Below are 57,580 nucleotides of genomic sequence, written 5' to 3'. Positions count from 1 at the left end.
TTACGGTGACAGGCGTGGATGTAACCGATAATACCGATCCTTGTAATGTGGTGATCACACGTACCTGGACCTTTACCGATAGCTGTGACAACAGCTCGTCTGTATCGCAAACAATCACGGTGACCGATACCACGGCTCCGGTGGCAACAAATGATCTATCAGACATAACGGTAAACTGTAATGTTATTCCAGATGTACCTACATTAGTTTTTGACGATTGTTCAGATGATATAATGATTACAGATTTTAATGAAGACAACTCATTTGATGGAACAAATAACGATTATGAGATAATTTGGACTTGGGAGTTTACAGACTCTTGTGGCAATATTGGAACTGCTTCTCAAATTGTATATGTAAATATGGTAGATACGATTGTTTATGAAAGTGACAGTAGATGTTCTGATGATGGTATAATTGATTTATTTGACTACTATTTTGGAAATGACATGTCTGGCACTTGGGAAGTTATTTCTGGTGATACAACCTTAAACGGTAGTGATTTTGACCCCTCAATTGTAGAGTTAGGAGATTATGTGTTTAACTATACTGTTGCAGATAACGGTTGTTTAAGCACGACTGAAGTAACATTAAATATCAATGATGACTGTATTGTATTGCCTTGTGGTAGTGAGAATGTAAAAATCTCTAAAGCAGTGACACCTAATGGCGACCAATGGAATGAATATTTTGAAGTTACTGGAATAGAAGACTGTGGATTTGTAATAGAAGTGAAGATATTTAACCGTTGGGGAGCAATGATTTATGAGTCCAATAATTATCAAAATAACTGGAATGGTACAACTTCTAAAGCTTCTGTTGGAAATGCAGATAAAGTACCTAATGGAACATATTATTATATTCTAACGTTAAAAAATAGTGGATTGAAACCTATTACTGGATATGTCTACTTAGGAACCAAATAAAAAACTATAACCTATGAAACTTATTAAACATTACATAGTTGCGTTGGCATTATTGAGTTGTACGGTTGGAATTGCTCAACAATTACCTCAATTCACTCAATATATGTACAATACTATCTCAATAAATCCTGCATACGCAGGTAGTCGAGAAACTTTAAGTGTCGTTGGTCTGCACAGAAGTCAGTGGGTTGGCTTTGATGGTGGACCAATTACCCAAACACTTTCAGTCAATTCGCCTTTACGAAATGAGAAAATTGGTGTGGGATTGTCCTTCATCAATGACAAATTAGGTGATGAACGTTTTTCATATCTATATGGAGATTTCTCTTACACCATTCAAACTGGTGAAAAAACCAAGCTGGCTTTTGGTATAAAAGGTGGATTTACAAGTTATAGTTTAGATAGAAATGCCGTTGATCCCAACGGACAAGATCCAAACATTTATGGTATTGAAGATAGATGGAGTCCAAATATTGGAGCTGGTGTATACTGGCACTCACAAATGTGGTATTTAGGACTTTCTGCACCTAGAATATTGAATACGGATTACACAAAAGGCAATAACAACCAAGATATTGCCGCTTTGGAACGTGTAAGCTACTATTTTACTGGTGGTTATGTTTTTACACTTAGTGAGAACACAAAATTAAAACCAGCTTTTTTAGTTAAAGCGACCAATGGTGCCCCTTTATCATTTGATATTACAGCAAACTTTTTGTTCTATGAAAAATTTTGGCTGGGAGCTGGGTATCGAATTAACGAAAACACTTCAGCTTTAGGTGGAATTGCAGATTTTCAAGTTTCCAAACAATTTAGAATTGGTTATGCGTATGAATATCCACTTTCTGAGCTAAATGATTACACTGGTGGAACCCATGAAATTTTAGTCATGTTCGAGTTGTTTAAGCCAAAACGAATCAAATCACCTAGATACTTCTAAAATATAACAGCATGAAAACAAAAATCTTATTCTCAATTATAATTGCATTAAGTAGTACGTTTCTTTTTTCCCAAGAAAAGGTTGCTGACAAATTTTTTGACAACTATGCTTATTTAAAAGCTGCTGAATTATACGAAGAAGCAGTGAAAAATGGTGAAGATAGCGAACATGTACTAACCAGGTTAGGAGATTGTTACTACAACAATTCCGACTCTAAACAAGCAGCTGTTTGGTATGGCAAAGCTCTCGAAAAATATTCAAATAAAATTAGCCCTGAATATATTTACAAATACATCCAAACGCAACGTAGTTTAAAAAACTATGAAGAAGCAGATAAATGGTTTGAAAAATTTAAAGAAAGGCAGGATAACGATAGTCGTGCCAGAAAAGGAAAAGACAACAACCTACATTTATACGAAAAATTAGCTTCAACAGCTGGTAGTTATGTAAAGGTAGATAACCTTCCTATAAATTCAAATTATTCAGATTTTGGAGCTTTTGTAAATGAGAACACCATTTACTTCGCTTCTGCCAGAGATACTGAAAATGATATTTACAAATGGAATAACGAGCCCTTTCTAGACCTTTATCAAGGAACCATTTCAACAACAGATGGTAAAAAAGAAGTTTCAGATGTTAAAAAACTATCTTTTGAAGGTGTAAGAAGAGACAATTTACATTCTGCAGATGCTGTATTAACCAACGATGGTAAAACCATGTATTTTTCCAGAATGAATGTTGGCAAAAGAAATAGAGCTCGTGCAGATAAAGAAGGAACTGTTCAATTAAAAATATACAAGGCTACACTTGTAGACAGCACTTGGTCTGATATTGTTGAACTTCCTATTAACAGTGATGATTTTTCAACCTACCACCCAGCTTTGAGTCCAGACAATAAAACCTTGTACTTTACTTCAGATCGTGATGGTGGTTTAGGACAAACAGATTTGTACAAAGTAGAAATTAAAGGAAACAATAGTTATGGAGAAGTTTATAACCTTGGGCCAAAAATAAATACCGAAGGTCGTGAGGGCTTCCCTTTTGTTGCCAAAGACAGTACTTTATACTTTTCTTCTGATGGATTCCTGAATCTTGGTCTTTTAGATATTTATAAATCTGATTACATAAAAGATGAAAATGCAGAAGTTATAAACCTTGGTGCACCTTACAACAGTGGTTACGACGATTTTGCTTTCTTTATAGACTCTGAAACCAATGAAGGTTATTTTTCATCCAATAGACTAGATGGTAAAGGTAGCGACGATATTTACGAGTTCACTATCTATGAATGTAAACAAAAGGTAAAAGGTGTAGCTAGAAACAGTAAAACATTGGAACCATTGGCCATGACTACTGTTCAACTTATTGATGAATCTGGTAAAATTGTTGGGGAAATCACAACCAATGAACTAGGTGAGTATGCTTATGATGTAGATTGCAACAAACAATACAAAATACTAGGAAGCAAACCAGATTATAAAGATGCTTTATTAGCTTTAGAAACTACTGATGAGCATGAAAAAGTTCATGAGGCCGATTTATTGCTTATCCCTCTTATTAACGATAACGAAATTGTAATTAACCCAATATTCTTCAACTTTGATAAGTGGGATATTAGACCAGATGCAGCTTACGAGTTGGAAAACATTGTATCTGTTATGAGAGAACACCCTAATATGATCATTAAAATTGAATCCCATACAGACAGTCGTGGATCTGATAGTTATAACATGAAACTCTCAGACAGAAGAGCTAAATCCACCAGAGACTACCTATACTCTAGAAACATTGCTCAAGAACGTATAGAAAGTGCTATTGGTTATGGAGAATCTCAGTTGGTAAACGAATGTTCCAATGGCGTACCATGTACGGAAGCTCAACATCAAGAAAATAGACGTTCAAAGTTTATTATTATTAATGACGAAGAAAATTAGCAAATAAACATAGAAAACAAGTGTAATAAGATTTAGTTTTTTTAATATCTATAGCTTACATATTAAACCTTCCTAACAATAATCTTATCACCTAAAAGCCACTCAATAAGAGTGGCTTTTGAATTTTATAACAGTCCCCCTTAAGAAATTTCCATTAATTACCACTATTGACTCAAAAAAATGTCACACAAACTCCATATTAATTTAATTACAATGGTTTCAAAGCTTAAGAAAGAGTTTATATGCAAGTATGGAGAATGAGTATTCAATACAGTATATTTAGATGAAATTAAGCGCATGATGTTGTCTGGAAAGATAAGATTAAACAGAACATAAACTTCCTTAAAAGAATAAGAGCATCATGTAAAAAAAACCACTCTACATTGATTTGTAGAGTGGTTTTCAATTTGCTATTAATTAAAACTTAGGTTTATTAATATAAAATAAATATAGCTTACATATTGATTTTTTAGTTGTTCCTAACTTATTATTTTTTTACAAAAATATTTGTGTAATACCATTTTCCTTGGCTGTTCTGTTCTGCAGAAATATCAAAATCGGTAAAATCCCCTTCTATATTTTCCCTGTGTCCAGGGCTGTTTAACCATGCATTCACAACAGATTCAGCTGTAGTGAAACCGTAGGCCACATTTTCAGACACCTTATTGGCTCCTGCATTGTTAATTAAATATGTTTTACGCTGATAAAAATTATCATGTGATACGTTATCATGCTCTATCATATAATCTGTATGACTGTAAGCTTGGGATTTAATTAATTTCATGTTGTTAAGTGGATTCAATCCTATGCTTAACCTGTAATCGTTAATTAATTCCACAATTTCAATTTCAATAACTTTGGTTTCAGGAACCACAATGTTTGTAGTGGTATTTTCTGCAGTTTCATCAAGGCTATCAGTTGAGCACGAAAATGATAGCATCGCAATTAATACCATGATTGGTAGTAAAGTAGGCTTTTTCATTGTTAGGTAATTTAGATTTGGTACTGCTAATTTAAATTCCTAATTAGAAAAAACTGTTAAATAAATGTTAAAATCGATAAACTACGTGTATTTTGTCGATTTTTTAAACATTTAATCGATGAAGTGCATGTTTAAAACAAAGAATTGAGTATTTCAACGGATAAATTATGGAGATAATCGATTTTTTGTCCAATCGTATTCAGGAGTTAGTGTGTATCTTATTCTGTCGTGCAATCTATTGGGTCTTCCTTGCCAAAACTCCATTTCTACAGGTTCTACCATAAATCCTCCCCAATAAGGTGGTCTTGGTATCTCTTTGCCTTCATATTCCTTTTCCAGTTCAGCTAGTTTTAGTTCTAGCGCTTCCCTACTCTCTATAACCTCACTTTGGTGGGAAACTATTGCTCCCAACTGACTTCCCCTTGGTCTAGATTCAAAATACCCATCGCTTAAATTGTCAGGAATCTTTTTGGCTTTGCCTTTAATAATTATCTGTCTTTCTGCTCCATGCCAAAAAAAGGACAAGCACACATGTGGATTGTTTGAGATGGCTTTGCCTTTTTCGCTATGGTAATTGGTATAGAAAATAAAGCCTTCATATGTGAACTTTTTAAGAAGAACAATTCTACTTTTAGGATAACCGTCCAGACCAATGGTAGAAATGGTCATGGCATTGGTTTCTATTTCAGGAAAGAATTTATCAACTTCAAAAAACCATTTTTGAAATAATTCCAATGGGTTTTCGGGTGTGTCTTCCAGCAAAAGTTCATGTTTTTCGTACGATTTTCTGTAACTGCCTAAGTCTGCATCCATTATATTAAAAATATGTTTTTTTACTATATTTTAGTTTTATTGCTTAACTATTTCTTATAAATTTATGGAATAATTTTCCCAAAATGACATTTGAAAATAGCAAACATTTTAACCTACTTCCCAGTTCAAAAATAGAGTTTTCTTTTGGTACCTTCTTCTTTTTAGAGAAAATAATTATCTCTGAGTTAAATGAAGGCATCCATTTTGACTGGGGAAAAATTGAACAAGTTATCTCTGCAATTGGAGAGCATTATGGAGACCAATTTGAGGTAGGATTTATATCCAATAGAATTAACTCCTATTCCATAGAGCCCCAATTATGGATTGATTTTTACAAAGAATATAATTTTATTGTAGCTAGTGCAGTAGTGGCATATAATAAATTTAATTATAAAAATGCAACCCTTGAAAAACACTTTTCCAAAACCAGCATCAAGAGGTGTCAGACTTTAAATGAAGCCATAGAATGGATTTTAAGCCTAAAGGAGTTTAATTAAAAACTAAAAACCTTACCATCTTTGGCCAATTCTACATGTTTAAATACAGTTTGGGCTTCTTCCTTAAATAGGTCCAAATTATCGTACCTGGTCGAAAAATGCCCAAGAATTAAAGTACCTACATTTGCCTGTTTGGCAATACTGGCAGCTTGTTTGGCTGTGCTGTGTTTTGTTGGAATGGTCAATTTTTCGTGTTTCTCTAAAAATGTGGATTCATGATACAAAGCTGTAACTCCCAGTATATTGTTTACCAACTTTTCGTTATATGCAGTGTCACTACAAAAGGCATAACTTCTGGGCTCAGGAGGATCTTTGGTAACTGTCTCATTTTTTACTAGCTTCCCTTTATTGTTTTCAACATCAAACCCTTGTTTTAACTTATTAAAATAAGCCATATCTATATCTGCTTCTATTGCTGCATTCATATCCAGTTTTCTAAGTCCAGGTTTCTCCTTAAAAAGAAATCCGTTGGTATAGATCCTGTGGTCCAATGGTATGGTGTAAACAGCTACTTTCTCGTCTTCAAAAATCAATTCTGGTTCTTGGGAAGTCAATTCGTGAAATATAAGTTGATAGTTTGTCCATGAATTGGCCAGTTTCATTTGAAGCGTCACCAATTCTTTCAAGCCTTTAGGTGCGTAAATATGGAGTTCTGTTTCTCTAGTCAATAACCTAAATGTAGAAATAAGCCCAATTAATCCAAAATAATGGTCACCATGAAGATGCGAAATAAAAATATGTTTAATCCGGTTAAACTTCACTTTGTTCCTACGCAATTCTACCTGTGTTCCTTCACCACAATCTATTAAGAATATATGATTGTTAATTTCCAAAACCTGAGACGTAGGATTGGTATTGATACGTGGTGTGGCACTATGACAACCTAAAATGGTGAGTTTCATTATCTTGTTTGGCGTTTAGTTGTTTGTTGTTTAGTGGTAGACAACTTAACAACAAACAACTTTACAATTCAACATTTTTTCAGAATCCGAGATCACGCTCCATTTCTTCCATTTCAATAATGTCGTATGCTTCTTGAAGGGTTGGCACAACCAATATCTCGTCTGGCATCTCGTCCAGGTTTACTTTATCTGAAACTATTACAAACGAATGTTTGGATTTTCTGTGTGTGTTTGAAATTTGCAAAAACTCGATAACATCCTGAAGGGTTATAGACTGAAGACTTGTTAAGGATACAATAATATTATCGTTTTTATAACGATTGTAAACCACATCCAGTTTTTTTACCAACTCTGTTACAGATGCTTTTTCTTGGGTGATTATGGTAATATTACCATCTTTGTCTATAATCATAATCTTATTGTTTTATTTTTGAAGCTAATAAATATATTACAGCCATCCTAACTGCAACACCATTTTGCACTTGATCCAAAATGATAGCTTGTTTGGAATCTGCCACATCGCTTGTAATTTCCACACCACGATTTATAGGTCCTGGATGCATGATTGTGATTTCTTTATCCAAAGAGTCCAATAGTGCTTTATTCACACCAAATTGTTGGGTATATTCTCTGGTAGAAGGAAAATAGCTAATGTCCATTCGTTCGTTTTGTACACGAAGCATGTTTGCAACATCGCACCAATTAAGGGCCTTTTGTAAGTTGGTTTCAACCTTTACGCCTAATTTATCTATGTGTTTGGGCAGTAATGTTTTTGGTCCACAAACCATAACATTGGCTCCTTGCAATTTAAGGGCATAGATGTTTGACAAAGCTACCCGACTATGTAGAATATCTCCAACAATAACAACATTTTTCCCTTTCACTTCCCCTAAACGTTCCCTTATTGAATAAGAATCCAGCAATGCTTGTGTAGGATGCTCATGAGCGCCATCTCCAGCATTAATGATACTTGCATCTACATGTTGCGACAAAAACACGCTGGCTCCTGGGTTTGGATGGCGCATCACAACCATATCCACTTTCATGGAAAGGATGTTGTTAACTGTATCTATCAAGGTTTCTCCTTTTTTTACTGAAGATTGTGATGCTGAAAAATTAATGACATCGGCCGACAGCCTTTTCTCAGCCAATTCAAAAGAGAGTTTGGTCCTAGTGGAATTTTCAAAAAATAAATTGGCAATGGTGATATCTCTAAGTGAAGGCACTTTTTTTATGGGTCTGTTAATCACTTCCTTAAAATGATCGGCAGTTTCAAAAATAAGTTCAATATCTTTTTTGTTAAGATATTTTATTCCCAATAAGTGGTTGACACTTAATTCACTCATTTTTATTCTAAGTTTATAGTTTAAAGTTTAAAGTTTAAAGTTGATTTAATCAATCTCATATAAAACATTAAACCGTTTTAAATTATCATTTTCAACTTTTAATTGCTAATTAAGTATACGGCATCTTCTCCTTCGTTTTCCAACCAGTTCACCTTGACTTTCTCGTTGTTAATGGCATCTACCTGTCTGCCTCTGTAATCTGGCTGAATGGGCAAATGTCTGCTAAAACGTCTATCTATTAAGGTTAGGAGTTCTATTTCTTTAGGTCTACCAAACGACTGGATGGCTGTTAATGCTGAACGGATGCTTCGGCCTGTATACAAGACATCGTCTATAAAAACAATGTTTTTATCTTCTACCAAAAAATTTATTTCAGTGGTGTTCGCTTCAAGAGGTTTTTCGCCTCTTCTAAAGTCGTCCCTAAAAAATGTAATGTCCAAAAGCCCCAACTTTACATGTTTTATTTTGTAATCTTCTTTAAGGATTTTTGTCAGTCTTTCTGCCAAAAATTTACCTCTTGGCTGAATACCTATTAACACTGTGTTTGCGAAGTCTGTATGTTTTTCAATTAATTGACAAGCCAATCTGTGAAGAATGATGTTTATTTCGGTTGCATTAAGTAGCACTCTTTGACTCATAGTGTTTTCCAAACGTGTTTGGTTAACAAAGGTAAATAAATTATGCTTTATTTCTTATTATTCTTTTAAATAAGTATTCCTAATATATTTATTATAATTAGAATCAAATTCTCTAAACTCTTCAGTATCTAATTCTATTGGAATTAAGTAAGGATTTAATTTCAAAGCATTACATATTTTTAAAAAATTTGAAATAGTAATATCTGTTTCTTGACTGAAATATCTACTAATAGTACTTTCAGAAACACCAGAAATTAGAGAAAGCTTATATTTACTCATTCCATATTTTTCATCTTTTAATCTATTGTTGATCATTGACATAAATTGACGAGTATTATCAAATGAAATTTCTTCTATTACTTTCTTTTTAAGATTCAATTCTTCTTTTTTAGCTTTTTTATTCATGATAAAACTATAATTTTAAACGTTTTTTTTACCTCCATATATGCAAATATAAAACAAAAAATAACATAATACCCTATAATATATAGATATTAAAGATGTTGATAATATTGTTAATAACATATATTAAAAATACCAAATAGCTTTATGCTTTATAAGTAATTTTAAGATAAATTGAAAGGAGGTGTAAAATGAAATGAATAAACAAAAAAAAGAGCCAAAGCCCTGCAACAAGTTCTGGCTCAAATTTGGAAGATTAAAAATTGTAATAGAGGTAATTACCTCTGCTATAAATTTAATCAAAGTTATTATGTAAATTTATTATAAAATTACATAAAAAAAGAATTTAATTTAAAATTTATTCTAAAAAGCCTCTCAAAAATAATTTGAGAGGCTTTTAAATTATATAAAATTAAGTAAGATTATTTCTTTCCGTCCATTTTATCTTTAAGAGCTTGTAAAGCGTCGTTAGCATCACCTAAGGTTGGTTTTGCTTCTGCAGCTTGAGCTTCTGCTTTTTTGGCAGCAGCTTTTACGTTTGCAGCTTCTTCTTCTCTAAAAATAGCAGTATGGGAAGCAACCACACGTTTAAACTCTTTGTTAAATTCAATAATTTTGAATTCGGCAGTATCTCCTTTTTTAAGTTTCTTTCCATCTTCTTTTTCAAGGTGACGGGAAGGAACAAAAGCAACGATGTCTTCGTTAAATTCAATAGTTGCACCTTTATCAACAACATCAGCGATTTCTGCTGTATGAACTGTATCTAAAGCGAATTCAGTTTCGTATTTATCCCAAGGGTTTTCAGTAGTTTGTTTGTGACCTAAACTTAATTTACGTCCTTCTACATCCAATTCCAGAACAACAACATCTAAAGTATCACCTACGTTGCAGAATTCACTTGGGTGTTTTATTTTCTTGGTCCAAGATAAATCAGAGATGTAAATCAATCCATCAATACCTTCTTCCAATTCCACAAACACACCAAAATTGGTAAAGTTACGTACAATACCTTTGTGCTTGGATCCTACAGGGTATTTAGACGTAATATCTGTCCATGGATCTGGAGTTAATTGCTTAATACCAAGAGACATCTTACGGTCTTCTCTATCCAATGTTAAGATTTGTGCTTCAACCTCGTCTCCTACAGAAACGAAATCTTGAGCCGAACGTAAATGTGTAGACCAAGACATTTCAGACACGTGGATCAATCCTTCAACACCATCAGCCACTTCAATAAAAGCGCCATAATCTGCAATAACCACTACTTTTCCTTTTACTTTGTCTCCAACTTTAACGTCTTCTCCAAGAGCGTCCCAAGGATGTTTGCTTAATTGTTTTAAACCTAATTGGATTCTTGATTTATCTTCATCAAAATCAAGGATAACCACGTTTAATTTTTGATCCAACTCAACAATTTCGTTTGGATGGTTGATTCTAGACCAAGAAAGGTCTGTAATATGGATTAAACCATCTACACCACCAAGATCGATAAAGACTCCATAAGAAGTTATGTTTTTAACAACACCTTCCAATACTTGTCCTTTTTCCAGTTGACCAATAATTTCTTTCTTTTGTTCTTCAATATCAGCTTCGATAAGTGCTTTATGAGAAACCACAACGTTTTTAAATTCGTGGTTAATTTTAACCACTTTAAATTCCATTGTTTTGTTTACATATTGATCGTAATCCCTAATTGGTTTTACATCAATTTGAGAACCTGGCAAGAAGGCTTCGATACCGAAAACATCTACAATCATACCACCTTTGGTTCTACATTTAACAAAACCATTAACGATTTCGCCATTATCATGCGCAGCGTTAACACGATCCCAAGCTTTAATTACACGAGCTTTTCTGTGAGATAATATCAATTGTCCTGTTGCGTCTTCACGCACATCAATTAACACTTCAACTTTATCTCCTACTTTTAAGTTTGGATTGTAACGGAATTCGTTTAAAGAAATTACACCTTCAGATTTTGCATTGATGTCAATAATAGCATCGCGATCTGTAATGTGAATAACTTCCCCTTCAACAACTTCATCATTTAAAGTGTCAACGAAATTTTCAGCTACTAATTTTTCAAATTCCTGTAATTGAGAATCTTCAACCTCATCAATACCTTCCTGGTAATTGTGCCAGTTAAAATCTTTTAAGAATTTTTCAGGGTTTGCTTGAGCTTCAGATACTACTGGAGCTTCTACAGTTTTTGCTTCAGTTGCTTCAACTTCAGCTTGTTTTGCTTTTTCAGCCATTTAAAATTAATTATGTAATGGTTACGGTTTTCACTTTTAGGATATACGGTAACATTACGTTTGTATTCTGTGTTGTCTCAGAAAAATTAAGCGATTAACACACAGAAGTGTTATTAAATATTTGTTTTCAACTCCTTCTAATTTCTGACTCTTCGCTAAAAGGAGTGCAAAATTAATGATTTTTGATAAAATATCCTAATGTATTTTTCTTAAAATTAAGAGCTTACTGTTTGCTTTATAACTTGGTCTCAACAAGTTGAAGGATTTTGTTGAATTGCTCTTCTAAACTTAGGTTGGAATTGTCTATTTCTATGGCATCTTTTGCCTTTACTAGTGGGGAATCCTTTCTGTTGGAGTCTATGTAATCGCGTTCCTGAACATTGTGGAGCACCTCGTTATAAGATACCTGCTCCCCTTTTGAAAGCAACTCTTGATATCGTCTGTTTGCTCTGGTTTCAGGTGAGGCTGTCATAAATATCTTAAGTTCGGCATTAGGGAACACAACGGTTCCTATATCACGACCATCCATTACAATACCTTTGCTTTCGCCCATTTTTTGTTGCTGCTTAACCAATAATTCCCTGACTTCTGATATTTCGGCTACCTGACTAACAAAACCTGAAACTTCCAAGGTCCTAATTTGTTTTTCAACATTCTTGCCGTTTAAGTACACTTCGGCATAGCCCAAATTCGGGTTAAATGTAAAAGTGATGTCTATTTGATCTAAATGTGCTATTAAATCCTGAACGTGAAAATAGGTGTTGCTTATAAAATGATGTTGCATGGCATACCAAGTGACTGCACGATACATGGCTCCAGAATCCACATAAATATATCCCAAATGATTGGCTAATTGTTTGGCAACAGTACTTTTACCTGTTGATGAAAATCCGTCTATGGCAATGGTAATTTTATTCATGTATGTGTTTTACGTGAAAAATGGGTATCCAATAAATTGCTTAATTAAGGCAATAAAAATATCATTTTATTATCGTAAATCCAGTTGTAAGCCAAAAAAGTTGGCGTTGGCCGCACTGGTATATCTGGCATGGGTAAAACTAAAACGCATTCTGTTGAGTTTTAATCCAAAACCTGCCGAAATTCCAGAAAAATTTCGTTGATCTACGATTTTAAGCTCACTACCTCTTCTAAAATTATAACCCAACCTGATGTTAAAGATCCCTTCGGGAAAAATTTCAGCTCCAATAATGGTATGATTCAATACGTTTTTAAAAAAACCCGACTTCTCTTGGGTTTGATTCCCTTCTAAATCGGTTTCTGCCCTAGCTGGATTTGAAACAGTAATAGGCCATTTCTGTAAGTTTTCAAACGTTAAATGCCAACGTAGAGGCACATGTTCCAAGGTTTGAGACATTCCAAAAGCAATTTCCAATGGCAAAGGCTCGTTTAGACCAGCATAAGTTGTAATTTGCATTCCAGCATTTCTAACCACTAAGGTTGCCTGAAACTCAATATCTTCGTTTATGTAAATAAGTCCAGCATCTATAGCTGCACCAAAAGAAGAGTATTGTTCCAATTTGGATGTGATTAATTTAAGGTTACCTCCTAAATAAAAATTTGAATATCCCAATTGAGCTGCGTAGCCAAAAGAAAGAGCTGCTTCGTTTCCTGTAAAGGAACCTGTAGCGTTACCAACTTCGTCATATCCATCAAAACTTCCATAGTTAATATAATTTACACCTACATGTAAAGTTTGTGTACGTCTGTCCCAAGTATAGGCATAAGCTGCAGTGCCATAATTTATGCCTCCCAAGTAACTGGTGTAATTTAAAGCCAATTGGTTATCCATTTCCGGATTAATGGTTGCTGGATTGGTAAGGGCTTGGGTAACATCGTAATCCACATTGGTAAAGACCTTTCCCCCTAGGGCAGCTTGTCTTGGCGAAGAGACCAAATTAAGAAATTGATACGTAGTTTCACCACCAACCTGAGCCGAAACCAAAGTGCTGAGAAGCATTATAAAAACTACCGTAAATCTCTTAATCATACAGGTGCAAAGTAACTAAATCTATCTTAAAACGGCTGCAAGTATAAATTATTTTTAAATGATAAAAAAAACCTCGAATATAATTTCGAGGTTTTGTTTCTTTTTTAAGTTAACTCGCTTAGAGTTTCTTGGCATTTGCAACTTTTTGATTAGTTATCGCGATTTTAATAACATCGCTCATGTCTGTTACATAATGGAAGGTCAAGCCTTTTAAATATTCTGGTTTAATTTCTTCAATATCCCTTCTATTGTCTTCGCATAGCAATATCTCTTTAATTCTAGCACGTTTGGCAGCCAAGATTTTTTCTTTAATGCCACCTACCGGAAGCACTTTGCCCCTTAATGTAATTTCGCCAGTCATAGCAAGACTTTTCTTTACTTTCCTTTGGGTAAATAGAGACACCAGTGAAGTTAACATGGTTACACCTGCACTTGGACCATCTTTAGGTGTGGCACCTTCTGGCACGTGGATGTGTACGTTGTATTTTTCAAAAATATCTGGATCTAAATCCAGTTCCTTGGCATTGGATTTTATAAACTCCATGGCAATGGTTGCAGACTCTTTCATAACGGTTCCTAAGTTACCTGTTATGGTTAAATTGCCTTTACCTTTAGAGAGAATCGATTCAATAAATAAAATATCTCCTCCTACCCTTGTCCAAGCCAAGCCGGTAACCACTCCTGCCACATTGTTGTTTTCATATTTATCACGCTCAAGTTTTGGGCCTCCAAGAATGTCTAAAATATCCTGATTTGAGATTTTTATATTATAGGCTTCTTCCATGGCTATATTTTTAGCAGCATACCGAACCATTTTTGCCAATTGTTTTTCCAAACCACGAACCCCGGACTCCCTAGTATAACCTTCTACAATTTTTTCCAACTGAGGTTTTCCTATTTTCAAATCCTTATCGGTTAATCCATGTTCTTTTAATTGTTTTGGCAATAAATGACGTTTGGCTATTTCCACTTTCTCTTCAATGGTATAACCTGTTACGTTTATAATCTCCATTCTATCCAACAAAGCAGGTTGAATGGTTGACAAACTGTTAGATGTGGCAATAAACATGACTTTAGACAGATCGTAGCCCATTTCCAGGAAGTTATCGTAAAATTCATTATTTTGTTCTGGGTCTAAAACCTCCAACATAGCAGAAGATGGATCTCCTTGATGCGAGCTGGACAGCTTGTCTATTTCGTCTAACACAAAAACGGGATTGGAAGTGCCAGCTTTTTTAAGGCTTTGAATGATGCGACCAGGCATGGCTCCTATATAGGTTTTTCTATGACCTCTTATTTCAGCTTCATCACGCAATCCACCCAATGAAATTCGTACATATTCCCTTCCTAAAGCTTCGGCAATGGATTTCCCCAAAGAGGTTTTACCAACTCCTGGAGGTCCATAAAGACATAGAATTGGCGATTTCATGTCGTTTCTCAATTTAATGACAGCCAGATATTCCAAAATACGTTTTTTAACGTCGTCCAGTCCATAATGGTCGCGATCCAATATGCGTTTGGCACGCTTTAAATCGAATTTATCTTTACTAAACTCGTTCCAAGGCAAATCCAAAAACAAGTCCAAATAATTTCGTTGAATGGAATATTCAGCAACCTGAGGGTTCATACGTTGAAGCTTCGCTATTTCCTTATTGAAATGTTCTTCAACCTTTTCGTCCCATTTTTTGGATTTTGCTCGCGTTTTCATTTCTTCAAGCTCTTCATCATAACTCACGCCACCCAATTCTTCTTGAATGGTTTTCATTTGTTGATGAAGAAAATACTCACGCTGTTGTTGGCTCATATCACTTTGAACCTTTAACTGGATATCGTTTTTTAGTTCCAATTTTTGAAACTCGACATTCATGAATTTTAACGTTGCCAAAGCTCTTTCCTTAAGATCGTTGATCTCTAATAAGGACTGCTTTTCGTTTACTGTTAAATTCATGTTGGAAGACACAAAGTTTATTAAAAACGAATTGCTTTCTATGTTTTTAATGGCAAAGGACGCTTCACTAGGAATGTTTGGACTGTCTTTGATAATTTGTAGGGCCAAATCCTTTATGGACTCTATAATGGCATCAAATTCCTTGTTGTTTTTACTTGGTCTGGCCTCTGGAACTTCGCGAATGGTAGCATTTATATAAGGTTTTTCGGTAATAACCTCTGCTACTTGAAACCTTTTCTTTCCTTGAATAATTACGGTTGTATTGCCATCTGGCATTTTTAAAACACGTAATATTCTTGCAACAGTACCTGTTTCGTGAATATCTGCTGCAGTAGGATCTTCAACGGCTTCGTCTTTTTGAGCCACCACACCTATCACCTTACTGCCTTTATTGGCATCGTCAATCAACTTAATGGATTTATCCCTTCCAGCAGTAATAGGAATCACCACTCCAGGAAATAAAACTGTATTCCTTAACGATAAAATAGGTAAGGTTTCCGGTAATTTTTCGTTTGATATTTCTTCTTCATCTTCAGGTGTCATTAAAGGTATTAATTCTGAATTTTCATCAAAATCCTGAAATGACAAACTGTCAAGGCTAAATAAATCTCTTTTCTTCATATATGTTATTAAGTCATTCTGTCATTAATTATATTAATTTCAAAATGATTATCATTTTAATGGGTTAAGCATCACATTCTAAAACCTTGATTATTCATAGCTTAACAAATAACAAGGAATTAATCGCCAATAAAAGTTCAATTAATATGCCATACTTTATAAAGCATCAAAAAACTTAGGATGGTGTTTGAAAATAATATACAAACTTATAGGTTTTAAAAAAATTAAAATATTTTTTAAGCAAACTGTAACAAACTATCTTTAACATCATCTTTAAAGTAACAAACCGTTTTAATTGAGTCTAACCCATCAACATATAGAAGAGCTTATATCGCTTTGCAAGTCTGGAAACCAATTGGCGCAATTGGAAATTAACAACAGATATCACAAAGCCATGTTTAATGTAGCATACAGAATTGCAAAAGATCGTTTTGAAGCTGAAGACATTATGCAAGAGGCTTTTTTACTGGCTTTTACAAAACTTGAAAGCTTAAAGGACACTGCTACGTTTGGAGCCTGGTTAAAACGCATTGTTATTAATAACAGCATGCACCATTTAAAAAAGAACAGCAAATTTGAAAGCACTTCTTTTGATGATGTGAAATATAAAATTGAAAGTGAGGATCCAGAGATTTCCATCGATTATGAGTTTACAAATTTAAGGGCAAAACAAGTTCTGGACACCTTGAACACTTTAAAGGAAAGCTACAGGATTACACTCACATTGCATTTAATTGAAGGTTACGACTATGAGGAGATTGGGACCATTTTAAATATTAGCTATGCTAATTGTAGAACCACCATATCTAGAGCTAAAGAAAGTTTAAGACAAAAATTACAACCTCTAGCAACGCCATAAAAAAAAAGCTATGAATACAGATAATTTAAACAAACTGTTTGATGATTTAAAAGATGAATTTGACATTGAAGAACCAAATTCTGGACATACCAAACGGTTTTTAACCAAGCTAAACAACCAAGCAGATACTATGTCAAGTGTTACAGCCACAAAAAAATCATGGTTTTGGAAGCCATTGGCGGGAATTGCTGCCACTCTGGTTTTAATTATGACTTTGGTAATAGCAAATGGTTCGCAAAACAAGGTAAGAGATTTGGCCAATGTTTCTCCAGAAATGAAAGAAACCCAACGTTTTTTTGCAAGTACCATTTCTGAAGAGTTAAAAAAACTGGAAAACCAATCGAATCCAGAAACCAAAATGATTATTAACGATGCGTTAATTCAAATTAAAAAACTGGAAATGGATTATGAAAACCTAAAAATAGACCTGACCAAAAGTGGCGATGACAATCGTGTAATTTTTGCCATGATAAAAAACTTTCAAAACCGAATAGATATTTTACAAAACACCTTAAAACACATAGAAAACATAAAACAACTAAATAACTTTAACAATGAAAGCAATTCAAACATATAGCATCATCCTGCTTCTTTTAACTATGTCTTTCTGTGGTTATGCAGCTACAGAAACAAACGGGATTTCAAAGGAAAAACACACCAAGGAAAAAATCATTAAAAAATCTTTTAACGTGTCGGCAAACGCCACTTTAAAAATCGATAATAGCTATGGAAACCTAGATATAGTAACCTGGAACGAAAACAGAATTGAAATTGTGGTAACCATAACCACCAAAGGAAACGACGAAGAAAAAGTACAGCGTAAACTGGACGACATTACAGTAGAATTTAATGCCACAAACAGTTTGGTTTCTGCAAAAACCATATTCAATAAAACCAGGTCCAATTCCTGGTGGAACTGGAACAGTAACAATAATGTAAACATGAGCATTAATTATGTGGTTAAAATGCCTATTACAAATGCTGTGGATTTAAGCAATGATTATGGAAACATTAACTTGGGAAAACTTGAAGGACGAGCCATTATTAATTGCGATTATGGCAAAATAACCACCAAAGAGCTTATGGCATCCAATAACAAAATTAATTTTGATTACACCTCTAACTGTTATTTTGAATACATAAACAGTGCTGAAATAAATGCCGATTACAGTGGTTTTACCATTGCAAAAGCAAAAAACATACTTTTAAATGCCGATTACACCTCCTCCATTTTAGAAACTGTTGAAAATATAAATTATGAATGCGATTACGGTTCCATTAAAATAAATAGAGCCAATAATATTGTGGGAAATGGCGATTATTTAACCGTTGTTATTGGGGATGTTTATAAAAACGTAAATCTTGAAGCCGATTATGGCTCCATTAAAATTGATAACATGACAGAACAAGCAGGAAATGTGAACATAGAATCTGATTATACTGGCATTAAAATTGGACATGCAGCCAATTATCATTTTAATTTCGATATTGATTTGGAATATGCCTCCTTAAATGACAGTGGGTTTGAGTTCAATAAAAAACATGAAGAATCTGGAGGAAATTATTATACTGGATATTATGGTTCGCCAAACTCCGGAAACATGGTAAAAATAGAATCAGACTACGGAAGCGTGTCTTTTTACAAAAACTAACCGATAAATCATCAAAAAACATTATGAAAAAAATCATTCTTATAATAACAGTACTTATTTCCTCTTTTAGTTTCGCACAAAAAGTGAAAGGCAACGGAAACGTGACAAGCATAACAAGAACCACAGCAGATTATAACGCTATCTCCTGTTCTGGGTTTATGGATTTTGAATTGATAAAAGGTACGGAAGGTGCCATTAAAATTGAAGGAGAAGCCAATCTTTTGGATTATATTATAACCGAAGTAAAAGACAACAAGCTCATTGTAAAAACCAAAGATCGTGTTAATTTAAAACCGTCGCCCAATAAAAGCATAAAAATTACCATTCCTTTTCAAGATATTGATGAAGTGTCTTTGTCTGGATCCGGAGATTTATGGTGTAAAGACATTATAATTACAACGGATTTAAAAGTATCCTTAGCTGGTTCTGGTGATGTTACTTTAATTTTAAAAACCGACACCTTAAAATGCGATTTAACAGGATCTGGCGATATAAAATTAAAAGGGAGCACAAATAACCTGGAAGCCACGTTAACAGGATCTGGAGACTTAAACGCATCGAGTGTGACTTCAGACTATACAGAGGTTTCCGTTACAGGTTCAGGAAATGCCAATGTAATTAGCAATAAATATCTAAAGGCACGAGTTACAGGTTCTGGCGATATTGAATACACTGGAAACCCTGAAAAAGAGGATACCAAAGTGGCTGGCTCTGGGAGTATAAGTAAAGATTAAGGTTTCAACCACAATAATAAAGGCCACTCTATCTGAGTGGCTTTTTTTTATATAAATGAAAACTATTCTGTATCCAAATACAGTCTTGGTACGGAATAACTAGTGCCATTTTGAGATTGTTCTATGTTAAAGGACGATTCTTGAACATCACTAAATCTGAACCAGATATCAGTAGCTACTTGTCCTGAACCTCCTAAATCTTCGATTTTCATTACACGTTCACTTTCGTTAACCCAAATCCAATCACCAGTTGATATAACTTCGTTTCCTAGAAGCATAACTTTTTGCTCATACATGCCATTAGAGTGAAAATAAATATCAGCAGTAAAATCTTCAGAATCATACCACCATTTGTCAAATAAAGAAGATAGTTCTATGTTAGTACCATTTCCATTATTTGTGGTATTATTAAAATCACCTTCCAAAGGCTCATTATCACATGAAGAAACAGTAAACATTAATAAAGCAAGAAGCAAATAAGGGGCTAATTTTAAATTTTTCATAATAGGTTTTAATATAATTTTTGTAAACATAAGCTTTTTTTATAAAAATTAGTTTGGGTTTGTTTTAGGTACGCGAAATAGCAAAATAATCCCAATTAGAAAGAACACAAACAAAAACACGATGGCATTTCGCATGCTTCCAGTAATTTGATCGATGCTGGCAAAAATAACCATTCCAATAACGATACCTATTTTTTCAGCAACATCATAAAAACTAAAGAAGGAAGTTGAATCGTCTGTTTCCGGTAAAAATTTAGAATAAGTGGATCTGGCCAAAGCTTGAATGCCTCCCATAACCAAGCCAACCACACCAGCCGTAATATAAAACTGTATTGGAGTAACTACAAAATAAGCTGCAAAACACATCGTCATCCAGATAACATTTACGCTTATCAATGTTTTGATATTACCAAATTTTTCTGATGCCCTAGAGGTTAAAACAGCTCCCAAAATAGCTACTATTTGAATCACCAAAATACTCACAATCAAACCCATGGTTTTCTCGCTGTTATCTGCCCAAGAAATTTCTTCTTCCCCAAAATAAACAGCCACCAACATAATGGTTTGAACTGCCATGCTAAATACAAAAAATGCAGCTAGATAGCGCTTTAACCTCAAGTTTTGCTTTAATTGATGCCAAACCTGACGTAATTCCCTAAATCCGTTAAGAACCACATTTCTAGTTACTTTTTCGCCATTTAAAACGCCTTTAGGCAAAATGTAAAACGTATATTGACTGAATAAAATCCACCAAACACCAACCATCACAAAGGACCAGCGCATCATTTCCATTTTAGCCTCTCCAGTTTCTTGGCTCATAACCATGGCTAAATTTATAATAAGTAAAATAACGCTACCTACATATCCTAAAGAAAAACCTCTGGCACTGATCCTGTCTTGTTGCTCTGGAAAAGCAATATCTGGCAAATATGAATTATAAAACACCAAACTTCCCCAATAGCCAATCAATCCCATAAAATAAAACAACAAACTTATGTAAATATGGTCCAAGCTAAACCAATACAATCCAATACAGCCCAATCCACCAACATAACAGAAAAATTTCATGAAACTCTTTTTATTCCCAACATAATCTGCTATTCCAGACAATAAAGGCGACATCACCGAAACTATCAAAAAGGTAAAAGCGGTTACAAAGGTTATTAAAGCTGTACTTTTAAATTCAAAACCAAAAGCGTTAACATGTTTAATGTTGCTTGCAAATAAAGCAGAATAAAATATGGGGAAAATTGAAGAAGCAATGGTTAAAGTATACACAGAATTTGCCCAATCGTAAAATGCCCAAGCATTTAGCAATTTTTTACTTCCTTTTTCTAGTTTTGCCATACATGTTTTTTAATAAAAAAAGCTGTTCAAATTTAGAACAGCTTCGAAAATAAGTAAATATTTTAAAACATCACTTTTAAAATTTAGTTATTGGTTTAAATGAGGTGACACCAAACTTTTTTGCTTCAGATTCAGCCATTGGAACCAAAGACTGGATGTTTTGTATTCTTGAAGCATTGGATGGATGCGTGCTGAGTATTTCAGGTGGCGCATTGCCCCCATTATTGGCTTCCATGCGCTTCCATAATTCGGCAGCCTCACTAGGATTATAACCAGCCAAGGCCATTAAAATCAATCCTATTTTATCGGCTTCAGCTTCATGACTTCTACTAAAAGGAAGCATCACGCCAACTTGAGAACCAATACCATAATACTGATTAAAAGCAGCTCTATCGTTATCATTTTGAATAGCGATATTACCAGCCAATGCCACGCCTTGTTGAATATAATCTGCGCTCATACGCTGTTGTCCATGATTGGCAAGCGCGTGAGCAACTTCGTGTCCCATTATGGCTGCCACACCTGTTTCACTTTGTGCTATGGGAAGGATTCCTGTGTAAAATACAATCTTACCTCCTGGCATACACCAAGCATTAACTGTTTTATCGTCAATTAAATTGTATTCCCATTTGTAGTCTTTTAAATACCCTTGATAGCCATTGGCGTTTAACCAACGTTCAGCAGCTACAGATATACGCTGTCCTACCCTTTTTATCATTTCAGATTGTGCTGTTCCCGTAACAACTTTGCTTTCGCTAAGCACTTGGTTGTATTGCTGGAATGCTGTTGGGAATAATTGGGAATTCGGCACTAAGGCCATGGTTTGTTTTCCGGTAAAGGGATTGGTGGAACAAGCCATTACTACCAAAAGTAAAACAAACACACTTATTATTTTTTTAAACTTCATTTTAAAATATTTTTTCAGGAGTTAAAATTACAAAAATCATTCCTTATTTTTTTAGAGGAACACATTTTGTTTTTTAACCATAATTTATGCTTCTGTATGTAAAGTTAAATAAGTTTTGTCGACAAAAGGTGTTACAAACACTAATAAATTTAACCCATATGAAAATTTTATTAAGCTGCTTGCTGGTCTTGACCTTGCAAAGCTGTATGAGTCAAGAAAACAAAAAAAACTCAAATAAGGATACATTTAAAATCTCAAAAACCAATACCCAATGGAAACAGGAACTAAGTGCTAAGGCATATTATGTGTTAAGGGAAGGTGGTACAGAACGCGCTTTTTCCAGTCCGTTAAACTATACGAAAGATGCTGGAACCTATGTTTGCGCTGCCTGCAAAACTCCTTTGTTTAAAAGTGAACATAAATTCGACTCCGGAACTGGATGGCCAAGTTTTGACAGGGAAATCCCTGGAAATGTTGCTTTCTCCAAGGAAGGGAATGGTTTTACCGGAATTGAAGAGCATTGTGCCACTTGTGGAGGGCATTTGGGACATGTATTTAACGATGGTCCTAAAAAGACCACTGGAAAAAGACACTGTATAAATGGTGTGGCATTGAATTTTATTCCCAACCCATAATTTTAAACCTTAAACTTTAAATCTCGAATCTTAAACCAAAAACTTGGAATCCAGAATTTAGAACTTGTAATTTGTTAGATACTTTTTGTACCTTCGTAGCTTCAAAAAACGACTAAAAATTATACAATGAGTAAATACGATATTATTGTTCTTGGAAGTGGTCCTGGTGGCTACGTAACTGCTATTAGAGCGTCCCAGCTAGGTTTTAAAACTGCTGTTGTTGAAAAAGAAAGCCTTGGTGGTGTATGTTTAAATTGGGGTTGTATCCCTACCAAAGCGCTCTTAAAATCTGCCCAAGTGTTTGAATATTTAAAGCATGCCAGCGACTATGGGCTTTCTGTAAAAGAGTTTGATAAAGACTTTAATGCTGTTGTAAAACGTAGTCGTGGTGTTGCTGAAGGAATGAGCAAAGGTGTTCAGTTTTTAATGAAAAAGAACAAGATCGATGTCATTGAAGGGTTTGGAACATTAAAACCTGGAAAAAAAGTTGAAGTAAACGGAAAAGAATACAGTGCAGACCACATCATTATAGCTACTGGAGCTCGTTCCAGGGAATTACCAAGCTTACCACAAGATGGTAAAAAAGTAATTGGTTATAGAGAAGCCATGACACTGGACAAACAACCTAAAAAAATGATTGTGGTTGGATCTGGTGCCATAGGCGTTGAATTTGCATACTTTTACAATTCCATGGGAACAGATGTAACCATTGTTGAATTCTTACCAAATATCGTTCCTGTGGAAGACGAAGATGTTTCCAAACAATTAGAACGTTCTTTCAAGAAAAGTGGCATAAAAATCATGACTTCTTCTGAAGTTACCAAAGTTGACACTTCTGGAAAAGGCGTAAAAGCCACGGTTAAAACTTCTAAAGGAGAAGAAGTCCTTGAAGCCGATATTATATTATCTGCTGTGGGAATTAAAACCAATATTGAAAACATAGGTTTAGAAGATGTTGGTATTGCTGTGGATAGAGATAAAATTTTAGTGAACAACTATTACCAAACAAACATTCCTGGTTATTATGCCATTGGAGATGTCACTCCAGGACAAGCATTGGCTCACGTAGCTTCTGCTGAAGGCATTCTATGTGTTGAAAAAATTGCTGGTATGCATGTGGAAGCTTTAGATTATGGAAACATTCCAGGTTGTACCTACGCTTCGCCAGAAATTGCAAGTGTTGGATTAACCGAAAAACAAGCCAAAGATAAAGGTTACGACATTAAAGTGGGCAAATTCCCTTTCTCTGCCTCAGGTAAAGCAAGTGCTGCTGGAACAAAAGATGGTTTTGTAAAAGTGATTTTCGATGCCAAATATGGTGAATGGTTAGGTTGCCATATGATTGGAGCTGGCGTAACAGACATGATTGCTGAAGCCGTTCTAGGTAGAAAACTTGAAACCACTGGCCATGAAGTTTTAAAAGCCGTACATCCACATCCTACCATGAGTGAAGCTGTTATGGAAGCCGTTGCAGATGCTTATGGTGAGGTGATACATTTATAAATCCCTACTAACCTTCTCAAAGGAAGAGCCTTAGCTTATCCAGAGTGATATGTTTAGATATTTAAATTAAAGCACGATTCAAAATTTTGAATCGTGCTTTTTTTATAGACAGTAAAATTTAAGACAGTATCACTAAATTTTAAGAAACATTATAGAGGATTTAAAAAACTCTGCAAAGCCAATTCATAACTTTGCAATCCAAAACCAACAATAATTCCTTTGGCATAAGGTGCCACATAAGAGTGATGCCTAAAATCCTCGCGCTTAAACGTGTTGGAGATATGCACTTCCACCACAGCTGTTTCTATGGCTGCCACAGCATCTCCTATTCCAACAGACGTATGCGTATAAGCTGCTGCATTTAAAATAATCCCATAATATGAAAAACCAACTTCGTGAAGCTTATCAATAAGTTCCCCTTCAATGTTGGATTGAAAGTGTTCTAAGATAACTTGAGGGTATTTTGCCTTTATGGTTTCAAAAAATTCATTAAAACTGAGGTTGCCATAAATTTGTGGCTCTCGTTTTCCCAATAGGTTTAAATTGGGACCATTGATAATGATGATTTTTTTCATCTGTAAATGCTTTCTTGTTTTAGTAAAGGTATCAAAAATTAACCCATAAAAAAACCGAAGTGCTGAAACTTCGGTTTTTGGTTTTTTATAAGGGTTGGATTAAAACATGAAGCCAACACCAAATTGCCAAACTGCATTTTTAGCATCTACATTTTCAAAAATGGTATTATCTTCAAAAATATTGGTTAACCCCATGTTGTAACGTCCATTAACAAAAAACCCATTGTCGAATTTATAGGCTGCTCCAAGAACCAAGCCTGTATCAAAATCCTTAACATAAGAGTCGTCTTCGTTAATTTCAATATCGCCTCCATCGTTATTTGGCTGAAAATCCAATTCTTCATGGATCTTAAATCCAAATTGAGGTCCAGCTTCTATACTCAACCCTTTAACCAGATACGCTTTAAGCAATACTGGCACCTGAATATAGTCAAGTTGATATTCTATGTTCTCATTTGTATCGAAGATGTTATCCTGGTCTATTTCCTTTACATCAAACCCTTGTCCAGAGTACATAACCTCTGGTTGTAATGAGAATCTTTCTGTAATAGGGATTTCGGCCAATAAACCAACATTAAAACTGGTTCTTGATTTCACATCGTCTATATCGTCTCCTGTAATTTTAGTGGAGTTTACACCTCCTTTAACACCTAATTGAATAGCTTTGGAGTCTGCTTGCGCATGCAATAAAGTAGCACTAAAAATAAATAATCCTGTAATTAAAATTAATTTTTTCATTGTTATATATTTTTATTGTTTAAGTTCCCTACAAAAATGCCCCAATTTTAGAAGCCTGTTTAACTTATTCAAAAAAAATAATAACGCTAAAAATGTTGTTTAAAAACAAAAAACCGAAGCAAGATTGCTTCGGTTTCTTTATATACTATAGTTTGTTTTTTAAAACATGAAACCTACAGATACTTGAATTACACCATTACTAATTTTGTAATCATCAGAATTTGCAGTATCATTTATATTCATTAAACCTAAGTTATAACGAGCGCCAAAGTTTAAACCATTGTCCATTTTGTAGCCTAAACCAAAGTTCATTCCAAAATCAACAGATTTAAAATAGTCTTTTACATCTTCATCACCTGATTCAGAGTATGTTTCATCATAACCACCACCTTGAACTCGTTCTGTATAATCGTATTTAGATTTAGCAGATGCCAAAATACCAACTTGAGGTCCTGCTTCAACATTAAACCCATTAGCAATGTAATATTTAAAAGATACAGGAATGTTGATATAGCTTAAATTTAATTTAGCTTCTTCTTCTTCGGTATAAGTTACACCTCCAATTGTCTCTGTTGAAGAATAAGAATCTTTGGTTCCTTGTAATGAATACAATAACTCAGCTTGAAGTCCCATTTTTTCATTGAACATTAATTCTACAGCTCCACCAATGTGAAATCCTACTCTCATGTCATTATCCTCAATGTCTCCATTTAAATTTGCAAAGTTCACACCCGCTTTAGGACCAAAACTCACTTCCTGTGCGTTTACATTAGAGATACCAAATACTGCTACAGCAGCGATAAGTAAAATTTTTTTCATAATAAATTTAAGGTTTTTAATTGTTTTATGGTGGCAAATGTAATCAATTTTCTTAAATTTTTAACAAAAAATTGTAAGATTGTTCTTCCTCACCTTACTTAATAATAAAACCCGAAGCGATTTGCTTCGGGTTTTATTAATGAAAAGAAAAATAAAAGTTTTTTTTAATTTAAATTAAAAGAGGCTCCTACACTTAAAATTCCAAAATTCCAATCAACACTTCTGTTGTAATAATAATAACCATCATAATATCCGCTATCATAACTAGATCTCACTCCTCTATAAGATGCATTTACCTGAATTTTATCGTTGATGTTGTATCCAAACATTGGTCGGTAATAAAACCCTCCATCGTTGCCATCATTAATACCAACGGCATACCCTAAATCCAAACCTACAGTAAACATCTCGTTAATATTAAAACGACCTGCTCCTGCAATAGGTATAAATTGGGTATCATCGTAGTCTAAACCGTAGTAAGTGTCACCAAAAGAATGGCTATAGCCTGTTGCTGGACCTACACTAAATTTTTCGTTTATTCCAAAAAGATAATTTACATCCAGACCTGCAGAAAAAGTAGCATAGTCACTTCCATCTGCCACAGGCAATCCAATAAAAGCTCCTAAATTAAACCCCTCTTGGGCTTTTACAGCAGTAAAACTTAATACTGTTAAAAATGTCAATAAAAATAATTTCTTCATAATTTTTTAAGTTTTTGTAATTGATTAAACAAAATAACCATTTTTTTTTATTAATAAATAAAAACTGTTTTTTTATTAACAATTTATTTAACAATAAATATTATTGTATTGGATTACAGTATTTTACATAAATAAGTTATTAACAAAATGAAATCGTCCAAACCTTATTCAACCCTTAAAACCTTTATTTGGATACTTTTTGATTTATTTTTGTGATGATGAAATGGGAACACGCTTTAAAAGACTATAAACTTTATCTAAAAATAGAAAGAGGGCTATCCAACAACTCCATAACCAGTTATGGATTGGATGTGGAGAAGCTTATTGGCTTTTTGGAGGACAAGCATATAAGTGTATCTCCCTTGAACATTTCAAAAGAAACCATCCAACAATATATTTATGAGCTTGCAAAAACTGTAAATGTAAGGACCCAGTCCAGGATGATTTCAGGCTTGCGCAGTTTTTTTAATTATCTCATTTTTGAGGATTATAGAGTGGATAATCCTTTAGAATTGATAGAATCCCCTAAAATAGGCAGGAAACTACCAGATACGCTTTCTTTGGATGATATCAATCGCTTGATAGCTGCCATTGATTTAAGCAAAGCTGAAGGCGAACGCAATCGTGCCATGCTTGAAACCCTTTACAGTTGTGGTTTACGTGTAAGCGAACTTACCAATCTGAAAATTTCGGATTTGTTTTTTGATGAAGGTTTTATAAAAGTTACTGGAAAAGGCGATAAACAACGCTTTGTGCCTATTGTTCAGTCTGCTCAAAAATATATTACCTGTTATAAAAACGAAGTAAGAAACCACCTCTCTATTCAAAAAGGACACGAAGACACCTTGTTTTTAAACAGAAGGGGAAAACAGCTTACCAGAGCCATGATCTTTACCATCATCAAGCAATTGGCAGTTAAAATCAATCTAGACAAAACCATTTCCCCACATACCTTCAGACATTCTTTTGCCACACATTTGTTGGAAAATGGTGCCGATTTAAGGACCATACAGCTTATGTTGGGACACGAAAGCATTACCACTACCGAAATTTATGTACATGTGGACAAAAGCCATTTAAAAAGCGTGCTTCAAACATTTCATCCCAGAAAATAGCTTTTTATTTTCTAAATTACTGATTATTAATTATATTTAGTAGGTAATAGCACAGTTTTAAATCGATTCTCCCATATTAACTAAATTTTTTACAATAAAATTTAATCTAGACAATATGGATTTCACGAACTCAAACAGACCACTAAATGATTACCCCAATGGGTTTGGGGAAAAACGCAAGTGGCAACTTGCAGTAGAGATTACCAACGTAGGTGTCTGGGAATTTAACGCCACAGAGAATAAAGTTTATTTTTCCGAAGCTTCAAAACGGATTATCGGTTTTGAAAACGATGCCAATTTTGGAGCTAACCTAAACGATTGGAACAATCGTGTGCACCCAGAAGACAGAAACAAATATTTTCAGGATTATCAAGACCACATTAATGGTTTGAAGCCCTTATACATGAATGTGCATCGAGTGGAATGCAAGGATGGCTCCTATAAATGGATTCTAGATAAAGGAAAAGTTGTAGAAAGAGACTCCAACAACAATCCAATACGTTTTTTAGGCACACATGTAGATATTACCAAACATGTTGAAAACGAAAGAAAACTGGCAAACACCTTAAACATTGTTACCAAACAAAACAATCAACTTAAAAATTTTGCCCATATAGTAACCCACAACCTAAAACAACATGCTGCCAATTTTGAAAGTCTATTGGATTTTTACAATGAGGCAGAATCAGAATTTGAAAAAGAAGACACCATAAAATACCTCCAAATTCTTTCAGAATCCCTTAGTAAAACCATTGCCAATTTAAAAGAAATTGTATCTGTACAAAACAACAGAACTGCCAAGATTGAAAAAATATATTTGGCACAAGAAACCGATCGTATTTTAAAGATGCTTAAAGTGGTTATTAATGACAACCATGCCGAAGTACAAAACAATATAGACCCTAAATTATTTATACATTACAATAAGTCCTATATAGAAAGCATCATTCAAAACCTCTTAACCAATGCCATAAAATACAAACATCCAGACAGACATCCCAAAATTACCGTTGACAGCATGTTTGATTCTGAAACCATTAAAATTGCCATTAGTGACAATGGCATTGGAATAGATCTGGACAAGTATGGAAACTCCATTTTTGGATTGTACAAAACATTCCATAAAAACCAAGATGCCGAAGGTATTGGACTGTACTTAATAAAAAACCAAATAGAAGCTTACGGTGGCAACATTGAGGTGGAAAGTGAAGTTAATGTTGGCACCACCTTTACCATTAGCATACCCAATAAAAAAACTGCTGTAGTTGAAATTACAAACGTTTAAAAAAAAACTTATAAAAAAAGCTTGGGTGTTTACCCAAGCTATGTTATTTAATGATTTGCAGATATTCCCTTTGCAAATAAACGCTGTAGGTTATTTAGCGATATTCACAGCTCTGGTTTCCCTAATTACAGTTACTTTAACCTGTCCAGGATAGGTCATATCTGTTTGTATTTTCTGTGAAATGTTAAAGGATAAATCTGCTGCATTTTGATCTGAAACTTTTTCGCTTTCCACAATAACCCTTAACTCCCTTCCTGCTTGAATGGCATAGGCTTTTTTAACACCTCCAAAACCAAAGGCAATATCCTCAAGGTCTTTTAAACGTTGAATGTAACTATCCAATACTTGGCGTCTTGCTCCTGGTCTTGCTCCGGAAATAGCATCACAAACCTGAACAATTGGAGACAAAAGAGAGGTCATTTCAATTTCATCATGATGTGCTCCAATGGCATTGCAAACATCTTCTTTTTCACCATATTTTTCAGCCCATTGCATTCCAAGAATAGCATGTGGTGTTTCCATATCTGCTTCTGCATCTGGCACTTTACCAATATCATGTAACAATCCTGCACGTTTGGCCAATTTAGGATTTAAACCTAGCTCTGCAGCCATCACACCACAAAGTTTGGCAACTTCCCTGGAGTGTTGCAGCAAATTTTGTCCGTAAGACGAACGATATTTCATTCTACCAACCACTTTAATAAGTTCTGGATGTAGGTTGTGAATCCCTAAGTCTATTATGGTTCGTTTTCCTACTTCAATAATTTCTTGCTCTATTTGTTTGGTTGTCTTTTTTACTACCTCCTCTATTCTAGCAGGATGTATTCTACCATCGGTTACTAATTTATGAAGAGAAAGTCTAGCAATCTCTCGTCTTACGGAATCGAAACAGGATAGAATAATGGCTTCTGGTGTGTCGTCTACAATAATTTCCACTCCAGTAGCAGCTTCAATGGCTCGAATGTTTCTTCCTTCTCTACCAATGATGCGTCCTTTAACATCGTCCGATTCTATATTAAAAACAGACACACAGTTATCTACTGCTTCTTCGGTTCCTATACGCTGAATGGTATTGATAATTACTTTTTTGGCTTCTTGTTGAGCCGTTAGTTTTGCTTCTTCCAAAGTGCTTTGAACATAAGCCATGGCATCGCTCTTGGCCTCTCCTTTTAAGGATTCAACAAGTTGTGCCTTGGCTTCTTCTGCAGATAAACTGGAAATAACCTCCAACTGTTCTATCTGGCTTTTATGAAGCCTATCGATTTCTTCCTGTTTTTTCTCGAGAATATCAACTCTATGGTTGTAATCCTTTATTTTGTCCTCTAAACTTTGATTGAGTTTGAGATTTTTAGACAATTCACTGGAAACCTGAGACTCTTTGTCTCTAGTACGCTTCTCAGCTTCTGCCATTTTTTTGTCACGAGCATTGATTACTTTTTCATGCTCTGATTTTAATTCTATGAATTTTTCTTTTGCCTGAAGAATTTTATCCTTTTTAATGCTTTCACCTTCGCTATTGGCTTCTTTAATAATAGCTGCTGCCGATTTTTTAGCACTTTTTATAAGTTTGGAAGCATTGTTTCTCTCTAATGCCTTTGCTATAATGAATCCCACTATGATTCCTAGCAAAACACCACCTATAATCAATATAATTGAGTTGTCCATGTTAGTTTATTTATATATATAAAAAAAGCCTACACTAGTTTGTTTTGTAATAAACTCCTTAAAACAAGTTTAGGGCTAACAAACGGATCAAGTATCTGCTCGAGATACTGCGAGACTGAAACAAGTTCAGCACACACAGTACTAGCAGCCCGCTTTTACCGTTCAAACTCACCCTTTTTAAAGAATTAATGTTGAGTTTTCCAAATAATAACTAATGTAGGCAGTAACCTTAATTTATTTTAAAGAACGTTAAGAGTCCAAATGTAATTGTAACATTTTGTTCAAAGCCGTGAGCTTCTCTTCCACATGTTCACTTACATTTTCTTTATCTATTGATTTTTGTTCCACTTGAGATGCAAATTGCAAAGCACACATGGCCAAAACATCTTGCTTATCCCTTACAGAATAACTTTGCTCAAATTGATTGATCATCGTTTCAATGTTCTTAGCTGCCTTACGCAATCCTTCTTCCTGGCTAGGCACAATGGTTAAAGGATACACTCTGTTAGCTATGGATAGCTTTATTTTAAGCTTATCTGACATTGATTTTTGATGTTACATTTATTCGGACAATTGCGCAATACAATGATCAATCTCCCGAATTAATGTGTTTATTTTAAGCTTTGTCTCTCTTTTGTTTTCGTCACTACCTAGCATTGTATTTGCAATCTTGAGTGCTTCGTATTTTTCTTCCCAAGAAACAATCAATTCTTGTTGTTCCATGGCATGTTGTTTAGAAGCTTGCAACTCTTTTTCCAGTTTTAAGTTGGCTTGTTTTACGGTTTCCAATTGCTGTAAAACTTTCCCTACTTTTACTTCAAGAGCATCAACAATTTCTTCAATTTTACTCATGTGCAATATGCAATACTTATCAGACAAAGTTAAGATACCTTCCTATAAATTACAATTGTTTTTACATAAAATTTGCAAAATGTTGTAATTGCTTGATATTATTGCAAAATAGCGTACAATATATCTTTTGTAGATTTCGTTCAAATTAATATTTTAGCAAGAATTACTTAATTTATGAGATTCACCTTACCCTTTTTTCTTTTTGTTTGTGCCTTTGGCCTAGCCCAAGATTATTACCCAAAAGACTATTTTGGGAATCCTTTGGATGTTACCTTGGTCTTGTCTGGCTCTTTTGCAGAATTGCGTTCCAACCACTTCCATTCCGGTTTGGACATTAAAACGCAACAAAGAGAAGGTTTAAAGGTGTATGCCTCTGCAAGTGGGTATATAAGCCGAATTAAAATCTCCCATTATGGCTACGGAAAGGCCCTTTACATAACCCATCCTAATGGGTATACCACTGTATATGCGCATTTGCAAAAGTTTTCCCCTGAAATTGAAGCTTATATCAAGAAGTTGCAATATGAAAAAGAATCGTTTGAAATTGAAGTGTTCCCTAATACCGAAGAGCTTATTGTAGAAAAAGGTGAAGTTATTGCCTATAGTGGTAACACAGGAGGATCTGGTGGTCCACATTTACATTTTGAAATTAGGGACAATCAAGAAAGACCTATCAATCCATTGCTTTTTGGGTTTGATGTTAAAGACACTACCTTACCTGTTATTAAAGAGGTTTATGCTTATCCCATGGACAAGCATTCGTATGTAAACAAATCAAACGAAAAACAAAAACTAAGGCTTTTATCCCTTCCTAATGGCGATTATACAGTTGAGAACATTCAGGCTTATGGAAAAATTGGCTTTGCCATAGAATCTACTGACAGACAGGATTTGGCATACAACAACAATGGCGTGTACAACATTCAAGCTTTTTTTAATGGCAATAAAAAAATAGACATCGATTTTAAACGATTTTCTTTTGACGAAACCAGACATTTAAACCGGTTTATAGATTATGGACATTATAAAACAAAAAAAGAAAGACTCCAAAAACTCTTTATAGAACCCAATAACCCCTTAAGTATTTATAAAGACTCTGATAATTATGGTTTTATTAGGGTTGAAGACAGTACCTCTTCGGTCTACAAAGTGGCAGTAAAGGATTTTAAAAACAACACTTCTTGGCTCACCATTAATATTGAAGGTAAAAAAGAACAAGACTTTAAAGTGAAGGATTCTTTTGTATCGTCTTATTATATTCATGCAGACAAAACCAACGAGCTATTATACAACCACATTTCGGTTGAATTTTATCCAGAGACGTTTTATGATGATTTTTATATGGACTTTTCAGTGTCAAACGATACCATTAAATTACATGACGATACCATTCCTGTTAAAAAACATTTTAAAATTACATACGATATTAGTCATTACGATTCAGCTGATGCCCATAAACTTTACATTGCCAGATTGGTTGGTTATAAACAACATCCTTGGTATTCCAACACGACAAAAGAAAAAAACCTGATGTACACCATAACAGACGATTTAGGAACCTACGCCTTGGTAGCAGACACTATAGAACCAACCATTAGGCCCATAAATTTTAAAGATGGACAATGGCTTAGTAAATACCGTTATCTTAAAGTGAAGATTGATGATGAAGGTTCCGGCATTTCAAATTATCGCGCAACCGTTAATGGAAAATGGATTTTAATGGAGTACGATTACAAAACCAAAACATTGACCTACGATTTTAATGATGGTATAATTACCGAAACAAAAAATAATTTAAAAGTGATTGTTACCGATAATGTTGGAAATAATTCTACTTTTGAAACTACGTTTTACAGAAAATAAATAATGAAGCTTTTGAAAATAAAAACTTATCTATTTTGCATGTTCCTTTTTTCGATGTCCTTTTTAGGATTTTCACAATCTGGAACTTTAAAAGGTGTTATTCTAGACGATGCCAATAATCCCATTCCAAATGTAAATATCAAAGCTCAAGACAAAGGAACCGTAACCAACGAGAACGGTTTTTTTATTTTAAAAATACCAGCAGACCAAGAGGTTACTGTGGTGTTCTCTCACCTTACCTTTGAAAGTATTACTGCTACATTTAACTTAAAAAATGGGGAAGAATACGAATTCCATCCCATCATGAAGGAATCTGTGGAACAAATCTCAACCGTTGTGATTTCCAGCAAGCAAAGAAAAGAAGTTGAAGGCATAATCACACTGGAACCCGAAACCGTTAGACTTATTCCTGGTGCGAATGCTGGTGTGGAAAATCTATTGAAAACACTTCCTGGCGTAAGTAGCAACAACGAATTAAGCACACAATATTCCGTAAGAGGTGGAAACTACGATGAAAATTTAGTGTATGTAAATGGTATTGAAATCTACAGACCTTTCTTGATACGTTCTGGGCAACAAGAAGGATTGAGCTTTGTTAACACAGACCTGGTTCAGAATGTCGATTTCTCTGCTGGAGGTTTTCAAGCAAAATATGGAGACAAATTAGCATCTGTTCTCGATATTACCTATAGAAAACCTTACGCTTTTGGTGTGAGTGCAGATTTAAGCCTACTTGGTGGAAGCCTGGCTGTAGATGCCATAAGTAAAGATTCCAAGCTCTCAGGCATAATTGGAATTCGTTATAGAAACAACAGCTTACTTGTTAATGCACAAGAAACAGAAACCAATTACGATCCAACTTTTGCTGATGTACAAACCCAGATAAACTACAATTTTTCCCATAAATTCAGTCTCAGCTTTTTAGGAAATGCCTCTTTGAACAAATACAATTATGAACCTAAAACCAGACAGACAAATTTTGGTACTTTGGAAAACCCTTTGGCATTATTAGTTTTTTATGAAGGTCAAGAAAAAGATCAATACCAAACCTTGTTTGGGGCCATTAAAGCAACTTACCTTTTAAATGATAATGTAACCCTTAACTTAACCACTGCAACTTACCACACTACCGAAGAAGAACATTTTGATATTTTAGCACAATATAGGTTGGGCGAAGTAAATACCAATATTGGAGATGAAGATTTGGGTGAAGTGGAATATAGTGAAGGTATTGGAGGTCAATTAAACCATGGAAGAAACGATCTGGATGCCCTAATCACCAATATCGAGCACAACGGAAAATATACTATGGACGATAACGATTTTGAATGGTCCCTAAAGTACACCAACGAAGATATTAGGGATCGGTTGGTGGAATGGGAAGTGATAGATTCGGCTGGGTTCTCCATAAATCCTCCCAACATCGACGCTTTTAACGACCAACCTTATACTCCTTACGAAGGGCCTTTGGCAGCCTATCAAAATGTAAGAGCTAAAAACCACACCACCATTCAAAGAATCCAAGGTTATTTACAATGGAGCAAACGTACCAGTTTAGGAGACAATGACGTATGGTTCAATGCTGGAGTAAGAGCTCATAATTGGACTGTAAGTGGTGATGGCATAGATAAAACCTCACAAATTGTTTTTAGTCCAAGAGCGCAATTTGCCATCAAGCCTGATTGGGACAAAGACATGCTTTTTAGAATTGGTGGAGGTATATATTATCAACCTCCTTTTTACAGGGAATTGCGTGATTATTCCGGAACTGTAAATCCAGATGTTAAAGCCCAAAAATCTTTTCAAGTGGTTGTAGGAAACGATTATAGCTTTAAAATGTGGAACAGACCTTTTAAATTAACTACAGAAGCTTACTATAAAAAACTCACAGATGTAAACCCTTACACCTTGGAAAATGTTAGAATTAGGTACGCTGCAACCAACAATGCAAAAGCCTATGCCTATGGTTTGGATCTCAGATTGAATGGCGAATTTGTCCCTGGAACCGAATCCTGGTTTAGTTTTGGGTATTTAAAAACCGAAGAAAACATCAATGATAGAGGGTATATAGCCAGACCAACAGACCAACGCTTAAAGTTTGCAGCTCTTTTTCAAGATTATGTACCAAGCTTACCTAAAATGAAAATGTATTTAAACTTGGTTTACAACACTGGGCTTCCTGGTGGTTCTCCAAGCTATGCCGATCCTTATGTTTACCAAAACCGTTTGCCAGATTACAAGCGTGCTGATATAGGTTTGCAATATGTTATTGTAGATTTAAACGAAACATACAATGGCTGGAGGAAACCTTTTAAATATTTATCTGTTGGCTTTGAAATTTTTAACATTTTCAATGCGCAAAACTCCATAACAAACACTTGGGTAAGGGACGTTTACAGCAAAAGGCAGTATGCCATTCCTAATTACCTGACACCACGAGTGTTTAATGTAAGGACAACCATGAAATTTTAATAATTTAACACACTTTTTTTATTTCGAATTAAAAACAGTCATACATTTGTGTATATGAAACAAATGATTAGAAACCTGGTTGCCTTGAGCCTCTTGTTTGCTTATACCTTAAGCATAAGCGTTTCTATTCAAAATTTTATAGTGGAAACGGTTTTTGATAATAGCCAACAACAGGATGTTGCTGTTAATTTATTGAATTCCAAAACACCTGAGCTATCCATATTTCCAGACCTGGAACCCTTAGGAGACCTTGCAAACGAAAACGTTCATAATGTTCAGGTAACTAATTCCAAAACAACATTTCAATCCTTTAAAGAGGTAGAAATCTACACCTTAACCAAAGACAGTCAATATCTTTACAAAAGCAAACACATTCAACCTGGATTGGATATTGAGACACTGCTCTACCCTTTTCATACCTTTTCTTAAAATTTCATATTATATTCCTTAAACATCTCATGTTCTGAATGATCAGGAGCTGTTGTTATTATTTCATCTTGACCAACAAGGTCAGGACATTCTATATTCAACAAATAAAAAAATATCTTATGGAATCTCATAGCACCATCATAGGTATTGTTATTGCCTTGGTAATAATAATCCCTCTAATATTTATTCAAACATCACAAAAACGTCAGAAAAAAAATTCTAGAAAAGGCTTTATGGAAGAAGCCTCAAAACATCATTTACAAGTAAAAACCCCAGATTTTTGGGGCACATATTATGCCATGGCCATAGATGAAACGGCAAACAAACTTATCTACTCAAAAATTATTGATGCAGAACATCAAGTAACCCTTGTGGATTTAAGTCTGGTGGACTCCTGCGACATTGTAAGGACGCAAAGAACCCATAAAAACAAAACTACATCTAAAATTGAAACAGACAGAATCGATTTGGTAATAACCTACAAATCCAAAAACAAGGAGGTGTTGGAGTTTTACAACGTAGATGTAAACTTTGAAATGAACAATGAAATTGCGCTTCTGGATAAGTGGAACACCATTATAAAAAGCAAAATATTCAAGAAAGCACAAGCTGCTTAAGGGCTTCTACGGTCAAGCAACAAAAAACCTTCAGAGCCTATGTCCCTGAAGGTTTTTTATTTAATGTTTCAATAAGACCATTATTGGTGGTTTTAATAATTATTTCTCCACGAACTCCTTTAGAACGCCAACTACATAATCTACTTCGTCTTTGGTATTGTATTTACAAAACGAAAATCTAATGGAAGGCTTTTGTTGGTCTTCTTCGCTTAAGATATGCTCCAACACATGAGATCCTTTGCCAGACCCACTTTGGCAGGCACTTCCTTTGGAACAGGCAATCCCTTTTAAATCCAATTGAAACTGAAGGGTCAATGCTTTTTCAGCAGACATGGGCAAACAAACATTCAACAAGGTGTAAGTACTCTTGGTATTATCAGAACAATTACCATTAAACTTAACTCCTGGTATGGCTTTGGTTATTTGGGTTTTAAAATAATCTTTTAATGCCTCTACATAATGTTTTTCTTCATCTAAATTTTCGTAAGCTAGAACAAAAGCGGTTTCCAAGCCTTTGATATTATGTACTGGTTCTGTTCCTGCTCTAAAACCACGTTCTTGAGAACCTCCAAAAATCAAAGGTTTTAAGGTATTGTTTTTTTTAATATAAGCAAACCCAACTCCTTTGGGGCCATGAAATTTATGGGCTGCTGCAGTCATAAAATCAATTGGGGTTTCTTCTACATTCCATTTATAATGACCAATGGATTGAACCGTGTCACTATGCAACAAGGCATTGTTGGCTTTGCAAAGGGAAGACACTTTATCTATATCCAAAATGTTTCCAACTTCGTTATTCACATGCATTAAACTCACCAATTTCCTCTCGTCGTTTGCTGTTAACAGTCTTTCCAGATCATCATAATCTGGAGTGCCACAGGCTTGAAGTTTTACATATTCAACAGTAACATCATACTCGTTTCGCAACTCTTCAACGGTATGCAATACAGCATGGTGCTCTATTGGAGAGGTGATAATGGTAGTTACGTTGGCATCTCTAACGGCACAACGTAAAATCATATTATCAGCTTCAGTACCTCCAGAAGTAAAGATAATTTCCTGTGGAGATGCGTGCAATTCCTTGGCTATGGTTTTTCTGGTTGTTTCTATAATTGATTTTGATGCTCTACCAAACGCGTGGGTTGAAGATGGATTTCCATATTGATGTTCCAAAACATCTTGCATGGTTTTAATAACTTCTGGTCGTATTCGTGTGGTTGCAGCACTATCAAAATAAACAGATTTCATAATTTGAGTTTGCTTTAGTGAGGTAGCAAAAATAGGGCAATTAAAATTATTTGCAAGAAGCCACGTTGTATATTTAACAAATCTTTTATTTTTGTTTTAAAATCCATACATGTCATGCGAAAAATATTTGCCCTAGTATCTTTTTTAATTTTAGTAATGTCTTGTGACGATGGAGATGTTATTTTTGTGGAATTAGATTTTGACGATACCTTTGAAGCCTGTGGCGAATTGGTGTTTTACAATACCAAAGAGAGTCCTGCCGAATCCATTTCATTACAAATAAGTTCTCCAACCTTGACATTGGCAGATATTTTTGAAGTGGAACCATCTGAAACCAACCCCTTATTGGTAGAATTGGTGAATCCTGAAATTCAAGGCAACATAGATGGCTCCAACAACTTATTCAACTATAGAAGCTACAATACATTAACAGACAATTTATTTTGTAACGACGTTCCTCCTTCCAATTTAGGGATAACACAAGATTTATCAAGTTCTGATGGAAGTTATACCATTACCACTACTTATGCAGAAGACGATAACGATGGAATTCCTGCTGAAATGGAAGATATTAATGGCAATGGCGATTTATATGATGATGATACCGATGGCGATGGTTTGCCTAATTTTCTGGATCCAGACGACGATGGCGATAATGTACTTACCAGTACAGAACTGATTGATTATGACAATGACGATGATGACGACGATCCATTAACAAATCCGCAAGATACCGATGGAGATGGCATTCCAAATTATTTGGACACAGACGATGATGGCGATGGCGTATTAACCATTGACGAGGAAAATGTGAGTCAGGACCAAAACCCTTCCAACGATTATACCAACCCAAATTTAGCAGATTACCTAAATCCAGATGTGGCCAATATGGTTCCTGCAACAGCCTATAGGGTTCATACCATTACACAAACCTATGAAGTCTCTGTAATTGTGGAAAATATTTCTTTTCCTAACTTAAATCAGGATACGTTTGACTTTGGTTCTTTGCAAAACGCCAATACAACCAGCACAAGAACGGTAACACCAGAATTTTAATCGGCACTTACATTCTGATAGATATATACTTCGGTTGCACCAACCCCGTATTTTTGAAAATTGGCATCGTAGTAAGTCACATTGGGATATCTTCCAAATAAATATTCCAATTCCATTTTTAAAACACCTGCTCCCACGCCATGGATAAACACCACTTTTTGGATGCGCTTTCCAATGGCAAATTCCAATTGTTTTTTGGCTGTATCCAATTGTAAGGTTAACATTTCGTAATTGCTCATTCTGGAAGCATTATCCGTTAATTGATGAATGTGCAGATCCACTTCCATGGTAGGCTGAAAACGTTCCTTTACTTTCTTTTTAACAGTGGGTTTTCTTCTAGGGCTTTCTTTCTCCTTAAGCAATTCAGAAAAAGACACATTGGTAAAGGATTTTGATTGTAATTCGGATTCATTTTTAATAAGAACCAATTCTTTTTTATCAAACACCATCTCAAAACCATCCTCAGTAACAATCGTCACAGTTTCTCCTGTAACATTTGTTATTCTGCCTGTTAAATCTTCATCTAAAACAGACACTTTATCCCCTATTTTAAGCATCATCCTTTTGGTTTGGTTCATGACTCTCTTTAGACTGTTTTTTACTGGAAAGTGTACTGGAAATTCGGTATAAACCAAACATTAAAATAATAATTCCAAGAATCAAAACAACCACATCTTGTTTTACACCAGCTTGAGCATAAATGGCTACCATGCTTCCTATAAAGATCAATAAATAGTTTAAATAGGTGTTGTATTTCATTTATATCGATGATTTTTAGCTATTTAACGAATATCGTTTTTTTTAGAATAAAGAATAGAGAAATTTGATTAATTTAATATACCTCTATTACTAATTAAAAGTAGAAAAATATGAAAAAAAATCACCTTTTCAACAGACTTCCATACTTATTTATTGCCTTTTTATTGTTTTCCCTAAGTGCCTCTGCCCAAGTTGGGATTGGGACGACTAGTCCAAATACAGATGCATTATTAGATATTGATGCCTCAACAAGTGTTGGTGGATTATTACTTCCTAGAATGACATTAACAGCCACGACAAATCCTGCGCCATTAAGTGCACATGTTCAAGGTATGTCTGTTTACAATACAACAACGGTTAATGATGTATTTCCTGGACAATATTATAACGATGGTACTAAATGGGTTAAAGTTGAAGAATCGACAAATATAGACAGTATTTCTCTTGCTAGCGACGTTATTATAAACTCAACATCATATTCCAATATTAACACTATGGTTTTAACTTTTACAGCAAAAAAGACATCAGCATTAGTTAATTTAACTGCTTCAGGAATTGGTTATACAAATTCTTTAGGAATTGTAAATTTAAGAGTTAGAAATATTACTGATAATATTACCATTGGTGGAACAAATACTAAAATTCAGTCTTTATATGAAGATTTTTGGGGTTCATATAGTGTTACTTCTTGGAGTTGTTCGTTTTCTAAATTAATGACAGGTTTAACAGTTGGCAATACATATACTCTTAGAGTTCAAGGTTCAACAACGGCAATTTATGGTACAAATGGTGCTGCTATTTATACTTCAAGTTCACCAAACAATAACCATTTAACACTTTCTGTAATACAATAACCTAATTATTATGAAAGATTTTTATAAAAACACAACTATTATACTCTTAGTCTTTGTAAGTGGTTTCGGATATGCTCAAAATCCAAATAATTCGGATAGCGAAATTAAAACAATGAGTATTACAGATAAAGTATCTAAGAGTAATGTTGCAAATAAAGAAATAAACGATTTAATAGATTTCAATTCTAAAGAAGAAAGCAAATTAGAGCAAAGTACAACACCTATGTTACAACCTTATTCTGTAGGCTCTAGTAAAACGAATAAAGAAGAACAAAAAAACCACTCTATAAATAAAAATAAAAAAACTGAACTTAAAGAAATAGGTGTTTATGTTTCAAACAATAATGAAAAAAAATAACTCTTATGAAATATCTATACCTAATAATATTTTTAATCACTTGTAATATAAGTATTGCCCAAACCGATTTGTATGTGAGAAGTGGAAGCTATATTTATGTAGATGGCACAGCTTTTACAAGTGGACCAAATGTAGCTCCTTTATATGTTACTGGTAGAATCACTTTTAATGGAACAAACAGTAATATCTATCTTCGTAATGAAGCGCAACTTTTACAAGGGAACAATATTGGAAACAATGGCCAAGGCAAGTTAAGCGCTTATCAAACAGGAACCGTAAATACCTATGCTTATAATTATTGGTGTTCTCCAGTTGGAAATACCACTGCAAACACGACCTCTAACAGACCTTTTATTCCCAATGATAATATTTACGACCATATTGGGCATACCAATCCAGCCTTAGATCCAATAACCAGTGTGTTGGCTACTTATACTACAGGTTATAATGGTGTGGCTACGGCTCCTCCAACCCCTCAAGTTATTTCCAGTTTTTGGTTGTATAGTTACGACCCTGGAACACTTTATGCTGAATGGGATCATGTGGGTTCCACTGGTTCAGTTAACCCTGGTTATGGCTTTACCATGAAGGGAAACCCGAGTGGTGGACAACAATACGATTTTAGAGGAAAACCAAATAATGGAAACATTACTGTTTCTGTGGTTGCTGGAGAAGAAACCTTGGTTGGGAATCCCTATCCATCTGCATTGGACGCGCGAGATTTTATACACGACCCTTTAAATACTGGTTTAATTGCAAATGCACCACCACAAATGACTGGGGTTTTAAAATATTGGGAACAAGCCCCTGGAGCGACTTCACATGTGTTGTCTAATTATGTGGGTGGATATGCCTTATATACTATTTCATCTGGAGGTACAGATTCCTTTACTCCTGCTCCATTTACAACATATTTATTAGACGGAACACCTACAAATTTTCCAGCTGGAACTGGATCTAAAATTGCCAGACGTTACATTCCAATAGGTCAAGGCTTTATGATTGAAGGTGCTGCAACAGGTGTTGTTACATTTACCAACGCCCAAAGAGAATTTTACAAACAATCTGGTACAGATAGTTACTTTTTTAGGACTGAAAACAATAGCAGTTCCGAAAACACTTTTGAAGAAACTCAATACAACGAAGACGGCTTTAATATTGTTCCTGCAGATTTTAAGCGTTTTAGAATTAATGTCGATTTTTCTCAGGGCGAATTCTATACCAGACAATTATTAATGAACTTTCATCATACTGCTACAGATGGCTTTGATTATGGTTTGGAAGCCAAAGGGGATTTTACACAAAATTCTGATGCTTACTGGGTTTTAGATGATGTCCCATATTTTATACAAGCCTTTAATTACGATATGGAATTACGAATCCCTTTAGTGGTTGAGGCAAAAAACAATCAACCTATAAGGTTTAGAATTTTTGATGTGCAAAATTTCGATGAAAATCAGCCTATTTTTATTCATGATATCCATAATGATATTTATGTGGATTTAAGGGAAAATAACTATGAAATAAATTTACCTCAAGGCACCTATACAGACCGATTTGAAATAACCTTTACGTCTGAAGCTTTAAACATAGACCAAGTTATAACTGCTGAAGATTTAAGTATTTATCAAAACAATCAATTAGCACAATTAACCATTTCCAACCCTAAGCTTTTAGAGGTAAAACAAGTAAACCTATATGATGTGACCGGAAAACAGATTTTTAATGAAAAAAACTTAAACACAGAGGCACATTATAGTTTTTCAACAAAAAACTTAAGTCAAGGGGTTTATATAGCTCACGTATCGTTTGCTGACAATCAAGTGGTAAGCAAAAAGATTATTGTTTCAAATAAATAACTCTTGATATTTTTATATCTTTAAAACCAAAAGATATAACTATGTCTTCATTAGAAGATTTTATGTTACCATGCCTAAACAAACAACTTTTTGGAGTTGACTGTTTAGGCTGTGGTTTTCAAAGGGCATTTGTGTTCTTGCTTAAAGGGGATTTTACGGCAGCCTTTAAGATGTATCCTGCCATTTACACCATCATCTTGCTTGGAATTTTTATTATCTTTAATTTTTACTTTAAATTTAAACACGCTTATAAACTTAAAATGGGACTTGTTTTTTTAAATGTGGCTATTATCATTATCAGTTATATTTTAAAAATCACCCACTAATCAGACATCTTCCAACATGGAAAAACAACCTTTACAGAACGCCACACTTATATTGGTATTAGGAATTTTATCTATTCTAACCTGCTGTTGTTACGGCGTTTTAGGATTGCCTATAGGTATTGTAGCCTTGGTCTTGGCAAATAAATCCACAGCTATTTATGCTGAACATCCAGAACTATATTCTGGTTACAACAATGTGAAAACTGGGAAAATACTTGCCATTATTGGAATTGTTCTCAATGTTATTTTCTTGGCCTATGTTATTTGGATTATTAGCATGATTGGCTGGGAAGCACTACAAGATCCTGAAATGTTACAAGATAGAATAGAAGAGTTTCAGCAAATGCAACAAGTTTAATATTTAATTCAATGGATGTAAAACCAACTAGACCCAACAGTTATCTGGCCTTAGCCATTATCAGTACCATTTTATGCTGTCTTCCCTTTGGAATTATCAGTATTATTTATGCTACAAAAGTAAATAGTCTTTACGAAGATGGACATTACGACCAAGCTGTAAGCGCCTCCAAAAAGCTAAAACTTGGGGAATTGTTTCTATTGCCGTAGCACTATTAGGTTGGCTGATTTATGTCCTGTTTTTTGGAATTGCCTTGTTTGGAGCTTTATTAAGTGAAGCGAATTACTAAACATAAAAACCTTGTATTTTTATTGCTAATTTTGGCAAGTACCAGTGTTTTTGGCCTATTCTATTTTTGGAATCCTGCCAATAACAGCCTATTCCCTAAATGTTTTTTTTATAGCCTTACCCATTTGTATTGTCCAGGTTGTGGCTCACAGAGAGCCATTCATCAAATTCTGCATGGACATATCTTAACAGGTTTGAATTATAACTATTTAATTGGCTTTTTAACTTTGGTCTTAAGCTACATGCTTTATGTTTATATAGCTCAGGAGTATTTAAAAAAACCAATTAAAAACTTACTTTATAAACCTTTGGCTACAAAAGTTATTTTAGTGGTTGTTGTATTGTTTTGGATACTCAGGAATATTCCTTTTTATCCTTTTAACATCTTGGCTCCTTAAATAAAAAAAAGAGCAACCCAATTGAATGTTTGGTTGCTCTTTTTTGAAACATATAGAAACCTGTAAGGTTTTAATCCTTAAAAACTAAGGACTTGCAGGTTTAATAAAATCTTAATTTTCAAATTGTTTTAAGGTCTTGATGATTATGGACACGCAATCCAACAATTGCTCCTCGTTCATTACCAAAGGTGGTGCAAAACGAATGATGTTTCCATGAGTTGGTTTTGCCAACAAACCATTATCCCTAAGTGCCAAACAAATATTCCAAGCTGTTTCACTTTCTTCGTCGTCGTTTATAACAATGGCATTCAACAGACCTTTTCCTCTTACCAGGCTTACCAAATCTGTTGTTTGGATGTATTTGTTAAGTTCACTTCTAAATATTTTACCAAGTTTTTCTGCATTTTCAGCTAAGTTTTCATCCTTTACCACTTGAAGTGCGGCAATAGCCACTGCAGCAGCTACAGGATTTCCTCCAAAGGTAGATCCATGGTTTCCTGGCTTGATCACTTTCATAATATTATCGTTGGCCAATACTGCAGATACTGGATAAGCACCTCCACTTAAGGCTTTACCCAAAATTAAAAGGTCTGGTTTTACATTTTCATGATCTACAGCCAATAATTTTCCGGTTCTGGCAATACCTGTTTGTACTTCGTCTGCAATAAACAGAACATTGTATTTTTCGCACAGCGCTTTTGCTTTGGCTAAATAGCCTTCACTTGGCACATATACTCCAGCTTCCCCTTGAATAGGTTCTGCCATAAAGCCTGCAATGTTTTTATTGTTTTTCAATTCGGTTTCCAAAGCATCCAAATCATCATATGCAATTTTAATAAATCCTTTGGTATAAGGCCCAAAATGTTTTCTGGCAACCGGATCGTTGGAAAACGAAATAATGGTTGTGGTTCTTCCGTGAAAATTGTTTTTGCAAACTATAATGTCAGCTTCATTTTCCTCAATACCTTTTACCTCATAGGCCCATTTTCTACAGATCTTTAAAGCTGTTTCCACAGCTTCTGCACCTGTATTCATTGGCAATAATTTATCGAAGCCAAAAAATTCACAAGCAAATTTTTCATATTTCCCAAGCATATCGTTATAAAATGCCCTAGAAGTTAATGTTAAGGTTTGTGCTTGGTGTACCATGGCTCCAACAATTTTTGGATGACAGTGTCCTTGGTTCACGGCAGAATAAGCCGAAAGAAAATCATAATACTTTTTGCCTTCAACGTCCCAAACATACACGCCTTCCCCTTTGCTTAATACTACAGGAAGTGGATGATAATTGTGAGCGCCATACTTGTTTTCTAAATCTATCGCTTGTTGCGATGTTAATTGGTCTAAAACAGCCATTTTAAAATAGTTTTAATGGTTTATGCCCAAAGAATCGAGCATCTAAAAAAAGCCATTCCTTATCTACCTTTATCCTTTCGATACCTATGTTCACCTAAACTTAAGTACAGGTGAAATTCGAAAATTCAGCGTGGGAAAGAAATCATCCCTTAGGGCTTGCAAATTACTAAATTTAACCGTTTAATTAAAATTTAATAATACCATTTTAAAAGGGATATGAAACTATTTTAATGAACCCTACAACCTTCTTTTGCAGTGAATTGTTTCTGGATGGTTTTTTTAATCGTGTCACAAGAAAAAAATCATAAACCTGAAGTCGCAAATAGAAAATCCTTTCACTACTTTTGCAGCATGTCTAGAAGAAATAAAAAACAAGTTTTTACAAACGTAGAAGTAATAGATGCAGGTGCCAAAGGTAAAACCATAGCAAAAGCTGCAGATGGTAAAGTTATTTTTTTATCGAATGCTGTTCCTGGCGATGTGGTTGATGTACAGACCTTTAAAAAGCGTAAGTCTTATTACGAAGGAAAAGCTATTGCATTCCACAAACTTTCCGATAAACGCACAACTCCAGTTTGCGAACATTTTGGTACTTGTGGTGGCTGTAAGTGGCAAGATATGGACTACCAGCACCAATTGTTCTATAAGCAAAAAGAAGTGGTAAATAATTTAACCAGACTTGGACATTTGGAATTACCCGAGGTCACTCCTATTTTAGGCTCTGAAAACGAATATTTTTATCGAAATAAAATGGAATTTTCTTTTAGTGACAGTCGCTGGTTAACCCTTGAAGAAATCCAATCCGATAAAGACCTAGGAGACAAAAATGCTTTAGGGTTTCACATTCCTGGTATGTGGGACAAAATCTTGGACATAAAAAAATGTCATTTGCAAGCAGATCCTTCCAATGCCATTAGAAAAGCCGTTAAGGATTTTGCAGTAAAACATAATCTGGAATTTTTTAACACTAGAAACCAGACCGGTTTTTTAAGGACTTTAATGATTCGTAGCTCTTCCACTGGAGATATCATGGTCATGATTCAGTTTTTTAAGGAAGATAAAGCAAACAGGGAACTGCTTTTGGATTTTTTAGCAGAAACTTTTCCAGAAATCACCTCTTTACAGTACGTAATAAACGAAAAAGCCAACGATACCATTTACGATCAAGAGGTTATCTGTTACAAAGGTCAAGACCATATTTTTGAAGATATGGAAGGTTTAAAGTTTAAAATAAACGCCAAATCTTTTTATCAAACAAATTCTGACCAAGCCTATCAATTATATAAAATTACTAGGGATTATGCTGGTTTAACTGGAGACGAACTGGTTTACGATTTATATACAGGAACCGGAACCATAGCCCAGTTTGTGGCAAAACAAGCAAAAAAAGTGATTGGCGTGGAAGCTGTTCCAGACGCTATTTTGGCCGCAAAAGAAAATGCACAATTAAATGGCATAGAAAACGTTGCCTTTTATGTTGGAGACATGAAAAATGTTTTTAACAATACATTTATAAAAACGCATGGACAACCCGATGTGATTATTACAGATCCACCCAGAGATGGCATGCACAAAGACGTGGTTGCACAAATTTTGAACATTGCTCCCAAAAAGATAGTGTATGTTAGCTGTAATAGTGCCACACAAGCAAGAGACCTAGCTTTAATGAAAAACAGTTACAAAATAACAAAAGTTAGACCTGTAGATATGTTCCCACAAACGTATCATGTAGAAAATGTTGTACTTTTGGAACGTATCTAACAAAAATCCATTGAAACTTTTAAGCAATTGGTGTTAAATACAGTTGAAATTATCAGTCATTAAAATTCTATTTAAGTTGAAAAAAATAATCGCTTTACTTGTACTCTGTTTTACGGTTGGCAGCTGTGAAAAAGACGATATCTGTTCGGAAACCACCGAAACAACCCCAAAAATTCACATTGCATTTTATGATATTACCTTACCTAGTGAAAACACACCAAAGAATGTTAATAGATTAAGGGTTACCGGAGTTGGCGATCCAGACCCAGGTGTTGTTTCCAGTTACGATGGTAGCAAAGCACAAAAAGAGGTCTATTTACCTTTAAAAACTACCGAAAACAGCACACAATTCATCCTTCACAAAGGATATAAAATAGATGAAAACGATACTGTTTTAGGAAACCCAGATACCATTACCATAAGTTATGTAAGAAAAGAAGTGTATGTGTCTCGCGCTTGTGGGTATAAAACCATTTTTGAAAATGTGGTCATTAGCGTTGAAGACGATGGTAACAAATGGATACAATTAGCACAATCTGTAAACGATAATCAAACTGTAGAGCATGAAGATGACATTCACTATAAAATATATCATTAACCCTTTTATTGCCATACTCTTTTTTTGCACTATTGGTCAAGCTCAAAACGATAGCATAGTCAGTACCAAAACAGACTCCCTAAAATATAAGGAAAGTTATGGCCTACGTCTTGGTGGCGATTTAGGTAAACTTATTAGGTCTTTTATAGACGATGAGTATAAAGGTTTTGAAATTAATGCTGATTTCCGACTTACCAAAAAATGGTATGTGGCTGGGGAAATTGGGGTTGAAGAAAAAGATACAGACAACGATTATTTGAATGCCACAACCCAAGGAAGTTATTTTAAAGCAGGAGTGGATTACAACGCTTACGAAAACTGGTACGGAATGGAAAACATGATTTATGGAGGATTTAGGGTTGGTGCCAGTACTTTTAGCCAAACCTTAAACAGTTATGGCGTGTATGCCCAAGATCAATATTGGTCCCCTCAATTAACTTCAAACGAGTCACAAAAATTCAGTGGTCTTTCTGCACTTTGGGGAGAATTTATTGTAGGACTTAAAGTTGAAGTGTTGAACAATCTATATCTTGGCTTGAACGCTCAGTTTAAATACTTAATAAGTCAAGACCAACCCGATAATTTTGAAAACCTTTATATTCCAGGCTTCCAAAAAACCTATGACAGTGGAGGTTTTGGTTTTGGTTATGGATATTCCATCTCGTATTTAATCCCGTTTTATAAAAAAAATAAATAGTTTTTTAATAAAAACAATATCCATGAGTTTATATAAATGTTGTGACATTAGATCTCAACTTTTGTAAACCTACCTTGCCAGCTTAAATTAAGCTGCTTTCTCTCCTATCTTATACAAATAACTATGTTAAAAAATAAAAAATATTTTATTTAGTTAGGATTCCTTACTATATTTGAATTGCAATAATGCAATAACTTAAATTTTTAAATTATGAGTAAATCCATTTTTTATCACGCAGGATGTCCTGTTTGCGTAAGTGCAGAACACGACATTGTAGACTTAGTTGGCAAACAAAACGTAGAGATTGTTAATATTGGTGAACACAGAAACAGAATTGAGGAGGCAGAAAAAGCAGGTGTTAAATCGGTTCCGGCCATGGTAACACCTACCGGAAATGTGTTGCATATTAATTACGGTGCTTCCATGGCAGAAGTTAAAGGTTAAAATGAAAGTATCTGTTTGGGACACTTATGTTCAAAGGGAAGATGGGGAAATCATGCATTTTGATATTTTAGTGCCCAACTTGGTCACTAATGAAGAAACCATTTTCAATTATGGCAGGACTTATTTAAAAAGCAAGCCATTTAAAACCGGTAAATTAACATCTAGCGAATGTAAATTCTGCCATATGGAACAAGCTACGGAAACCATTATCAATGCCATAAAAAACAAAGGCTTTTATATTATTGAAATGGAACATTGCAACTAATTTAATTAGGATGACTAACTTTGCCTATTGAGTGTGTGCTTGATAGGCAATTTTACAACTATAACATGAGCAATTCTATATTTAACCCAGAGTTTCAAAACCAAAGTACTTCCAGTAAAATTATTGTGGCCTTGGAACGCATTTCTGAGGCTTTTAAAGCCCTTTTGTGGAAAAAAGCCAAGGAATTTGGCTTGAGTCCCATACAAATTCAAATGTTGATTTTTATAGCGTATCACAAACAAGACTTATGCAATGTCAGTCATTTAGCCAAAGAGTTCAATGTTACAAAACCTACCATTAGTGATGCTGTTCGTGTGCTTTTAAAGAAAGAATATATTGCAAAGGATGTATCTAACTTGGACAGTAGAAGCTATTCCATATTATTAACCGAAACCGGAAAAAACCTTATAAAACAAACCGAAGATTTTGCACTTCCTATTAAATCCAAGTTAGATCTTTTGGAAACATCCAAACAGGACGATTTATTTCATTCCTTGAGCCAAGTTATATATAACTTAAATCAAATTGGCATTTTAACAGTGCAAAGAACCTGTTATGGCTGCAAATTTTATGAAAACAAGAACTCAATCCATTATTGTCAGTTATTGAACAAACCTCTTAAAGTTTCTGACATTAGAGTGGATTGTCCGGAATTTAACGCCAAAGAAGCTTCTTAATTATTGTATTTCGCTTTTTTGCTTCCTTCATACATCACGTATTTTACAAAACGTGCTTCCAATTTGGCATTTACCAAATGTATTTTTCTGGAAGGTCTTAACCCAACATGCTTTAATGCATCTAAGTTAGATGTTATAAACCAAGCGTCTGTTCCTGGATAGCCTTGTTTAAGTGTATCGCCAATATTTTTGTAGAACTCTTCCATCTCAATATCTAAACGTTCTCCATAAGGAGGATTAAAAACCATGTGCAGCTTATCTTCACCAGCTTTTTGGGTTTTAAAGAAATCTTCGTGCTTAATGCTTATGAATTCTTCCAGATGGGCATTTTTAATATTGTCCTTGGCTTTGGCCACAGCACTTGGGGATTTATCGTAACCCATAATTTTATAATGGAAATCCCTGGTTTTACTTAAAAGCGATTCTTCAATTTTTTCAAATAAATCCACATCCCAATCTGCCCAACGCTCAAAAGCAAATTCCTTACGCATTAAATTGGGAGGAATGTTACATGCTATCATGGCTGCTTCTGCCAAAATGGTACCACTTCCACACATTGGGTCCATAAAATCGCATTGCCCATCCCAACCGGAAAGCATCACCAAACCAGCCGCTAACACTTCATTGATTGGAGCAATGTTCGTGGCTGTTTTATAACCACGTTTGTGTAAAGAATCTCCAGAAGAATCCAAGGAAATATGACAGATTTGCCTGTCTATATGCACATTAATCTTTAGGTCTGGAAATTTTAAATCTACATTAGGCCTTTGTCCTGTAGTATCACGAAATTTATCTACCACAGCATCTTTGGTTTTTTGTGCCACATATAGTGAATGTGTAAAAACATTGGAATTTATTGTGGCATCCACTGCAAGGGTTCCTGTAGGTTTTAAATAAGGTTCCCAAGACATGTTGTAAATTTTATCGTATAGGTCTTTTTCATTGAACACTTTAAAGGTTTCTATGGGTTTTAAGATTTTTATAGCTGTACGTAAGCCTAAATTAGCTTTGTACATAAACCCTTTGTCTCCCGTAAAACTTACGTTTCTAACCCCTATTTTTACATCTTGTGCGCCAAGTTGTGTCAGTTCTTTTGCCAGTAATTCTTCAAAGCCAAATAAGGTTTTGGCAACCATTTTAAAATTATTCTCCATTGCAGACATTAAATAGATTGCAAAAATACAGTATTTTTGTGGCAACTTAAATGAAATGGGTTAAGGATTGAGCAATTGTTGAAGCTCTTTTTGTGGTTATCTGGAACAAAGTGACTTGGTAACAACATAAAAAGCGACTTGCGAAAGCCTGACGCTGTTTCGTGAAAACGAAGTAGCGTAACCCCAAAAAAAAATCCCATTTTTAGGGACATTTGATATGACCGAAAACACAACTAAATGGTATGCCTCTTGGTTTGATACACCTTATTACCATATTTTATATAAAGATAGGGACCATGACGAAGCACAAATGTTTATGGACAACCTTACCAATTATTTAAACCTACCCGAAGATGGAAAAATCCTGGACCTGGCTTGTGGCAAAGGCAGGCATTCTGTATATTTAAATTCTTTGGGGTATGATGTTACTGGTGTGGATTTGTCTGAAAACAGTATTGCCTACGCCAAACAATTTGAAAACGATAAGCTGCATTTTGAAGTGCATGACATGTGCCAACCTTACAATAAAAAATTTGATGCTGTTTTTAATTTATTTACCAGTTTTGGTTACTTTGACGATGAAGCTGATAATTTAAGAACCATAAACGCCATACAAGCAGATTTAAACGAATATGGTTTTGGGGTGATTGATTTTATGAACAGTGACTTTATTCTGAACAATTTGGTTCCTGAAGACACCAAAACGGTTGAAGGCATAAGGTTCCGCTTAAAACGTTATGTAAAAGACGGTTATTTGTTCAAAGATATTTTTTTTGAAGACAAAGGACAACACTTTGCCTTTCAAGAACGTGTAAAAGCCTTTACCTTAAAGGATTTTGAAACCCTTTTTGAAAAAGCAAACGTACATTTGCTGGATGTCTTTGGAGACTATAAATTGCGTAAGTTTGATAAAAATAGTTCTGAACGTTTGATCATGATTTTTAAATAAGTCGATAATCGGCATTAAACTTTTCTCAGGTTTCCCTGAGTTATTGGTTGCTTATGAATAAATACCTTTTACCTGTACTTGCTGTACTAATTGGCGCATTGATTGTTTTGCTTTTAAAACAAAAACGCAGTTTGTTTACCAAGCTCCTACTCTCTTTTAGTGGTGCTTTTTTATTGGCCTTAACTTTGTTTGATTTGTTGCCGGAAGTGTACCACCACTTGGATGCCAAATTAACCGGTTTGTATATTATGTTTGGTATTTTGCTTCAAATTATTTTGGAGTTTTTCTCTAAAGGAGCCGAACACGGACACATTCATATACATAAAGACAATACCCAATTTCCTTGGTTGTTGTTTATTAGTTTGTGTATCCATAGTTTTTTAGAAGGGTTTCCCATTCACCAACACAATGATATGGTTTATGGGGTTTTAATACATAAAATACCCATTGCAACCTTAATAACCAGTTTTTTGGTACAATCCAACTACAGCAAAATGCAAATTGCTGGTTTTTTAATATTTTTTGCTGCCATGACGCCTCTTGGAACATTTATATCCAACAACACAAGCTTGGCCGAACAATACATATATATCATTAATGCCATTGTTATTGGTATTTTTTTCCATATTTCCACGGTTATTTTATTTGAAAGTAGCGAAGGACATAAGTTTAATATGTCTAAATTATTGGCTATCATTTTTGGTGTGGCCATTGCTTACATGATATAATTTGAATTTAATAAATGAAAACGTTTTGTTTTTTGCAGAATACTAATGAATCCAGAAAACGTTTTATTCCTATGATAAAAAAATCATTTTTTATGGTTTTGAAATAAGTAAAACATTTGAATATATTACATTAAATGAAAAAGGTGTTACAAGGAGTAGGTTGAAGTTATCTAAAAAAAACGAAAGAGTATTTTAAAGATTTTGATGTGATTGAAGAAATAATAGTTGCCAAAGAATTCAAAAAATATATTCAATGGAAGAAATATTGGATCTTTATCATATTTATTGTTTTGATTGATTATGGAATCTATATTTATTAATATTTTCTGTGGATTGTTGAAAGTATGAAAATCTAAAACCTTAAATCGCTAATCGTAAATTAATTAGTATGTTCAGTAAAGAAGAATCCAGATTATTAAAGCAAGAATTTTGGACCAGTTTTGGGAAGTCGTTTCCAAGAAAATGGTTATTGTACGACACCAAAACAAAGGGCTTGAGTTTTAAATTTCATTTTGACACCAAACAAGCCTTGGTAGCTTTGGATTTAGAAGATCATCTGGAAAAACGCATCAATAATTGGGGAAATCTTATGGCATTAAAATCCATACTTTTGGAAGACTATTTACCAGACGCCATATTTGAGGAAGCATATGTTTTGGAAAACGGAAAAGAAATTTCAAGGGTGTATGTTCTCTTGGATGCTTCGGTTTCCATACATAACAAAAAATCCTGGCGCTTGGTCATGGAGTTTTTTTATGAAACCATGAGTAAGTTTGAAGCCTTTTTTGAAGAATACAAAGATATTATTAAAAGCTAACCAACCAAGACATGTTTAAAACCCAAAAACACACTTAACTAATTGCACATGAAGTTTTTTACTTTATCACTTTGCTTATTTATTACCCATATTCATTTGGCTCAAGAACGTGAATATATGGTTACTAAAAACAAAGATACCATTTACGGAAGTATAAAAAGAAGCTTTAATTTGTTTGATAAAGAAAATATTGGTTTTAAGATAGAGGATGCCACAGGTAAAAAAACCAAAATTGAAATTAGCGAGGTAAAAAGTTTAAAGTTGTATAATGGTGCAGATGGCGATAGTTACATAGTAACCATGTATGACACATGGTATCTAAAACGAATTGTTGAAGGAGAGATTGAAGTTTTTGAAATGCTAAGCACGCCTCTATTTTACGTCTCTAAAAACGGTTCTGAGTTAGAGTTTATTGATATGGGTATGCCTTTTGCCAGAAAAAAAGCACACGCACAACTAAGAGCATACATTAAGGACGATCCTGAGCTTTTAGAAGAATTCGATTCCATGCAAGGAACTGAAAAAAACATACTATACATTATAAAAAAGTATAACTCTTTAAAAGAATACAAAGTCAATTGATTGGATTTAAAAACTTAAATCACATAAAAAAACACCAACAAAAAATGGCAAATGGCACCACCCAAAACAAACAGGTGCCAAATAACATGGTTAAAAGGAATTTTATGAATGGCGTAAAAAACAATGCCTAAAGTGTAGAACAGGCCTCCTGCAAAGAGCAACAAGGTTCCATTGGTACCAATAAATTGGGCGAGATTTGAAAAATCGACCACTATTAACCAGCCCATGATTAAATACAAGATGACCGAAAAGACTTCAAACCTACCTGTAAAAAACAGTTTTAAAACCAAACCTAAAAGGGCAATGCCCCAAACCACCCAAAAAATGGGCCATCCTTTACTCTGTTCCAATGCAATAAGCGCAACAGGTGTGTAAGTTCCAGCTATTAAAAGGTAAATGCTAATATGGTCTATAATCCTGAAATAATGTTTTTGCTTTTCGGCTTGAACGGCATGGTAAAGGGTTGAGGAACTGAAGAGAATAATAATGCTTAAACCGTAAACTATAACGCTAAACAGGCTCCAGCTGGTTTTGTTTGAGTTATAAACAACCAACAACACCAAAGCCACAATGCCCATTAAGGCACCTACTGCATGTGTTAAGGCATTTAATCGTTCTTCAAAAAGGGTTTGTACACGCATTTAATTAAGCCATTTTTCGGTTAGCTCCAAAAAATCAAATTTAATGGCAGCATCCTGTCGTTCCAACTTACCACTCTGGAAGTTACGCTGTAAGACGTCTTCAATTAGATAGTCTTCTTTTACGTGTTCCGGATCGTAAATCTCTTTCAGGGAAATATTAAACAAATTGGCTGTACTGTTAAACCAAAAAGCACGCCAACCACTTCGCAACCTTTTAATCAAATCGAAAGTGGTTTCTCCCGTTTGCCTGTAAATAAGCTTAACCAAGATTTGACCTTCGGTCCTGGTTAACTGCTTGAGCTCTTCGGCAAATTCATCTTCTATATAACTTTGAATGATTTTAGCATATTTTTTTTGATCGCTTTTTTTCTTGATGGAAGCCATTCGCTCGTTTAAAGTTTCCAAGCGTTCGGCAGCCAATTTGGCATACGGATAGACTTTAATGGTTTTTCGTCTTAAAATCAAATAGCGTTTACGGTCTTCGTTGCTGTCAAATTTCAATTTATGGAGCAGCAAGACTTCGTTTAAATTGATAGCCGTGTGTGGAATGGTATCGCCTTCAAAAAAAATATATTCCACATCAACATCTTCAGTGTCAAGGGAATCTATTTGACTTTGGGCAAAAAAGGGAAAGCATAAAAGTATGTAAACCAGTTTTCTCATATTCAATTTTCACGCAAATGGACTTGGTGACTTTAAGAAAGCATAAATCTAAAATCGTTCCAAATTCCATGGTAAAATTAATAATTTACCATAGCATTAACCTTAAAATACTATTAATATTATTATTTTAGTGCAAAATAATTTAACATGGCAAAAAAGAGCATATTAAACAAAAAATCGATTGATTTTTTAGAATCATATTTAAATAATGCCTCTCCAACAGGTTACGAATGGGAAGGGCAAAAAATCTGGATGAAATATCTAGAACCTTATGTGGATGAGTTTATAACAGACACTTATGGAAGTGCTGTAGGAGTTATAAACCCAAAGGCAAAATTTAAGGTGGTAATAGAAGGACATGCCGACGAAATTTCGTGGTACGTGAACTATATTACAGATAACGGATTGATATACGTTATTAGAAATGGCGGAAGTGATCACCAGATTGCACCTAGTAAAATAGTAAACATACATACCAAAAAAGGTATTATAAAAGGTGTTTTTGGCTGGCCAGCCATTCATACCAGAGATAAAAGCAAAGAGGAAACTCCCAAACCAGAGAACATTACTATTGATGTTGGGGCAAAGGATAAAGCTGAAGTTGAAAAAATGGGCATCCATGTGGGTTGTGTGATTACTTATCCAGATGAATTTCACATCCTTAACAAGGATAAGTTTGTTTGTAGGGCCTTGGATAACAGAATGGGAGGTTTTATGATTGCCGAAGTGGCACGATTGTTACACGAGAACAAAAAGAAACTGCCTTTTGGACTATATGTTACCAATTCGGTACAGGAAGAAATAGGTTTAAGAGGTGCTGAAATGATTACCCAAACCATTAAACCCAACGTGGCCATTGTTACAGACGTAACTCACGACACCACGACTCCAATGATCGATAAGAAAAAAGAAGGGCATTTGGAACTTGGCCTAGGACCTGTGGTGGCTTATGCACCAGCAGTGCAACAAAAGCTTAGGGATTTAATAACAGACACAGCTGAAGAAAAGAAAATACCGTTTCAACGTTCTGCTCTTTCCAGAGCTACAGGAACAGATACAGATGCCTTTGCTTATAGCAATGGTGGTGTAGCTTCAGCATTGATTTCTTTACCACTTCGTTACATGCATACCACTGTAGAAATGGTACATAGAGAGGATGTAGAAAACGTTATCAAACTGATTTACGAAACGCTTTTAAAAATAGAAGATGGCGAAACATTTTCGTCCATAAAAAAAAACTGTCATTGAGAGTTTTGTAAAA

Annotated in this window: 63 protein-coding genes and 1 other RNA gene; 35 read left to right on the top strand and 29 right to left on the bottom strand. The window is 34.6% G+C overall.

Annotation, left to right across the window (positions count from 1 at the left end):
• From AACY93_RS07615 to AACY93_RS07605, 3 genes are all read left to right on the top strand, one after another.
• On the top strand, positions 1-926 hold a 926-nt coding region (locus tag AACY93_RS07615), incomplete at its 5' end, for a gliding motility-associated C-terminal domain-containing protein (RefSeq protein ID WP_339611609.1).
• Positions 927-939: 13 nt separating this feature from the next.
• Complete coding sequence (locus tag AACY93_RS07610; RefSeq protein WP_007651649.1) at positions 940-1,866, top strand: type IX secretion system membrane protein PorP/SprF; 927 nt, start codon at positions 940-942, stop codon at positions 1,864-1,866.
• Positions 1,867-1,877: 11 nt separating this feature from the next.
• Positions 1,878-3,800 (top strand): OmpA family protein, encoded by a 1,923-nt coding sequence (locus AACY93_RS07605; RefSeq protein ID WP_287006562.1) that lies wholly within the window; start codon positions 1,878-1,880, stop codon positions 3,798-3,800.
• A gap of 487 nt (positions 3,801-4,287) precedes the next feature.
• On the opposite strand, the gene AACY93_RS07600 is transcribed toward AACY93_RS07605, so the two are convergent.
• Entirely contained in the window at positions 4,288-4,782 is a 495-nt protein-coding gene (locus AACY93_RS07600; protein ID WP_040492569.1) for a CAP domain-containing protein, read from the bottom strand.
• A 165-nt stretch (positions 4,783-4,947) separates the two neighbouring features.
• A complete protein-coding gene (gene pdxH, locus AACY93_RS07595) occupies positions 4,948-5,595 on the bottom strand; it encodes a pyridoxamine 5'-phosphate oxidase (protein ID WP_287006564.1) in 648 nt (215 codons plus the stop codon).
• Positions 5,596-5,678: 83 nt separating this feature from the next.
• Here pdxH and AACY93_RS07590 point away from each other — a divergent pair, with 83 nt between their 5' ends.
• A complete protein-coding gene (locus AACY93_RS07590; protein WP_287006566.1) occupies positions 5,679-6,092 on the top strand; it encodes a hypothetical protein in 414 nt (137 codons plus the stop codon).
• On the opposite strand, the gene AACY93_RS07585 is transcribed toward AACY93_RS07590, so the two are convergent.
• The 9 genes from AACY93_RS07585 to lon all read right to left on the bottom strand — a co-directional run bounded on the left by AACY93_RS07585 (position 6,089) and on the right by lon (position 16,212).
• Positions 6,089-6,994 carry a ribonuclease Z gene (locus AACY93_RS07585; RefSeq protein WP_287006567.1) on the bottom strand — a complete coding sequence of 302 codons (906 nt, stop codon included), beginning with the start codon at positions 6,992-6,994 and terminating at the stop codon, positions 6,089-6,091. The genes AACY93_RS07590 and AACY93_RS07585 overlap by 4 nt on opposite strands.
• Before the next feature lie 79 nt (positions 6,995-7,073).
• Positions 7,074-7,406 carry a ribonuclease Z gene (locus AACY93_RS07580; protein ID WP_287006569.1) on the bottom strand — a complete coding sequence of 111 codons (333 nt, stop codon included), beginning with the start codon at positions 7,404-7,406 and terminating at the stop codon, positions 7,074-7,076.
• Between the two features lie 4 nt (positions 7,407-7,410).
• Complete coding sequence (locus tag AACY93_RS07575; protein ID WP_007651636.1) at positions 7,411-8,340, bottom strand: aspartate carbamoyltransferase catalytic subunit; 930 nt, start codon at positions 8,338-8,340, stop codon at positions 7,411-7,413.
• A 98-nt stretch (positions 8,341-8,438) separates the two neighbouring features.
• A complete protein-coding gene (gene pyrR / locus AACY93_RS07570; RefSeq protein WP_286852552.1) occupies positions 8,439-8,978 on the bottom strand; it encodes a bifunctional pyr operon transcriptional regulator/uracil phosphoribosyltransferase PyrR in 540 nt (179 codons plus the stop codon).
• 57 nt (positions 8,979-9,035) lie between these two features.
• The gene (locus tag AACY93_RS07565) at positions 9,036-9,383 is read right to left on the bottom strand and encodes a helix-turn-helix transcriptional regulator (protein WP_286852551.1); all 348 of its coding nucleotides are present in this window, start codon (positions 9,381-9,383) and stop codon (positions 9,036-9,038) included.
• Between the two features lie 419 nt (positions 9,384-9,802).
• Positions 9,803-11,635: a 30S ribosomal protein S1 gene (rpsA, locus tag AACY93_RS07560; protein ID WP_007651633.1), complete on the bottom strand. Its 1,833-nt coding sequence runs from the start codon at positions 11,633-11,635 to the stop codon at positions 9,803-9,805.
• Positions 11,636-11,870: 235 nt separating this feature from the next.
• Complete coding sequence (cmk, locus tag AACY93_RS07555) at positions 11,871-12,554, bottom strand: (d)CMP kinase (protein WP_007651632.1); 684 nt, start codon at positions 12,552-12,554, stop codon at positions 11,871-11,873.
• Between the two features lie 69 nt (positions 12,555-12,623).
• On the bottom strand, positions 12,624-13,643 hold the full coding sequence (gene porQ / locus AACY93_RS07550; protein WP_040492566.1) for a type IX secretion system protein PorQ: 1,020 nt from the start codon (positions 13,641-13,643) through the stop codon (positions 12,624-12,626).
• A 118-nt stretch (positions 13,644-13,761) separates the two neighbouring features.
• On the bottom strand, positions 13,762-16,212 hold the full coding sequence (gene lon, locus AACY93_RS07545; RefSeq protein WP_287006572.1) for an endopeptidase La: 2,451 nt from the start codon (positions 16,210-16,212) through the stop codon (positions 13,762-13,764).
• Between the two features lie 295 nt (positions 16,213-16,507).
• Between lon and AACY93_RS07540 the strand changes: the two genes are divergently transcribed.
• From AACY93_RS07540 to AACY93_RS07525, 4 genes are read left to right on the top strand one after another with little or no spacing between them, the layout of a single operon-like run.
• The gene (locus tag AACY93_RS07540; protein ID WP_287006574.1) at positions 16,508-17,071 is read left to right on the top strand and encodes a sigma-70 family RNA polymerase sigma factor; all 564 of its coding nucleotides are present in this window, start codon (positions 16,508-16,510) and stop codon (positions 17,069-17,071) included.
• A gap of 10 nt (positions 17,072-17,081) precedes the next feature.
• The gene (locus AACY93_RS07535; protein ID WP_286852548.1) at positions 17,082-17,648 is read left to right on the top strand and encodes a hypothetical protein; all 567 of its coding nucleotides are present in this window, start codon (positions 17,082-17,084) and stop codon (positions 17,646-17,648) included.
• Positions 17,626-18,723, top strand: a complete 1,098-nt coding sequence (locus AACY93_RS07530; protein WP_287006576.1) for a hypothetical protein — start codon at positions 17,626-17,628, stop codon at positions 18,721-18,723. The genes AACY93_RS07535 and AACY93_RS07530 overlap by 23 nt, the downstream gene beginning before the upstream one ends.
• A 23-nt stretch (positions 18,724-18,746) precedes the next feature.
• Positions 18,747-19,457 (top strand): head GIN domain-containing protein, encoded by a 711-nt coding sequence (locus tag AACY93_RS07525; protein WP_287006578.1) that lies wholly within the window; start codon positions 18,747-18,749, stop codon positions 19,455-19,457.
• Positions 19,458-19,519: 62 nt separating this feature from the next.
• Here the strand turns inward: AACY93_RS07525 and AACY93_RS07520 are convergent, their stop codons facing one another.
• The 3 genes from AACY93_RS07520 to AACY93_RS07510 all read right to left on the bottom strand — a co-directional run bounded on the left by AACY93_RS07520 (position 19,520) and on the right by AACY93_RS07510 (position 22,214).
• Positions 19,520-19,933, bottom strand: a complete 414-nt coding sequence (locus AACY93_RS07520) for a hypothetical protein (protein WP_287006579.1) — start codon at positions 19,931-19,933, stop codon at positions 19,520-19,522.
• Between the two features lie 75 nt (positions 19,934-20,008).
• Complete coding sequence (locus AACY93_RS07515) at positions 20,009-21,307, bottom strand: MFS transporter (RefSeq protein WP_287006581.1); 1,299 nt, start codon at positions 21,305-21,307, stop codon at positions 20,009-20,011.
• Between the two features lie 76 nt (positions 21,308-21,383).
• Complete coding sequence (locus tag AACY93_RS07510) at positions 21,384-22,214, bottom strand: M48 family metallopeptidase (protein WP_286852544.1); 831 nt, start codon at positions 22,212-22,214, stop codon at positions 21,384-21,386.
• Between the two features lie 158 nt (positions 22,215-22,372).
• Here AACY93_RS07510 and msrB point away from each other — a divergent pair, with 158 nt between their 5' ends.
• Both msrB and lpdA read left to right on the top strand, forming a co-directional pair.
• Positions 22,373-22,849: a peptide-methionine (R)-S-oxide reductase MsrB gene (msrB, locus tag AACY93_RS07505; protein WP_286852543.1), complete on the top strand. Its 477-nt coding sequence runs from the start codon at positions 22,373-22,375 to the stop codon at positions 22,847-22,849.
• A 126-nt stretch (positions 22,850-22,975) separates the two neighbouring features.
• Positions 22,976-24,352, top strand: coding sequence for a dihydrolipoyl dehydrogenase (gene lpdA, locus AACY93_RS07500; RefSeq protein ID WP_286852542.1), 1,377 nt, complete (start codon positions 22,976-22,978; stop codon positions 24,350-24,352).
• 149 nt (positions 24,353-24,501) lie between these two features.
• Here the strand turns inward: lpdA and aroQ are convergent, their stop codons facing one another.
• The 4 genes from aroQ to AACY93_RS07480 form a co-directional block, all read right to left on the bottom strand.
• Positions 24,502-24,927: a type II 3-dehydroquinate dehydratase gene (aroQ, locus tag AACY93_RS07495; RefSeq protein WP_286852541.1), complete on the bottom strand. Its 426-nt coding sequence runs from the start codon at positions 24,925-24,927 to the stop codon at positions 24,502-24,504.
• A 99-nt stretch (positions 24,928-25,026) separates the two neighbouring features.
• Entirely contained in the window at positions 25,027-25,665 is a 639-nt protein-coding gene (locus tag AACY93_RS07490; RefSeq protein ID WP_286852540.1) for a porin family protein, read from the bottom strand.
• 159 nt (positions 25,666-25,824) lie between these two features.
• A complete protein-coding gene (locus tag AACY93_RS07485; protein ID WP_286852539.1) occupies positions 25,825-26,484 on the bottom strand; it encodes a porin family protein in 660 nt (219 codons plus the stop codon).
• A gap of 164 nt (positions 26,485-26,648) precedes the next feature.
• Positions 26,649-27,185: an outer membrane beta-barrel protein gene (locus tag AACY93_RS07480; RefSeq protein WP_007651597.1), complete on the bottom strand. Its 537-nt coding sequence runs from the start codon at positions 27,183-27,185 to the stop codon at positions 26,649-26,651.
• Positions 27,186-27,403: 218 nt separating this feature from the next.
• Here AACY93_RS07480 and xerD point away from each other — a divergent pair, with 218 nt between their 5' ends.
• Together xerD and AACY93_RS07470 are read left to right on the top strand one after the other, a co-directional pair.
• Positions 27,404-28,300: a site-specific tyrosine recombinase XerD gene (gene xerD, locus AACY93_RS07475; protein WP_286852538.1), complete on the top strand. Its 897-nt coding sequence runs from the start codon at positions 27,404-27,406 to the stop codon at positions 28,298-28,300.
• A gap of 115 nt (positions 28,301-28,415) precedes the next feature.
• Positions 28,416-29,585, top strand: a complete 1,170-nt coding sequence (locus tag AACY93_RS07470; protein ID WP_286852537.1) for an ATP-binding protein — start codon at positions 28,416-28,418, stop codon at positions 29,583-29,585.
• A gap of 90 nt (positions 29,586-29,675) precedes the next feature.
• Here the strand turns inward: AACY93_RS07470 and rny are convergent, their stop codons facing one another.
• The 4 genes from rny to AACY93_RS07450 form a co-directional block, all read right to left on the bottom strand.
• Positions 29,676-31,250 carry a ribonuclease Y gene (gene rny / locus AACY93_RS07465; RefSeq protein ID WP_007651591.1) on the bottom strand — a complete coding sequence of 525 codons (1,575 nt, stop codon included), beginning with the start codon at positions 31,248-31,250 and terminating at the stop codon, positions 29,676-29,678.
• Between the two features lie 51 nt (positions 31,251-31,301).
• Positions 31,302-31,447: non-coding RNA, 6S RNA (gene ssrS, locus AACY93_RS07460), on the bottom strand.
• A 52-nt stretch (positions 31,448-31,499) separates the two neighbouring features.
• Complete coding sequence (locus AACY93_RS07455; RefSeq protein ID WP_007651590.1) at positions 31,500-31,793, bottom strand: cell division protein ZapA; 294 nt, start codon at positions 31,791-31,793, stop codon at positions 31,500-31,502.
• A gap of 18 nt (positions 31,794-31,811) precedes the next feature.
• Positions 31,812-32,102, bottom strand: a complete 291-nt coding sequence (locus AACY93_RS07450; RefSeq protein WP_007651589.1) for a hypothetical protein — start codon at positions 32,100-32,102, stop codon at positions 31,812-31,814.
• Positions 32,103-32,276: 174 nt separating this feature from the next.
• On the opposite strand from AACY93_RS07450, the gene AACY93_RS07445 reads away from it, so the two are divergent.
• From AACY93_RS07445 to AACY93_RS07430, 4 genes are all read left to right on the top strand, one after another.
• Entirely contained in the window at positions 32,277-33,965 is a 1,689-nt protein-coding gene (locus AACY93_RS07445; RefSeq protein ID WP_286852536.1) for a M23 family metallopeptidase, read from the top strand.
• Positions 33,966-34,004: 39 nt separating this feature from the next.
• Positions 34,005-36,437: a carboxypeptidase-like regulatory domain-containing protein gene (locus AACY93_RS07440; protein ID WP_238307689.1), complete on the top strand. Its 2,433-nt coding sequence runs from the start codon at positions 34,005-34,007 to the stop codon at positions 36,435-36,437.
• Between the two features lie 54 nt (positions 36,438-36,491).
• Positions 36,492-36,866, top strand: coding sequence for a hypothetical protein (locus AACY93_RS07435; RefSeq protein WP_040492560.1), 375 nt, complete (start codon positions 36,492-36,494; stop codon positions 36,864-36,866).
• A 119-nt stretch (positions 36,867-36,985) separates the two neighbouring features.
• Positions 36,986-37,483 (top strand): hypothetical protein, encoded by a 498-nt coding sequence (locus AACY93_RS07430; protein ID WP_286852535.1) that lies wholly within the window; start codon positions 36,986-36,988, stop codon positions 37,481-37,483.
• A gap of 99 nt (positions 37,484-37,582) precedes the next feature.
• Here the strand turns inward: AACY93_RS07430 and AACY93_RS07425 are convergent, their stop codons facing one another.
• The gene (locus AACY93_RS07425) at positions 37,583-38,731 is read right to left on the bottom strand and encodes a cysteine desulfurase family protein (protein WP_286852534.1); all 1,149 of its coding nucleotides are present in this window, start codon (positions 38,729-38,731) and stop codon (positions 37,583-37,585) included.
• 114 nt (positions 38,732-38,845) lie between these two features.
• On the opposite strand from AACY93_RS07425, the gene AACY93_RS07420 reads away from it, so the two are divergent.
• Positions 38,846-39,787, top strand: coding sequence for a hypothetical protein (locus AACY93_RS07420; RefSeq protein WP_286852533.1), 942 nt, complete (start codon positions 38,846-38,848; stop codon positions 39,785-39,787).
• Here AACY93_RS07420 and AACY93_RS07415 read toward each other — a convergent pair.
• Both AACY93_RS07415 and AACY93_RS07410 read right to left on the bottom strand, forming a co-directional pair.
• The gene (locus AACY93_RS07415; RefSeq protein ID WP_286852532.1) at positions 39,784-40,365 is read right to left on the bottom strand and encodes a DNA mismatch repair protein MutS; all 582 of its coding nucleotides are present in this window, start codon (positions 40,363-40,365) and stop codon (positions 39,784-39,786) included. The genes AACY93_RS07420 and AACY93_RS07415 overlap by 4 nt on opposite strands.
• On the bottom strand, positions 40,337-40,546 hold the full coding sequence (locus tag AACY93_RS07410; protein WP_007651578.1) for a hypothetical protein: 210 nt from the start codon (positions 40,544-40,546) through the stop codon (positions 40,337-40,339). The genes AACY93_RS07415 and AACY93_RS07410 overlap by 29 nt, the downstream gene beginning before the upstream one ends.
• A 110-nt stretch (positions 40,547-40,656) precedes the next feature.
• Here AACY93_RS07410 and AACY93_RS07405 point away from each other — a divergent pair, with 110 nt between their 5' ends.
• The 7 genes from AACY93_RS07405 to AACY93_RS07375 all read left to right on the top strand — a co-directional run bounded on the left by AACY93_RS07405 (position 40,657) and on the right by AACY93_RS07375 (position 44,987).
• Positions 40,657-41,400, top strand: a complete 744-nt coding sequence (locus AACY93_RS07405; protein WP_286852531.1) for a hypothetical protein — start codon at positions 40,657-40,659, stop codon at positions 41,398-41,400.
• A 10-nt stretch (positions 41,401-41,410) separates the two neighbouring features.
• Positions 41,411-41,758, top strand: a complete 348-nt coding sequence (locus AACY93_RS07400; RefSeq protein ID WP_286852530.1) for a hypothetical protein — start codon at positions 41,411-41,413, stop codon at positions 41,756-41,758.
• 5 nt (positions 41,759-41,763) lie between these two features.
• Positions 41,764-43,617, top strand: coding sequence for a T9SS type A sorting domain-containing protein (locus AACY93_RS07395; protein WP_286852529.1), 1,854 nt, complete (start codon positions 41,764-41,766; stop codon positions 43,615-43,617).
• A gap of 41 nt (positions 43,618-43,658) precedes the next feature.
• Positions 43,659-43,943 carry a DUF2752 domain-containing protein gene (locus AACY93_RS07390; protein ID WP_040492558.1) on the top strand — a complete coding sequence of 95 codons (285 nt, stop codon included), beginning with the start codon at positions 43,659-43,661 and terminating at the stop codon, positions 43,941-43,943.
• A 16-nt stretch (positions 43,944-43,959) separates the two neighbouring features.
• Positions 43,960-44,301 carry a CCC motif membrane protein gene (locus AACY93_RS07385; protein ID WP_007651568.1) on the top strand — a complete coding sequence of 114 codons (342 nt, stop codon included), beginning with the start codon at positions 43,960-43,962 and terminating at the stop codon, positions 44,299-44,301.
• An 11-nt stretch (positions 44,302-44,312) separates the two neighbouring features.
• Positions 44,313-44,510: a CD225/dispanin family protein gene (locus AACY93_RS07380; RefSeq protein WP_286852528.1), complete on the top strand. Its 198-nt coding sequence runs from the start codon at positions 44,313-44,315 to the stop codon at positions 44,508-44,510.
• A 63-nt stretch (positions 44,511-44,573) separates the two neighbouring features.
• Entirely contained in the window at positions 44,574-44,987 is a 414-nt protein-coding gene (locus tag AACY93_RS07375) for a DUF2752 domain-containing protein (protein ID WP_040492557.1), read from the top strand.
• 111 nt (positions 44,988-45,098) lie between these two features.
• Here AACY93_RS07375 and rocD read toward each other — a convergent pair whose 3' ends face one another.
• Positions 45,099-46,343 carry an ornithine--oxo-acid transaminase gene (gene rocD, locus AACY93_RS07370; RefSeq protein ID WP_286852527.1) on the bottom strand — a complete coding sequence of 415 codons (1,245 nt, stop codon included), beginning with the start codon at positions 46,341-46,343 and terminating at the stop codon, positions 45,099-45,101.
• A gap of 351 nt (positions 46,344-46,694) precedes the next feature.
• Between rocD and rlmD the strand changes: the two genes are divergently transcribed.
• The 6 genes from rlmD (at position 46,695) to AACY93_RS07340 (ending at position 50,785) form a co-directional block, all read left to right on the top strand.
• The gene (gene rlmD / locus AACY93_RS07365; RefSeq protein ID WP_286852526.1) at positions 46,695-48,104 is read left to right on the top strand and encodes a 23S rRNA (uracil(1939)-C(5))-methyltransferase RlmD; all 1,410 of its coding nucleotides are present in this window, start codon (positions 46,695-46,697) and stop codon (positions 48,102-48,104) included.
• Between the two features lie 76 nt (positions 48,105-48,180).
• Positions 48,181-48,702 carry a DUF6452 family protein gene (locus tag AACY93_RS07360; protein WP_007651560.1) on the top strand — a complete coding sequence of 174 codons (522 nt, stop codon included), beginning with the start codon at positions 48,181-48,183 and terminating at the stop codon, positions 48,700-48,702.
• Positions 48,668-49,399, top strand: coding sequence for a DUF6048 family protein (locus tag AACY93_RS07355; RefSeq protein WP_286852525.1), 732 nt, complete (start codon positions 48,668-48,670; stop codon positions 49,397-49,399). The genes AACY93_RS07360 and AACY93_RS07355 overlap by 35 nt, the downstream gene beginning before the upstream one ends.
• Positions 49,400-49,609: 210 nt before the next feature.
• A complete protein-coding gene (locus AACY93_RS07350; RefSeq protein WP_286852524.1) occupies positions 49,610-49,843 on the top strand; it encodes a thioredoxin family protein in 234 nt (77 codons plus the stop codon).
• Between the two features lies 1 nt (position 49,844).
• Complete coding sequence (locus AACY93_RS07345) at positions 49,845-50,108, top strand: DUF2024 family protein (RefSeq protein ID WP_007651554.1); 264 nt, start codon at positions 49,845-49,847, stop codon at positions 50,106-50,108.
• A gap of 65 nt (positions 50,109-50,173) precedes the next feature.
• Complete coding sequence (locus tag AACY93_RS07340) at positions 50,174-50,785, top strand: MarR family winged helix-turn-helix transcriptional regulator (protein WP_286852523.1); 612 nt, start codon at positions 50,174-50,176, stop codon at positions 50,783-50,785.
• Here AACY93_RS07340 and AACY93_RS07335 read toward each other — a convergent pair.
• On the bottom strand, positions 50,782-51,939 hold the full coding sequence (locus AACY93_RS07335) for a THUMP domain-containing protein (protein ID WP_286852522.1): 1,158 nt from the start codon (positions 51,937-51,939) through the stop codon (positions 50,782-50,784). The genes AACY93_RS07340 and AACY93_RS07335 overlap by 4 nt on opposite strands.
• A 217-nt stretch (positions 51,940-52,156) precedes the next feature.
• On the opposite strand from AACY93_RS07335, the gene AACY93_RS07330 reads away from it, so the two are divergent.
• From AACY93_RS07330 to AACY93_RS07315, 4 genes are all read left to right on the top strand, one after another.
• Complete coding sequence (locus AACY93_RS07330) at positions 52,157-52,888, top strand: class I SAM-dependent methyltransferase (RefSeq protein ID WP_286852521.1); 732 nt, start codon at positions 52,157-52,159, stop codon at positions 52,886-52,888.
• 53 nt (positions 52,889-52,941) lie between these two features.
• Positions 52,942-53,616 (top strand): ZIP family metal transporter, encoded by a 675-nt coding sequence (locus tag AACY93_RS07325; RefSeq protein WP_286852520.1) that lies wholly within the window; start codon positions 52,942-52,944, stop codon positions 53,614-53,616.
• 388 nt (positions 53,617-54,004) lie between these two features.
• A complete protein-coding gene (locus tag AACY93_RS07320) occupies positions 54,005-54,433 on the top strand; it encodes a DUF4268 domain-containing protein (protein ID WP_286852519.1) in 429 nt (142 codons plus the stop codon).
• A gap of 48 nt (positions 54,434-54,481) precedes the next feature.
• Positions 54,482-55,015, top strand: a complete 534-nt coding sequence (locus AACY93_RS07315; protein WP_286852518.1) for a hypothetical protein — start codon at positions 54,482-54,484, stop codon at positions 55,013-55,015.
• A 14-nt stretch (positions 55,016-55,029) separates the two neighbouring features.
• On the opposite strand, the gene AACY93_RS07310 is transcribed toward AACY93_RS07315, so the two are convergent.
• Both AACY93_RS07310 and AACY93_RS07305 read right to left on the bottom strand, forming a co-directional pair.
• Positions 55,030-55,656 carry a hemolysin III family protein gene (locus AACY93_RS07310; protein WP_007651540.1) on the bottom strand — a complete coding sequence of 209 codons (627 nt, stop codon included), beginning with the start codon at positions 55,654-55,656 and terminating at the stop codon, positions 55,030-55,032.
• Positions 55,657-56,319: a DUF4294 domain-containing protein gene (locus AACY93_RS07305; RefSeq protein ID WP_286852517.1), complete on the bottom strand. Its 663-nt coding sequence runs from the start codon at positions 56,317-56,319 to the stop codon at positions 55,657-55,659.
• 147 nt (positions 56,320-56,466) lie between these two features.
• Here AACY93_RS07305 and AACY93_RS07300 point away from each other — a divergent pair, with 147 nt between their 5' ends.
• A complete protein-coding gene (locus tag AACY93_RS07300) occupies positions 56,467-57,567 on the top strand; it encodes a M42 family metallopeptidase (RefSeq protein WP_339611580.1) in 1,101 nt (366 codons plus the stop codon).
• Positions 57,568-57,580: the final 13 nt, after the last annotated feature.

This window comes from uncultured Xanthomarina sp. (assembly GCF_963971605.1).
Lineage (GTDB): Bacteria > Bacteroidota > Bacteroidia > Flavobacteriales > Flavobacteriaceae > Xanthomarina > Xanthomarina gelatinilytica.
The sequence above is the reverse complement of the archived record's forward strand: the minus strand, read 5'-3'. Positions and strand labels throughout refer to the sequence as shown.

Bases quoted from the DNA above. Each gene is read 5' to 3' on its own strand.
- AACY93_RS07610 (WP_007651649.1), top strand. From the start codon at position 940: ATGAAACTTATTAAACATTACATAGTTGCGTTGGCATTATTGAGTTGT.
- AACY93_RS07605 (WP_287006562.1), top strand. From the start codon at position 1,878: ATGAAAACAAAAATCTTATTCTCAATTATAATTGCATTAAGTAGTACG.
- AACY93_RS07600 (WP_040492569.1), bottom strand. From the start codon at position 4,782: ATGAAAAAGCCTACTTTACTACCAATCATGGTATTAATTGCGATGCTA.
- pdxH (WP_287006564.1), bottom strand. From the start codon at position 5,595: ATGGATGCAGACTTAGGCAGTTACAGAAAATCGTACGAAAAACATGAA.
- AACY93_RS07590 (WP_287006566.1), top strand. From the start codon at position 5,679: ATGACATTTGAAAATAGCAAACATTTTAACCTACTTCCCAGTTCAAAA.
- AACY93_RS07585 (WP_287006567.1), bottom strand. From the start codon at position 6,994: ATGAAACTCACCATTTTAGGTTGTCATAGTGCCACACCACGTATCAAT.
- AACY93_RS07580 (WP_287006569.1), bottom strand. From the start codon at position 7,406: ATGATTATAGACAAAGATGGTAATATTACCATAATCACCCAAGAAAAA.
- AACY93_RS07575 (WP_007651636.1), bottom strand. From the start codon at position 8,340: ATGAGTGAATTAAGTGTCAACCACTTATTGGGAATAAAATATCTTAAC.
- pyrR (WP_286852552.1), bottom strand. From the start codon at position 8,978: ATGAGTCAAAGAGTGCTACTTAATGCAACCGAAATAAACATCATTCTT.
- AACY93_RS07565 (WP_286852551.1), bottom strand. From the start codon at position 9,383: ATGAATAAAAAAGCTAAAAAAGAAGAATTGAATCTTAAAAAGAAAGTA.
- rpsA (WP_007651633.1), bottom strand. From the start codon at position 11,635: ATGGCTGAAAAAGCAAAACAAGCTGAAGTTGAAGCAACTGAAGCAAAA.
- cmk (WP_007651632.1), bottom strand. From the start codon at position 12,554: ATGAATAAAATTACCATTGCCATAGACGGATTTTCATCAACAGGTAAA.
- porQ (WP_040492566.1), bottom strand. From the start codon at position 13,643: ATGATTAAGAGATTTACGGTAGTTTTTATAATGCTTCTCAGCACTTTG.
- lon (WP_287006572.1), bottom strand. From the start codon at position 16,212: ATGAAGAAAAGAGATTTATTTAGCCTTGACAGTTTGTCATTTCAGGAT.
- AACY93_RS07535 (WP_286852548.1), top strand. From the start codon at position 17,082: ATGAATACAGATAATTTAAACAAACTGTTTGATGATTTAAAAGATGAA.
- AACY93_RS07530 (WP_287006576.1), top strand. From the start codon at position 17,626: ATGAAAGCAATTCAAACATATAGCATCATCCTGCTTCTTTTAACTATG.
- AACY93_RS07525 (WP_287006578.1), top strand. From the start codon at position 18,747: ATGAAAAAAATCATTCTTATAATAACAGTACTTATTTCCTCTTTTAGT.
- AACY93_RS07515 (WP_287006581.1), bottom strand. From the start codon at position 21,307: ATGGCAAAACTAGAAAAAGGAAGTAAAAAATTGCTAAATGCTTGGGCA.
- AACY93_RS07510 (WP_286852544.1), bottom strand. From the start codon at position 22,214: ATGAAGTTTAAAAAAATAATAAGTGTGTTTGTTTTACTTTTGGTAGTA.
- msrB (WP_286852543.1), top strand. From the start codon at position 22,373: ATGAAAATTTTATTAAGCTGCTTGCTGGTCTTGACCTTGCAAAGCTGT.
- lpdA (WP_286852542.1), top strand. From the start codon at position 22,976: ATGAGTAAATACGATATTATTGTTCTTGGAAGTGGTCCTGGTGGCTAC.
- aroQ (WP_286852541.1), bottom strand. From the start codon at position 24,927: ATGAAAAAAATCATCATTATCAATGGTCCCAATTTAAACCTATTGGGA.
- AACY93_RS07490 (WP_286852540.1), bottom strand. From the start codon at position 25,665: ATGAAAAAATTAATTTTAATTACAGGATTATTTATTTTTAGTGCTACT.
- AACY93_RS07485 (WP_286852539.1), bottom strand. From the start codon at position 26,484: ATGAAAAAAATTTTACTTATCGCTGCTGTAGCAGTATTTGGTATCTCT.
- AACY93_RS07480 (WP_007651597.1), bottom strand. From the start codon at position 27,185: ATGAAGAAATTATTTTTATTGACATTTTTAACAGTATTAAGTTTTACT.
- xerD (WP_286852538.1), top strand. From the start codon at position 27,404: ATGAAATGGGAACACGCTTTAAAAGACTATAAACTTTATCTAAAAATA.
- AACY93_RS07470 (WP_286852537.1), top strand. From the start codon at position 28,416: ATGGATTTCACGAACTCAAACAGACCACTAAATGATTACCCCAATGGG.
- rny (WP_007651591.1), bottom strand. From the start codon at position 31,250: ATGGACAACTCAATTATATTGATTATAGGTGGTGTTTTGCTAGGAATC.
- AACY93_RS07455 (WP_007651590.1), bottom strand. From the start codon at position 31,793: ATGTCAGATAAGCTTAAAATAAAGCTATCCATAGCTAACAGAGTGTAT.
- AACY93_RS07450 (WP_007651589.1), bottom strand. From the start codon at position 32,102: ATGAGTAAAATTGAAGAAATTGTTGATGCTCTTGAAGTAAAAGTAGGG.
- AACY93_RS07445 (WP_286852536.1), top strand. From the start codon at position 32,277: ATGAGATTCACCTTACCCTTTTTTCTTTTTGTTTGTGCCTTTGGCCTA.
- AACY93_RS07440 (WP_238307689.1), top strand. From the start codon at position 34,005: ATGTTCCTTTTTTCGATGTCCTTTTTAGGATTTTCACAATCTGGAACT.
- AACY93_RS07435 (WP_040492560.1), top strand. From the start codon at position 36,492: ATGAAACAAATGATTAGAAACCTGGTTGCCTTGAGCCTCTTGTTTGCT.
- AACY93_RS07430 (WP_286852535.1), top strand. From the start codon at position 36,986: ATGGAATCTCATAGCACCATCATAGGTATTGTTATTGCCTTGGTAATA.
- AACY93_RS07425 (WP_286852534.1), bottom strand. From the start codon at position 38,731: ATGAAATCTGTTTATTTTGATAGTGCTGCAACCACACGAATACGACCA.
- AACY93_RS07420 (WP_286852533.1), top strand. From the start codon at position 38,846: ATGCGAAAAATATTTGCCCTAGTATCTTTTTTAATTTTAGTAATGTCT.
- AACY93_RS07415 (WP_286852532.1), bottom strand. From the start codon at position 40,365: ATGAACCAAACCAAAAGGATGATGCTTAAAATAGGGGATAAAGTGTCT.
- AACY93_RS07410 (WP_007651578.1), bottom strand. From the start codon at position 40,546: ATGAAATACAACACCTATTTAAACTATTTATTGATCTTTATAGGAAGC.
- AACY93_RS07405 (WP_286852531.1), top strand. From the start codon at position 40,657: ATGAAAAAAAATCACCTTTTCAACAGACTTCCATACTTATTTATTGCC.
- AACY93_RS07400 (WP_286852530.1), top strand. From the start codon at position 41,411: ATGAAAGATTTTTATAAAAACACAACTATTATACTCTTAGTCTTTGTA.
- AACY93_RS07395 (WP_286852529.1), top strand. From the start codon at position 41,764: ATGAAATATCTATACCTAATAATATTTTTAATCACTTGTAATATAAGT.
- AACY93_RS07390 (WP_040492558.1), top strand. From the start codon at position 43,659: ATGTCTTCATTAGAAGATTTTATGTTACCATGCCTAAACAAACAACTT.
- AACY93_RS07385 (WP_007651568.1), top strand. From the start codon at position 43,960: ATGGAAAAACAACCTTTACAGAACGCCACACTTATATTGGTATTAGGA.
- AACY93_RS07380 (WP_286852528.1), top strand. From the start codon at position 44,313: ATGGATGTAAAACCAACTAGACCCAACAGTTATCTGGCCTTAGCCATT.
- rocD (WP_286852527.1), bottom strand. From the start codon at position 46,343: ATGGCTGTTTTAGACCAATTAACATCGCAACAAGCGATAGATTTAGAA.
- rlmD (WP_286852526.1), top strand. From the start codon at position 46,695: ATGTCTAGAAGAAATAAAAAACAAGTTTTTACAAACGTAGAAGTAATA.
- AACY93_RS07355 (WP_286852525.1), top strand. From the start codon at position 48,668: ATGAAGATGACATTCACTATAAAATATATCATTAACCCTTTTATTGCC.
- AACY93_RS07350 (WP_286852524.1), top strand. From the start codon at position 49,610: ATGAGTAAATCCATTTTTTATCACGCAGGATGTCCTGTTTGCGTAAGT.
- AACY93_RS07345 (WP_007651554.1), top strand. From the start codon at position 49,845: ATGAAAGTATCTGTTTGGGACACTTATGTTCAAAGGGAAGATGGGGAA.
- AACY93_RS07340 (WP_286852523.1), top strand. From the start codon at position 50,174: ATGAGCAATTCTATATTTAACCCAGAGTTTCAAAACCAAAGTACTTCC.
- AACY93_RS07335 (WP_286852522.1), bottom strand. From the start codon at position 51,939: ATGGAGAATAATTTTAAAATGGTTGCCAAAACCTTATTTGGCTTTGAA.
- AACY93_RS07330 (WP_286852521.1), top strand. From the start codon at position 52,157: ATGACCGAAAACACAACTAAATGGTATGCCTCTTGGTTTGATACACCT.
- AACY93_RS07325 (WP_286852520.1), top strand. From the start codon at position 52,942: ATGAATAAATACCTTTTACCTGTACTTGCTGTACTAATTGGCGCATTG.
- AACY93_RS07320 (WP_286852519.1), top strand. From the start codon at position 54,005: ATGTTCAGTAAAGAAGAATCCAGATTATTAAAGCAAGAATTTTGGACC.
- AACY93_RS07315 (WP_286852518.1), top strand. From the start codon at position 54,482: ATGAAGTTTTTTACTTTATCACTTTGCTTATTTATTACCCATATTCAT.
- AACY93_RS07310 (WP_007651540.1), bottom strand. From the start codon at position 55,656: ATGCGTGTACAAACCCTTTTTGAAGAACGATTAAATGCCTTAACACAT.
- AACY93_RS07305 (WP_286852517.1), bottom strand. From the start codon at position 56,319: ATGAGAAAACTGGTTTACATACTTTTATGCTTTCCCTTTTTTGCCCAA.
- AACY93_RS07300 (WP_339611580.1), top strand. From the start codon at position 56,467: ATGGCAAAAAAGAGCATATTAAACAAAAAATCGATTGATTTTTTAGAA.